Origin of the sequence: Methylobacterium sp. 174MFSha1.1, assembly GCF_900116815.1 — a bacterium.
Classification (GTDB): Bacteria; Pseudomonadota; Alphaproteobacteria; order Rhizobiales; family Beijerinckiaceae; genus Methylobacterium.
On sequence record NZ_FPCB01000013.1, the window covers coordinates 1 to 54,895 of the forward strand.

General features: G+C 72.4%; 55 protein-coding genes (1 of these 55 cut by a window edge). 29 read left to right on the top strand and 26 right to left on the bottom strand.

Going from position 1 to position 54,895, the window contains the following annotated elements; all coding sequences use genetic code 11:
• Positions 1–206 (bottom strand): DUF4372 domain-containing protein (locus tag BM430_RS11885; RefSeq protein WP_143132013.1); only part of this gene is annotated, 206 nt, incomplete at its 3' end.
• 324 nt (positions 207–530) lie between these two features.
• Here BM430_RS11885 and BM430_RS11890 point away from each other — a divergent pair.
• From BM430_RS11890 to BM430_RS11920, 7 genes are all read left to right on the top strand, one after another.
• Entirely contained in the window at positions 531–1,790 is a 1,260-nt protein-coding gene (locus BM430_RS11890) for an aromatic ring-hydroxylating oxygenase subunit alpha (RefSeq protein WP_093567476.1), read from the top strand.
• Positions 1,791–1,794: 4 nt separating this feature from the next.
• Entirely contained in the window at positions 1,795–2,913 is a 1,119-nt protein-coding gene (locus BM430_RS11895) for an FAD-binding oxidoreductase (RefSeq protein ID WP_093567647.1), read from the top strand.
• Between the two features lie 55 nt (positions 2,914–2,968).
• Positions 2,969–5,011: an oxidoreductase gene (locus tag BM430_RS11900; protein ID WP_093567477.1), complete on the top strand. Its 2,043-nt coding sequence runs from the start codon at positions 2,969–2,971 to the stop codon at positions 5,009–5,011.
• Between the two features lie 259 nt (positions 5,012–5,270).
• Complete coding sequence (locus tag BM430_RS11905) at positions 5,271–7,166, top strand: DUF3483 domain-containing protein (protein ID WP_093567478.1); 1,896 nt, start codon at positions 5,271–5,273, stop codon at positions 7,164–7,166.
• Positions 7,163–8,386, top strand: a complete 1,224-nt coding sequence (locus tag BM430_RS11910) for an electron transfer flavoprotein subunit alpha/FixB family protein (RefSeq protein WP_093567479.1) — start codon at positions 7,163–7,165, stop codon at positions 8,384–8,386. The genes BM430_RS11905 and BM430_RS11910 overlap by 4 nt, the downstream gene beginning before the upstream one ends.
• Complete coding sequence (locus BM430_RS11915) at positions 8,383–9,195, top strand: adenine nucleotide alpha hydrolase family protein (RefSeq protein WP_093567480.1); 813 nt, start codon at positions 8,383–8,385, stop codon at positions 9,193–9,195. Before BM430_RS11910 ends, BM430_RS11915 begins: the two co-directional genes overlap by 4 nt.
• A gap of 21 nt (positions 9,196–9,216) precedes the next feature.
• The gene (locus tag BM430_RS11920) at positions 9,217–9,729 is read left to right on the top strand and encodes a prolyl-tRNA synthetase associated domain-containing protein (protein ID WP_093567481.1); all 513 of its coding nucleotides are present in this window, start codon (positions 9,217–9,219) and stop codon (positions 9,727–9,729) included.
• A 124-nt stretch (positions 9,730–9,853) separates the two neighbouring features.
• Here BM430_RS11920 and BM430_RS11925 read toward each other — a convergent pair whose 3' ends face one another.
• Positions 9,854–10,153, bottom strand: a complete 300-nt coding sequence (locus BM430_RS11925) for a DUF2147 domain-containing protein (RefSeq protein WP_093567482.1) — start codon at positions 10,151–10,153, stop codon at positions 9,854–9,856.
• Positions 10,154–10,495: 342 nt separating this feature from the next.
• On the opposite strand from BM430_RS11925, the gene BM430_RS11930 reads away from it, so the two are divergent.
• Complete coding sequence (locus BM430_RS11930; protein WP_093567483.1) at positions 10,496–11,077, top strand: YqaA family protein; 582 nt, start codon at positions 10,496–10,498, stop codon at positions 11,075–11,077.
• Between the two features lie 10 nt (positions 11,078–11,087).
• Positions 11,088–11,597 carry a disulfide bond formation protein B gene (locus BM430_RS11935; RefSeq protein ID WP_093567484.1) on the top strand — a complete coding sequence of 170 codons (510 nt, stop codon included), beginning with the start codon at positions 11,088–11,090 and terminating at the stop codon, positions 11,595–11,597.
• A 4-nt stretch (positions 11,598–11,601) separates the two neighbouring features.
• On the opposite strand, the gene BM430_RS11940 is transcribed toward BM430_RS11935, so the two are convergent.
• On the bottom strand, positions 11,602–11,925 hold the full coding sequence (locus BM430_RS11940; RefSeq protein ID WP_093567485.1) for a hypothetical protein: 324 nt from the start codon (positions 11,923–11,925) through the stop codon (positions 11,602–11,604).
• A 286-nt stretch (positions 11,926–12,211) separates the two neighbouring features.
• Between BM430_RS11940 and BM430_RS11945 the strand changes: the two genes are divergently transcribed.
• Positions 12,212–14,278 (top strand): YgiQ family radical SAM protein, encoded by a 2,067-nt coding sequence (locus tag BM430_RS11945; protein WP_093567486.1) that lies wholly within the window; start codon positions 12,212–12,214, stop codon positions 14,276–14,278.
• Between the two features lie 174 nt (positions 14,279–14,452).
• Here the strand turns inward: BM430_RS11945 and efeB are convergent, their stop codons facing one another.
• The 3 genes from efeB to efeU are packed head-to-tail and all read right to left on the bottom strand — an operon-like array spanning position 14,453 to position 17,696.
• Complete coding sequence (gene efeB / locus BM430_RS11950) at positions 14,453–15,709, bottom strand: iron uptake transporter deferrochelatase/peroxidase subunit (protein WP_093567487.1); 1,257 nt, start codon at positions 15,707–15,709, stop codon at positions 14,453–14,455.
• Between the two features lie 22 nt (positions 15,710–15,731).
• Positions 15,732–16,844: an iron uptake system protein EfeO gene (gene efeO / locus BM430_RS11955; RefSeq protein ID WP_093567488.1), complete on the bottom strand. Its 1,113-nt coding sequence runs from the start codon at positions 16,842–16,844 to the stop codon at positions 15,732–15,734.
• Between the two features lie 12 nt (positions 16,845–16,856).
• Positions 16,857–17,696, bottom strand: a complete 840-nt coding sequence (gene efeU / locus BM430_RS11960; protein ID WP_093567489.1) for an iron uptake transporter permease EfeU — start codon at positions 17,694–17,696, stop codon at positions 16,857–16,859.
• Between the two features lie 317 nt (positions 17,697–18,013).
• Here efeU and BM430_RS11965 point away from each other — a divergent pair, with 317 nt between their 5' ends.
• The 3 genes from BM430_RS11965 to BM430_RS11975 all read left to right on the top strand — a co-directional run bounded on the left by BM430_RS11965 (position 18,014) and on the right by BM430_RS11975 (position 21,317).
• Complete coding sequence (locus tag BM430_RS11965) at positions 18,014–18,667, top strand: ABC transporter ATP-binding protein (protein ID WP_093567490.1); 654 nt, start codon at positions 18,014–18,016, stop codon at positions 18,665–18,667.
• A gap of 103 nt (positions 18,668–18,770) precedes the next feature.
• On the top strand, positions 18,771–20,012 hold the full coding sequence (locus BM430_RS11970; protein WP_093567491.1) for a KpsE/RkpR family capsule polysaccharide export protein: 1,242 nt from the start codon (positions 18,771–18,773) through the stop codon (positions 20,010–20,012).
• Positions 20,013–20,090: 78 nt separating this feature from the next.
• Complete coding sequence (locus tag BM430_RS11975; RefSeq protein ID WP_093567492.1) at positions 20,091–21,317, top strand: MFS transporter; 1,227 nt, start codon at positions 20,091–20,093, stop codon at positions 21,315–21,317.
• A gap of 66 nt (positions 21,318–21,383) precedes the next feature.
• On the opposite strand, the gene BM430_RS11980 is transcribed toward BM430_RS11975, so the two are convergent.
• From BM430_RS11980 to BM430_RS11990, 3 genes are all read right to left on the bottom strand, one after another.
• Positions 21,384–22,514 (bottom strand): FAD-dependent oxidoreductase, encoded by a 1,131-nt coding sequence (locus BM430_RS11980; protein ID WP_093567493.1) that lies wholly within the window; start codon positions 22,512–22,514, stop codon positions 21,384–21,386.
• Positions 22,515–22,911: 397 nt separating this feature from the next.
• Positions 22,912–23,547, bottom strand: coding sequence for a LysE family translocator (locus BM430_RS11985; RefSeq protein ID WP_093567494.1), 636 nt, complete (start codon positions 23,545–23,547; stop codon positions 22,912–22,914).
• A gap of 135 nt (positions 23,548–23,682) precedes the next feature.
• Complete coding sequence (locus BM430_RS11990; RefSeq protein ID WP_093567495.1) at positions 23,683–25,104, bottom strand: TAXI family TRAP transporter solute-binding subunit; 1,422 nt, start codon at positions 25,102–25,104, stop codon at positions 23,683–23,685.
• An 81-nt stretch (positions 25,105–25,185) separates the two neighbouring features.
• On the opposite strand from BM430_RS11990, the gene BM430_RS11995 reads away from it, so the two are divergent.
• Positions 25,186–25,716 carry a regulatory protein RecX gene (locus BM430_RS11995; protein ID WP_244539452.1) on the top strand — a complete coding sequence of 177 codons (531 nt, stop codon included), beginning with the start codon at positions 25,186–25,188 and terminating at the stop codon, positions 25,714–25,716.
• Positions 25,717–25,776: 60 nt separating this feature from the next.
• On the top strand, positions 25,777–26,202 hold the full coding sequence (locus tag BM430_RS12000) for an OsmC family protein (protein WP_093567496.1): 426 nt from the start codon (positions 25,777–25,779) through the stop codon (positions 26,200–26,202).
• A gap of 250 nt (positions 26,203–26,452) precedes the next feature.
• Here the strand turns inward: BM430_RS12000 and BM430_RS12005 are convergent, their stop codons facing one another.
• The gene (locus tag BM430_RS12005; protein WP_093567497.1) at positions 26,453–27,454 is read right to left on the bottom strand and encodes a 2-hydroxyacid dehydrogenase; all 1,002 of its coding nucleotides are present in this window, start codon (positions 27,452–27,454) and stop codon (positions 26,453–26,455) included.
• A 280-nt stretch (positions 27,455–27,734) separates the two neighbouring features.
• Between BM430_RS12005 and BM430_RS12010 the strand changes: the two genes are divergently transcribed.
• Positions 27,735–28,310 (top strand): SH3 domain-containing protein, encoded by a 576-nt coding sequence (locus tag BM430_RS12010; RefSeq protein WP_093567498.1) that lies wholly within the window; start codon positions 27,735–27,737, stop codon positions 28,308–28,310.
• A gap of 90 nt (positions 28,311–28,400) precedes the next feature.
• Here the strand turns inward: BM430_RS12010 and BM430_RS12015 are convergent, their stop codons facing one another.
• The 4 genes from BM430_RS12015 to BM430_RS12030 all read right to left on the bottom strand — a co-directional run bounded on the left by BM430_RS12015 (position 28,401) and on the right by BM430_RS12030 (position 31,476).
• Positions 28,401–28,658, bottom strand: coding sequence for a hypothetical protein (locus BM430_RS12015; protein WP_093567499.1), 258 nt, complete (start codon positions 28,656–28,658; stop codon positions 28,401–28,403).
• Positions 28,659–28,819: 161 nt separating this feature from the next.
• Positions 28,820–29,599 (bottom strand): MetQ/NlpA family ABC transporter substrate-binding protein, encoded by a 780-nt coding sequence (locus tag BM430_RS12020; RefSeq protein WP_093567500.1) that lies wholly within the window; start codon positions 29,597–29,599, stop codon positions 28,820–28,822.
• A gap of 40 nt (positions 29,600–29,639) precedes the next feature.
• Positions 29,640–30,305: a methionine ABC transporter permease gene (locus BM430_RS12025; protein WP_093567501.1), complete on the bottom strand. Its 666-nt coding sequence runs from the start codon at positions 30,303–30,305 to the stop codon at positions 29,640–29,642.
• The gene (locus BM430_RS12030) at positions 30,295–31,476 is read right to left on the bottom strand and encodes a methionine ABC transporter ATP-binding protein (protein ID WP_093567502.1); all 1,182 of its coding nucleotides are present in this window, start codon (positions 31,474–31,476) and stop codon (positions 30,295–30,297) included. Before BM430_RS12030 ends, BM430_RS12025 begins: the two co-directional genes overlap by 11 nt.
• Positions 31,477–31,766: 290 nt before the next feature.
• Here BM430_RS12030 and BM430_RS12035 point away from each other — a divergent pair, with 290 nt between their 5' ends.
• Complete coding sequence (locus tag BM430_RS12035) at positions 31,767–32,606, top strand: aldo/keto reductase (RefSeq protein WP_093567503.1); 840 nt, start codon at positions 31,767–31,769, stop codon at positions 32,604–32,606.
• Between the two features lie 6 nt (positions 32,607–32,612).
• Here BM430_RS12035 and BM430_RS12040 read toward each other — a convergent pair whose 3' ends face one another.
• Positions 32,613–33,116: a MarR family winged helix-turn-helix transcriptional regulator gene (locus BM430_RS12040; protein ID WP_093567504.1), complete on the bottom strand. Its 504-nt coding sequence runs from the start codon at positions 33,114–33,116 to the stop codon at positions 32,613–32,615.
• Between the two features lie 213 nt (positions 33,117–33,329).
• On the opposite strand from BM430_RS12040, the gene BM430_RS12045 reads away from it, so the two are divergent.
• Entirely contained in the window at positions 33,330–33,755 is a 426-nt protein-coding gene (locus BM430_RS12045; RefSeq protein ID WP_048450424.1) for an organic hydroperoxide resistance protein, read from the top strand.
• A gap of 98 nt (positions 33,756–33,853) precedes the next feature.
• Here the strand turns inward: BM430_RS12045 and rdgB are convergent, their stop codons facing one another.
• The 3 genes from rdgB to BM430_RS12060 form a co-directional block, all read right to left on the bottom strand.
• Positions 33,854–34,486: an RdgB/HAM1 family non-canonical purine NTP pyrophosphatase gene (gene rdgB, locus BM430_RS12050; protein ID WP_093567505.1), complete on the bottom strand. Its 633-nt coding sequence runs from the start codon at positions 34,484–34,486 to the stop codon at positions 33,854–33,856.
• Positions 34,486–35,199, bottom strand: a complete 714-nt coding sequence (gene rph / locus BM430_RS12055) for a ribonuclease PH (RefSeq protein WP_093567506.1) — start codon at positions 35,197–35,199, stop codon at positions 34,486–34,488. Before rph ends, rdgB begins: the two co-directional genes overlap by 1 nt.
• A 176-nt stretch (positions 35,200–35,375) precedes the next feature.
• Positions 35,376–35,711: a hypothetical protein gene (locus BM430_RS12060; RefSeq protein WP_244539453.1), complete on the bottom strand. Its 336-nt coding sequence runs from the start codon at positions 35,709–35,711 to the stop codon at positions 35,376–35,378.
• Positions 35,712–35,928: 217 nt separating this feature from the next.
• Between BM430_RS12060 and hrcA the strand changes: the two genes are divergently transcribed.
• Together hrcA and BM430_RS12070 are read left to right on the top strand one after the other, a co-directional pair.
• Positions 35,929–37,032 (top strand): heat-inducible transcriptional repressor HrcA, encoded by a 1,104-nt coding sequence (gene hrcA, locus BM430_RS12065; protein ID WP_093567507.1) that lies wholly within the window; start codon positions 35,929–35,931, stop codon positions 37,030–37,032.
• Positions 37,033–37,167: 135 nt separating this feature from the next.
• On the top strand, positions 37,168–39,018 hold the full coding sequence (locus BM430_RS12070) for a DEAD/DEAH box helicase (RefSeq protein ID WP_093567508.1): 1,851 nt from the start codon (positions 37,168–37,170) through the stop codon (positions 39,016–39,018).
• 231 nt (positions 39,019–39,249) lie between these two features.
• Here the strand turns inward: BM430_RS12070 and BM430_RS12075 are convergent, their stop codons facing one another.
• The 3 genes from BM430_RS12075 to BM430_RS12085 form a co-directional block, all read right to left on the bottom strand.
• On the bottom strand, positions 39,250–40,734 hold the full coding sequence (locus tag BM430_RS12075) for a heme biosynthesis protein HemY (protein ID WP_093567509.1): 1,485 nt from the start codon (positions 40,732–40,734) through the stop codon (positions 39,250–39,252).
• A gap of 147 nt (positions 40,735–40,881) precedes the next feature.
• A complete protein-coding gene (locus BM430_RS34650) occupies positions 40,882–43,287 on the bottom strand; it encodes a hypothetical protein (protein WP_177303025.1) in 2,406 nt (801 codons plus the stop codon).
• Positions 43,288–43,408: 121 nt separating this feature from the next.
• Positions 43,409–44,194, bottom strand: a complete 786-nt coding sequence (locus tag BM430_RS12085) for a uroporphyrinogen-III synthase (protein WP_244539454.1) — start codon at positions 44,192–44,194, stop codon at positions 43,409–43,411.
• A 148-nt stretch (positions 44,195–44,342) separates the two neighbouring features.
• Between BM430_RS12085 and tsaD the strand changes: the two genes are divergently transcribed.
• The 5 genes from tsaD (at position 44,343) to BM430_RS12110 (ending at position 48,025) form a co-directional block, all read left to right on the top strand.
• A complete protein-coding gene (gene tsaD, locus BM430_RS12090; protein ID WP_093567511.1) occupies positions 44,343–45,431 on the top strand; it encodes a tRNA (adenosine(37)-N6)-threonylcarbamoyltransferase complex transferase subunit TsaD in 1,089 nt (362 codons plus the stop codon).
• Positions 45,428–46,345, top strand: a complete 918-nt coding sequence (locus tag BM430_RS12095) for a GNAT family N-acetyltransferase (protein WP_093567512.1) — start codon at positions 45,428–45,430, stop codon at positions 46,343–46,345. The genes tsaD and BM430_RS12095 overlap by 4 nt, the downstream gene beginning before the upstream one ends.
• Positions 46,346–46,440: 95 nt before the next feature.
• The gene (locus BM430_RS12100) at positions 46,441–46,644 is read left to right on the top strand and encodes an antitoxin MazE-like protein (RefSeq protein ID WP_093567513.1); all 204 of its coding nucleotides are present in this window, start codon (positions 46,441–46,443) and stop codon (positions 46,642–46,644) included.
• Positions 46,645–46,655: 11 nt separating this feature from the next.
• Positions 46,656–47,033: a type II toxin-antitoxin system PemK/MazF family toxin gene (locus BM430_RS12105; protein ID WP_093567650.1), complete on the top strand. Its 378-nt coding sequence runs from the start codon at positions 46,656–46,658 to the stop codon at positions 47,031–47,033.
• Positions 47,030–48,025 (top strand): NAD(P)H-dependent glycerol-3-phosphate dehydrogenase, encoded by a 996-nt coding sequence (locus BM430_RS12110; RefSeq protein WP_093567514.1) that lies wholly within the window; start codon positions 47,030–47,032, stop codon positions 48,023–48,025. Before BM430_RS12105 ends, BM430_RS12110 begins: the two co-directional genes overlap by 4 nt.
• A gap of 27 nt (positions 48,026–48,052) precedes the next feature.
• On the opposite strand, the gene BM430_RS12115 is transcribed toward BM430_RS12110, so the two are convergent.
• Positions 48,053–49,729, bottom strand: coding sequence for a formate--tetrahydrofolate ligase (locus BM430_RS12115; RefSeq protein WP_093567515.1), 1,677 nt, complete (start codon positions 49,727–49,729; stop codon positions 48,053–48,055).
• Positions 49,730–50,004: 275 nt separating this feature from the next.
• Here BM430_RS12115 and BM430_RS12120 point away from each other — a divergent pair, with 275 nt between their 5' ends.
• The 3 genes from BM430_RS12120 to BM430_RS12130 all read left to right on the top strand — a co-directional run bounded on the left by BM430_RS12120 (position 50,005) and on the right by BM430_RS12130 (position 51,631).
• Positions 50,005–50,358, top strand: a complete 354-nt coding sequence (locus BM430_RS12120) for a hypothetical protein (protein ID WP_093567516.1) — start codon at positions 50,005–50,007, stop codon at positions 50,356–50,358.
• Positions 50,359–50,619: 261 nt separating this feature from the next.
• Positions 50,620–50,850 carry a DUF6894 family protein gene (locus tag BM430_RS12125; protein WP_093567517.1) on the top strand — a complete coding sequence of 77 codons (231 nt, stop codon included), beginning with the start codon at positions 50,620–50,622 and terminating at the stop codon, positions 50,848–50,850.
• 178 nt (positions 50,851–51,028) lie between these two features.
• On the top strand, positions 51,029–51,631 hold the full coding sequence (locus tag BM430_RS12130; RefSeq protein ID WP_093567518.1) for a hypothetical protein: 603 nt from the start codon (positions 51,029–51,031) through the stop codon (positions 51,629–51,631).
• A 10-nt stretch (positions 51,632–51,641) separates the two neighbouring features.
• Here BM430_RS12130 and BM430_RS12135 read toward each other — a convergent pair whose 3' ends face one another.
• From BM430_RS12135 to dgcN, 4 genes are all read right to left on the bottom strand, one after another.
• Positions 51,642–51,923 carry a hypothetical protein gene (locus tag BM430_RS12135; protein WP_093567519.1) on the bottom strand — a complete coding sequence of 94 codons (282 nt, stop codon included), beginning with the start codon at positions 51,921–51,923 and terminating at the stop codon, positions 51,642–51,644.
• A 10-nt stretch (positions 51,924–51,933) separates the two neighbouring features.
• On the bottom strand, positions 51,934–52,251 hold the full coding sequence (locus tag BM430_RS12140) for an EthD family reductase (protein WP_093567520.1): 318 nt from the start codon (positions 52,249–52,251) through the stop codon (positions 51,934–51,936).
• A 225-nt stretch (positions 52,252–52,476) separates the two neighbouring features.
• The gene (gene dgcA / locus BM430_RS12145) at positions 52,477–53,469 is read right to left on the bottom strand and encodes an N-acetyl-D-Glu racemase DgcA (protein ID WP_093567521.1); all 993 of its coding nucleotides are present in this window, start codon (positions 53,467–53,469) and stop codon (positions 52,477–52,479) included.
• The gene (dgcN, locus tag BM430_RS12150; RefSeq protein ID WP_093567522.1) at positions 53,466–54,476 is read right to left on the bottom strand and encodes an N-acetyltransferase DgcN; all 1,011 of its coding nucleotides are present in this window, start codon (positions 54,474–54,476) and stop codon (positions 53,466–53,468) included. The genes dgcA and dgcN overlap by 4 nt, the downstream gene beginning before the upstream one ends.
• Before the next feature lie 300 nt (positions 54,477–54,776).
• On the opposite strand from dgcN, the gene BM430_RS12155 reads away from it, so the two are divergent.
• On the top strand, positions 54,777–54,895 hold the beginning of the coding sequence (locus BM430_RS12155) for an amino acid ABC transporter substrate-binding protein (protein ID WP_093567523.1). 793 nt of this gene lie beyond the right edge of the window; only the first 119 of its 912 coding nucleotides appear in the window; the start codon lies at positions 54,777–54,779; the stop codon falls past the right edge of the window.

The following is a 54,895-nucleotide window of genomic DNA, read 5'->3' on the forward strand; positions in this document are numbered from 1 at the left end:
GCCGCCGCATGGGCGTTCCAGGCCACCTCCAGGCCGCGCAGGCTGGCGGCGGGGCTGAGCTGGGCGAAGATCAGGGCGAGCAGGTGATCCCACGACGAGAAGCACTTGTCGTAGGCGTCGGCCCCGTGGCGGGCGACGCTCCGGGCGATCTGCTGACGATCGAGCCCTTCCAGCAGCTGGGCAAAGCGGGCATCGCTCGGGTGCATGTCCTGCCCGGATGTTCGTGTCTCGACAACCGGACAACTCCCGGATCACCTCCGGCGTGGCAGGGCATGCACCCACACCAGATTTTTCCCCGGACAGCCCTGCCGCAGAGGGGGGAGGGGAAAGCATGTGCTATTTCTTTCCCCGGACAGCCCTGCCGCGGGCGGGGAGAGGAGAAGTCCTGCGCGATCTCATTCTCCGGAAAGCCATCCCCCCACGGCCCCCACGCGCGTCGCAGCCAGCCAACGGAATGTCGCCTGGGTGGCAGCACGTCCCCCACCCCGCGCGGATAGTCGGCCTCGCTCGATATGGCTTTGCGAGGCCCCATGCTCGACGTGACGCCGACCCCGCTGCAGCGCCTCCTGCGCGAGCGCCGCCCCGGCTACAGCCTGCCGGCGCCGTTCTATCTCAGCCCCGAGATCTTCGAGGCCGACATGGAGGTCATCTTCGGGCGGCACTGGATCCATGTCGGCGTCGAGCCCGACGTGCCGGAGGCCGGCGACGTGATGGTCGTCGACATCGGCAAGACCTCCGTGGCGATCCTGCGCGACGACGACGGCGACATCCGCGCCTTCCACAACGTCTGCCGCCACCGCGGCGCTCGCCTCGTCCACGAGGAGAAGTCGACGGTCGGCAACCTCGTCTGCCGCTACCATTCCTGGACCTACGACCTCACGGGCCAGCTGATCCACGCCGAGCATATGGGCCCGGATTTCAAGAAGAGCTGCCACGGCCTGAAGCCGGTGCACCTGCGCTCGCTCGCCGGCCTCCTGTTCATCTGCCTCGCCGACGAGCCGCCGGCCGATTTCGACGAGATGGCCGCCCGGCTCGGCCCGTACATCGCGCCGCACAACCTGCGCGACACGAAGGTCGCCTTTCAGAAGGACATCATCGAGCCCGGCAACTGGAAACTCACGATGGAGAACAACCGCGAGTGCTACCATTGCGGCGCGAACCATCCCGAGCTGACCGTGCCGCTCTTCGCCTACGGCTTCGGCTTCGCGCCGGAAGAGATGGGCGAGCATGATCGCGCCGAGGCCGCGCGCTACGCCTGCCTGCGCACGACCCGCCACGCCGAGTGGGAGGCCGAGGGGCTGCCCTCCGTGGAGATCGACGAGCTCGACACGATGGTGACGGGGTTCCGCACCGAGCGCCTGCCGCTCGACGGCGAGGGCGAGTCGCACACGATCGACACCAGGGCCGCCTGCACGAAGTTGCTCGGCGCCTTCACCAACGCGAAGCTCGGCGGGCTGTCGGTCTGGACGCAGCCGAATTCCTGGCACCACTTCCTCGGCGACCACGTCGTCACCTTCTCGGTGCTGCCGCTCGAGGCCGGGCGCTCGCTCCTGCGCACCAAGTGGCTGGTCCACAAGGACGCGGTCGAGGGGATCGATTACGACCTCGCCAACCTGATCGGCGTCTGGGAGGCGACCAACGACCAGGACAGCGAGCTCGTCGGCTTCTGCCAGCAGGGCGTGGCGAGCCCGGCCTACGAGCCCGGTCCCTACTCGCCGCATACCGAGATGCTCGTGGAGAAATTCTGCAACTGGTATGTCGGCCGCATGGCCGCGCATCTGGGGCGCTAGACCGATGGTCTCCGAACCGGCCGCCGCCCGCCTCGCCGCCGCCGCGCCCTGGGACGCGGAGGCCGACGACACCCTGGTCTGCCTCGCCGTGCGCCAGGAGACGCACGACGTGAAGACCTTCGTGCTCGCCGCGCCCGAGCCGCGACGCTTCGCCTACGCGCCGGGCCAGTTCCTGACCTTCGGGTTCGAGATCGGCGGCGAGACGGTCCATCGCTGCTACACCATCTCCTCGGCGCCGACGCGACCCCACGCGCTTGCGATCACCGTCAAGCGGGTGCCGGGCGGTCCGGTCTCGAACTGGCTGCACGACACCCTGAAAGCCGGCGACACCGTGCGGGCGCTCGGGCCGATGGGCGAGTTCTCGTGCTTCACCCATCCGGCGGAGACGTACCTCTTCCTGTCGGGCGGCAGCGGCGTGACGCCGATGATGGCGATGGCGCGCACCTTCCACGATCTCGGCGTGGCGCGAGACATCGCCTTCGTCCACTCGGCCCGCAGCCCGGCCGACATCGTGTTCCGGGGCGAACTCGAGACGATGGCCCGGCTCGACCCCGCCTTCCGCTTCCACGCGATCTGCGAGGGGGATTCGCCGGACGAGACCTGGGCGGGGCCGAGGGGCCGGCTCTCCCTCGACATCCTGCGGCAGGCGGTGCCGGACTTCTCCGCGCGCGAGGTCTTCGTCTGCGGGCCCAAGCCCTACATGGCGGCGGTCCGGGCGATGCTGGCCGAATCCGGCTTCGACATGACCCGCCACCACGAGGAGAGCTTCGAGTTCGGCGCCCTGCCGGAGGCCGAGCAGCAGGCGGCGGCGCAGGCCGGCCGGGCGCTCGACGCGGAGCCCGCGCCCGCCGCGACTGTGCGGACCTTCCGGATCGAGTTCGCCAGGACACGCCGGGTGCTCGACTGCCCGGAGGACGCGACGGTGCTCGACGCCGCCCGCCGGGCCGGGATCCGCCTGCCCTCCTCCTGCGCCAAGGGCCTGTGCGGCACCTGCAAGTCCAAGGTCGCCAAGGGCACTGTCGCGATGACCCACGCCGGCGGCATCCGCCAGCGCGAGATCGATGCCGGGATGGCGCTCCTGTGCTGCTCCAAGCCGACGAGCGACCTCGTCATCGAACGCTGAGCGCCGCGTCGAAGTCCCCCCAAAGCCCTCGCCACAGCTGTCGGGAGATCGTCCCGTGATCGCCAATGCCGACGCGCTCTTGAAGCCGCTGACCATCAAGGGCCTCACCATCCGCAACCGGGTGATGTCGACGAGCCACGCGCCGGGCTACGGCCGCGACGGCAAGCCCCAGGAGCGCTACCAGCTCTACCACGCCGAGAAGGCGAAGGGCGGCATCGGGCTCACGATGTTCGGCGGCTCGTCCTCGGTCGCCCCCGACAGCCCGGCCGCGCCCTGGAACCAGATCTCGGTCGCCGACGATTCGGTCATCCCCTTCTTCCGGCAATTCGCCGACCGGGTGCACGGGCACGGGGCCAAGCTGATGATCCAGCTCACCCATATGGGCCGGCGCACCAAATGGGACACCGAGCACTGGCTGCCCACGCTCTCGCCCTCGCCCCGGCGCGAACCCGCCTCCCGCACCGTCCCGAAGGAGATGGAGGCGGAGGACATCGCCCGGGTGGTGAAGGGGTTCGCGCAGGCCGCGCGCCGCTGTCGCGAGGGCGGGCTCGACGGCTGCGAGGTCTCGGCCGCCCACGGTCACCTGATCGACCAGTTCTGGTCGCCGAGCGTCAACCGGCGCTCCGACAAGTACGGCGGCAGCCTGGAGAACCGAATGCGCTTCGGCATCGAGGTGCTGGAGGCGATGCGGGCGGAGGCCGGCGACGACTACGTCATCGGCCTCCGGATGTCCGGCGACGAGATGATCGCCGACGGCCTGTCCCAGGATGATTGCCTGGCGATCGCCGTCGAGTATGCGCGCCGCGGCCTCGTCGACTTCCTCAACGTCCTCGGCGGCCAGGCCCGCGACCACATCGCCCACGCGATCTCGCTGCCGAACATGGCGTTTCCGGTGGCGCCGTTCCTGTTCCTGCCGAGCGCGATCAAGCGCGAGGTCGACGTGCCGGTCTTCCACGCCCAGCGCGTCACCGACCTGGCGACCGCCGCGCGGGCGGTCGCGGAGGGCCACGTCGACATGGTGGCGATGACCCGCGCCCACATCGCCGACCCGCATCTGGTCAAGAAGCTCTCGGAGGGGCGGGCCGACGACATCCGCCAATGCGTCGGCGCGGGCTACTGCATCGACCGGATCTATGTCGGCGGCGACGCGCTCTGCCTCCAGAACGCCGCCACCGGCCGCGAGGCGACGATGCCGCACGAGATCCGGCGGGCCGACGTTCGCCGCCGCGTCGTGGTGGTGGGCGCCGGACCCGGCGGGCTCGAGGCGGCCCGGGTCTGCGCCGCCCGCGGCCACGCCGTGGTGCTGTTCGAGAAGAGCGGGCAGGCCGGCGGGCAGATCGGGCTCGCGGCACGGGCCGGCTGGCGCGAGGCCTTGTCGGGCATCCCGCGCTGGCTCGTCGCGCAGGTGACGAAGACCGGCGTCGACCTGCGGCTCAACACCGAGGCGAATGCGGACAAGATCCTGGCGGAGCGGCCCGACATCGTCATCGTGGCGACCGGCGGCGCGCCGTCGCGCGGCGACGCCAAGGGCGCCGCGCAGCACGCCGTCACCACCGCCGAGGTGCTGGCCGGCGCGGTCGAGCCGACCGGCTCGGTGCTGCTCTACGACGAAATGGGCCAGCACAACGCGGCCTCCGTCGCCGAGCACCTCGCCAAGCGCGGCTGCCTCGTCGAGATCGCCACCCACGACCGCATGGTGGCGGAGGAGGTCGGCACCACCAACCAGCCGGTCCATCTGCGCGAGCTCTACAAGCTCGGCGTGGTGATGACGCCGAACATGGAGCTGATCGAGATTTTTCCCGAGGGCAACCGCTTCGTCGCGGCCCTGCGCAACACCATGACCGATGCCGAGGAGGAGCGCGTCGTCGACCGCATCGTGGTCGACCACGGCACCCTGCCGGTCGATGCGCTCTACCACGCGCTCAAGGCAGGATCGGTCAATCACGGCCGGATCGACCAGGACGCGCTGCTCGCCGGCCAGCCGCAGCCCTACGACCTGTCGCAGGGCTACGCTTTGTACCGCATCGGCGACGCGGTGGCCGGTCGGAACATCCACGCGGCGCTCTACGATGCGCTGCGGCTGTGCAAGGACATGTGAGCGCTCCAGCGCGGGAGGCGCGCGCCGCCCTGAACCCTCCCCCCTCTGCGGGGGAGGGTGGCCCGCGGAGCGGGCCGGGAGAGGGGCAGCGCGACGCGGATTCGGATGGCGCCCTTCATACCGGTTCAATCATTTCCGGAAGCGGCGTCCCCTCTCCCGCCCCACTTCGTGGGGCACCCTCCCCCGCAGAGGGGGGAGGGTTCGCTCGCGGCTCGCCAGATCAAGTTTCGTCGTACCGCCCAGCCCCAGGCCTGCCGTCATGACCACCCTCATGCCCCTGACCACGGTGTTCCCCGGCCTCGTCTGGGCGATGGCGGCGCTGGCGCTCCTCCAGGTGTCGCGGCGCGCCTCCCTGTGGCGGGCCGGCAGCGCGGCGCCGGTGGCGTGGCTCCAGAGCCTCGCCGCGCTGCCCCGCCGCTACCTCGTCGACGTCCACGCCGTCGTGGCGCGCGATGCGTACGCCTCGCGCATGCACGCGGTGGTGGCCGGCGGGCTGCTCGCGGCGTCCCTCCTCACCGCGCTCGCGATCCTGCCGCCGCTCGCGGCTTCCCGCGCCTACTGGATCCTCGTGGCGTTGGCCTTCGCGGTGACCCTGGCGGGCTCGCTCCTCGTCGGCGCGCGGCGCTACCCGGCGAGGCAGGCGCGGCTCTCCGCCGGGCGCTTCCAGGCCCTGCCGGTCCTGCTCCTCGCCTACGCCGCCGGGGGCATGCTGACCGCCCTGCTGCTCGCGCTCGGCGGCGGGCTCGCCACCCCCTTCGCCCTGTCGCTCGCGGCGGCCGGGGGCCTGGGGCTCGCCTTCGAGGTGCGGCACGGGCCGATGCGCCACGCGGCGGCCGGCGCGCTCCACCTCGTCGCGCATCCCCGGCCCGGCCGGTTCGAGGGCCGGCCCGACACCGCGCTCCAGCCCCTCGACCTCGACGCCCCGCGCCTCGGCGCCGCGATGCCGGCGGATTTCACCTGGAACCGGCTCCTCTCCTACGATGCCTGCGTCTCCTGCGGGCGATGCGAGACCGCCTGCCCGGCCTTCGCCGCCGGCCAGCCGCTCAACCCGAAGCGGCTGATCCACGACCTCGTCGCGACCCTGAGCCCCGCCGAGCCGGCCTATGCCGGCACCCCGTATCCAGGGGGCCGGGCGGCGCAGGGACCACGCGGGCCCCTGGCTGGACTGATCGGGCCGGAGGCGCGCATCCACCCGGACACGCTATGGTCCTGCACCACCTGCCGCGCCTGCGTCGAGGAATGCCCGATGATGATCGAGCACGTCGACGCGGTGGTCGCCTTACGCCGCCACGAGGTGCTGGAGCGCGGAGCGCTGCCCGAGAAGGCGGTCGGCCCGGTGACGGAGACGCGCCAGGCCGGTGATCCGGGTGGCCGCCCGCTCGGCGCCCGCACCGACTTCGCCGCCGGCCTCGACCTGCCGGTGATCGCCGAGCGGGGCGAGGCGGAGGTGCTGCTCTGGCTCGGCGAGGGCGCCTACGACCTACGCTACGGCCGGACGCTGCGCGCCCTGGTCAGGCTGCTGCGCGAGGCCGGGATCGATGTCGCGGTGCTGGGGGCGGAGGAGCGCGACACCGGCGACCTCGCCCGCCGGCTCGGCGACGAGGCGACCTTCCAGGGGCTGGCGCGGGCCAACATCGCGACGCTGTCACGCTACTGCTTCGGGCGGATCCTCACCGCCGACCCGCACGCCCTGCACGCCCTGCGCAACGAGTACCCGGCCTTCGGCGGGCACTACGCGGTGGTGCATCACACCGCGTTCCTGCTCGAGCTGATCCGGGCGGGCAAGCTCAGCCCGGCGAAGCTCCCCGACCTCGCGGTCACCTACCACGACCCCTGCTACCTCGCCCGCTACAACGGCGAGACCGAGGCACCCCGCGCGGTGCTCGACGCGATCGGCCTCAGCCAAGTCGAGATGGCCCGCTCGGGCCGGCGGGCGATGTGCTGCGGCGGCGGCGGCGGTGCGCCGGTGAGCGACGTGCCGGGCGAGCGCCGCATCCCCGACCTGCGCATGGCCCAGGCGGCGGAGACCGGCGCCGGCATCGTGGCGGTGGCCTGTCCGTCCTGCACGGCGATGCTGGAAGGCGTGACCGACCGCGGGCCTGAGATCCGCGACGTCGCCGAATTGCTGCTCCAGGCGGTGGAGGCCGGCCGGTGACCCGGTCCCGCCGCGACCCGCGCGCCGAGCGGGCGGCGATCCGGGTCGCCGGCGCCGCCCGCCCCCGCTACGACCGGACCGTGCCGGCCATGAGGGGCCGCCCGCGCCGCGATCCCCGCGCCGAGCGCGCCGGCCGGCGCGTGCCCGCGGGCGACCGCCCGCGCTACGATCTCGCCCCAGGCGTCCCGGGCCCGGCCGCTCGCGACGGGGCGACGCTACGGCATCCGCCCGCTCCAATAGCAGCACCGGCGGTCGTCGTCGTCGAGGCGCCGGCCTTCCTGGTCGCGGTCGTGCCCGACGCCGCCGGCGGGCGCCTCTCGGCCCATGACCGCCAGGTACTGGGCGCCGCCCGGGTTCTCGCCGGGCGCGAGGGCGGGGTGGTGCTCGTCTCGGTCGGCGCCTGCGAGGGCGGCGGGCCGGCGGGCGCCGACCGGCACGTCGCCTTCGACGGCCCTTGGGACGACGACCCGGCCGTGCGCGCCGCCGGGATCGCGGCGGCGCTCCGGGCCATCGATCCGCGCCACGTCCTGTTTCCCGAATCGCTTGCCGGCGGCGACCTCGCCCGCCGGGTCGCCCTGCTCCTGGATGCGCCGCTCTTCGACAATGCCGAGGTGGTGGCGGAGAGCGGGCTCGTCCGCCCGGCTCGCGGGCGCCGCGTCGAGCAGCGGGCGGCCCCCGGCCTCCTCGCCACCGTGGCGCCGGACGCCGTCGCCGAGCATGCCGGGGCGAGGCGGGAGGCGCGGCCGCTGGCGATCGACCCCGCCCCCCTCGACCGGCCCGCCTCGCCGATCCTCTCGGCCGAATTCATCTCGGCCGACCCGGCGACGGTGCCGCTGGCGCTCGCCGGGTTCGTCACCGCCGCCGGCAACGGCGTCCACGACCTCGACCTGTTCCGGCAGCTCGTCGCGGCGCTCGGCGCAACCCCGGGCGCCAGCCGGGTCCTGTGCGATGCCGGGCTGATGCCGCGCTCCACCCAGGTCGGCGCCTCCGGCACGGTGCTCACCGCCACCTGCTACTTTGCGCTCGGCATTTCCGGCGCGCCGCAGCATCTCCAGGGGGTAGCCGGCTGCGAGCACGTGGTCGCGGTCAACACTGACCTGCACGCCGCGATGATCGAGCGGGCGGGCCTCGCCGTCGTGCAGGACGCGCAGGCCGTCATGCCGGCGCTGCTGCGCCTGCTCGCCCGGGACGGACGGGGTGACGAAGGAGAGGTCGGGTGAAGATCGCGGTGCTGCTCTCGGCCGGTCGCCATCCGGTCTCCGGCGCGGCCGTGCTGCCGCGGCCGGAGGCGCAGGCCGTCCGGATCGCCGCCGGACTCGGGCAAGTTCACGGCCTGCATGCAGGTGGGGCTGGGCAGGCCTTCGGCCTGCATGCCGGCCCCGACGCCGCCGCGGTCGCCGAGGCCCTGGGCCTGGGGCTCGCGCGCATCGAGCACGTCGCCCTCGCGGCCGGGGCCGATCCGGTGCCGGCGCTCGCCGCGCGGCTGAAGGAGACGGCGCCCGACCTCGTCCTCGCCGGGCGGCGCGGCCAGGGCGGGGAGGAGACCGGGATGGTGCCCTACGCCGTCGCGGCGCGCCTCGGCCTGCCGCTGATCCCCGACGTGGTGGCGGTCGGCGCCGAGGCTGGGGTGTGGTGCCTCGACCGCAGCCTCGGCCGCGGCGCCCGCCTCCGGCTGACGATGCGCGGCCCGGTCGTGGCGACGGTGCACCCGGAGGCGCCCGCTCCCCTCGCCTACGCCTTCGGGCAGGCCCGGCGCGGCACGGTCGACCAAGTCGAGGCCGCCGTCGATGCGGGATCACCCCCGGGCGCGGTCGAGGAGCGGCCCTATCGCCGCCGTCCCAAGCTCGTGACGGGCGCGCCCGCCGGCGGCTCGGCGGCGGAGCGCCTGAAGGCCGCGACGGGCGAATCCGGCGCGGCCGCGGGCGGACGCCTCCTGGTGCATCCGGAGCCCGAGGAGGCGGCGCGGGAGATTCTGGCCTATCTGCGCCGGATCGGCGTCGTCGCGCCGCCCGTCCGCACCCGCGAGTAGTCCCTTTTCCCCGAGGAGCCCATGCCCCTGACCTCCGACGACCGCTCCGACGACCTGCTGGCCCGCCTGCGCGAGCGCGGCATTCCTTACGCCCTGCACGAGCATCCGCCGGTCCTGACGGTCGAGGCGATGATGGCCGCGTGCGGCGACATCGCCGGCGCCCACACCAAGAACCTGTTCCTGCGCGACGGCAAGAAGACCTACTTCCTCGTCACGCTCCGGCACGATGCCGGCGTCGACCTCAAGGCGTTCCGGTCGGTGCTCGGCGCGCGGGGCGGGCTGTCCTTCGCCAGCGCCGAGGCGTTGCGCGAGCAGCTCGGGGTCGAGAGCGGCGCCGTCTCGCCGCTCGCCGCCCTCAACGCCGCGCCGGGGAGCGTGAAGGTCTTCCTCCAGGACGGCCTGCTCGACGAGGCGCGGATCAACGTCCATCCGCTGGTCAACAACCGGACTCTCACCCTGGCCCCGGGCGACCTCGTCGCGGCCCTGCGGGACGACGGCCACGAGGTGACGCCGTTCGCCCTGCCGGAGGCATGACGGACCGGTCCGTCAACGAGAGCAGCCCCGCCGGCGGGGGCCGGGCGGGGCCGAAGTCGAGGTCCAGAGATCGGGAGGTTAACGCCGGTCCCGGGGCCGGCGCGTCCTTCATTTGCGGGAGGGATCAGGCGTGCGGGCGCGCCCGGCGCCGCGGCATCGCCCGCGCCGTCGCGGAGGGGGCGCAACGCTGCCATCCCCAATGGTCGTAGGCGGTCGTGGCGCGCGCCTCGCACCAGCCCTGGCGGCGCAGGGACGCGGCGTAGCGGTCGCGGTCCTCGCAGGCCTGGTTGGCCAGCGGCGAGGCCGGCAGGGCGCAGGCCGCGTCCGCCCGCTGCCAGCGCGCGACCGCGTCGTCCGCGGCGAGGACGGGGGCGGCGCCGGCGGTCATCAGGGTGAGGACGAGAAGCGAACGCAGGGACGGCATCACGCGGGCCTTCGGTGGAGTGCAGGACGATCGATGCAGGACGACGAATAGGGGCCGATCGTGGCGGTGATCGGACAGATTCATACAGTTCCGTCAAGCAGAAATCGCTTCCTGCCATCAGGCCTAGTCCTTTCGGTCGAGTATTGCGGCGGTTCCGGACTGCACCGCCGCCGCGACCAGTCGGAGCGGCGCAGTCCCCGGACGTCGCGTCGGCCCACTGCGGACGCCGCCGGACCTGTGCCGCGGACGCCCTCGCCAGCGCCGCAATCCTGTGCTCAAAGGGCGCGGAACTCATCCCCGGACTCCTGCCGGACCTCCTGCCAGACGGGCTCTCCCAGACCAATGCTGCGCCGCCTCTACGAGTGGATCCTCGCGCTCGCCGCGCGCCCGTCGGCTCCCTACGCGCTCGGCGCGGTGTCCTTCGCCGAGAGCTCGTTCTTCCCGATCCCGCCGGACGTGATGCTGGTGCCGATGGCGGTGACCCGGCCGGAGAAGGCCTGGACCTACGCGCTGATTGCGACCCTGACCTCGGTCGCCGGCGGGATCGCCGGCTACGCCATCGGGGCGCTGCTCTACGATTCGCTCGGCGCCTGGCTCTTCCATCTCTACGGGCTCGACAAGGGCGCCGACGCCTTCCGCGAGGCCTACGCCCATTACGGCCACTGGGTGATCCTGCTGAAGGGACTCACCCCGATCCCCTACAAGCTCGTCACCATCACGTCGGGCTTCGCCGGCTACGACCTGTTCTGGTTCATCGTGCTGTCGCTGATCACCCGCGGCGCGCGGTTCTTCATCCTGGCGGGCCTCGTCGGCCGCTACGGGGTCGGCATCCGCACCGTCCTCGACCGGCACCTGAACGCGGTGGCGGCGGTCTTCGCGGCGGTCTGCGTGCTCGGCTTCGTCGGCTTCCGCTACCTGTTCTGAGGGTCTTTCCATGGCTCACGCCCTCGCCGCGAAGCTCACCGCTCCCCGGCCGGCGGCCCTGCTGGTGCTCGTCGGTGCCGCCGCGACCGTCGGCGGCGCACTGATCTTCCAGCATGGCCTCGGCTACGTGCCGTGCAAGCTGTGCCTGACCGAGCGCCAGCCCTACTACCTCGCCCTGCCGCTGCTGGCGGCCGCGCTGCTGCTGCCGCGGCGCCTCGCGGCCTGGCTGCTGGCCCTGGTGGCGCTGATCTTCCTCGTCGGCGCCGGGCTCGGCGCCTACCATGCCGGGGCCGAGTGGGGCTTCTGGCCCGGCCCGAGCGATTGCGGCGGCGGCGCCGGCCCCGCGCCGGCCGGCGTCGGCGACTTCCTCAAGACCCTGGAGACCACCCGTCCGGTGGATTGCACCGCGGCGGCCTGGCGCTTCCTCGGGATCTCGCTTGCCGGCTACAACGCCCTGATCGCCCTCGGGCTGGCGGCCTTCGCCGGCACCGCCGCGGCGCGGGGCCTTCGCCGCGGCTGATCCGTCAGCGCTTCGGCTTCATCACCGTCGGCTCGGCGAGCAGCGCGGCGAGGCGCTCGGAATCGAGGGCCGGCTCGGCCTTCCTGGCCTCCTTCCGGGGCTCCGGCTTCGGCTCGGGCCTCGCCAGGCGGGCCACCTTGGCGGCGGCCGGCGTCGGCACGATCGAGCCGGTGGTGACCGGCTCGTCCGGCGGAAGGGCCTTGACGGCGGCGACGAGCTGGGGCGGGCGCTGCGGCTCGCGGTCGAGCTGCGCCGAGCAGACGGCGCAGACCATGGCGAAGCCGAGGCCCGCGATCGTCGCGAGGGTGAGGTTGGTACGCAGGGACACGGTCGGATACTCGGAAACGGTTGACCATCCGCGAGCCTAGGCGCCGACCCTTAACGATCCCCTCGGAATCCCGGTGACGCCGTTCGGGATGGGTGGGCCATGCCGGACGAGGCCGCCCGCCGGCGCGATCCTGCGGCAGGCGAGGAAGCAAAGCTCGGCCATTCTCCGGCACGGACGAAGAACCGCCCCGCTCACCCGACGTTGATCTTCGGGTTCTTTGCTCGGTGGTCTTTTCCGTGTTCGATGGTCTTGGCGGCGCGGTCGCATCGGCCTATGCATCGGCCCCATGGAACTCCAAGCTCCCGCCCAACTCTCCCCGGCCCTCTCGCGATCCGTGGCCCCGTTGTCCTGCCCTTCGCCGTCCGCCGGCAAGGCGGCGCCGTTCCTTCCCATGAGCCGCGCCGAGATGGCCGCGCTCGGGTGGGACGCCTGCGACATCGTGCTGGTGACGGGCGACGCCTACGTCGATCATCCGAGCTTCGGCATGGCCATCATCGGCCGGCTGCTCGAGGCGCAGGGCTTCCGGGTCGGCATCATCGCCCAGCCCGACTGGCAATCGGCCGAGCCGTTCCGGGCGCTGGGCAAGCCGCGGCTGTTCTTCGGCGTCACCGGCGGCAACCTCGATTCGATGGTGAACCGCTACACCGCGGACCGGCGCCTGCGCCACGACGACGCCTACACGGCCGGCGGCGAGGGCGGAAAGCGCCCGGACCGCTGCACCATCGTCTACACGCAGCGCTGCCGCGAGGCCTACAAGGACGTGCCGATCATCCTCGGCGGCATCGAGGCCTCGCTGCGCCGCATCGCGCATTACGATTACTGGTCCGACAAGGTACGCCGCTCGATCCTGGCCGACGCCAAGGCCGACCTTCTCATCTACGGCAATGCCGAGCGCGCCGTGGTCGAGGTGGCGAACCGCCTCGCCGCCGGCGAGGCGCCGCACGAGATCGATTCGGTCCGGGGCGTCGCCCTGTTCCGCCGCGTGCCCGAGCACTATTCGGAGCTGCCCGCCGACGATCTCGATTCGGCCGACGAGGCCGCGACCCGCAAACCCGGCGACACCGTGATCCGGCTGCCGGCCTACGACGAGGTCAAGGACGACAAGGAAGCCTATGCCCGCGCCTCGCGCGTGCTGCACCGGGAGGCCAATCCCGGCAACGCGCGTCCGCTCGTGCAGCGCCACGGCGACCGCGACCTGTGGCTGAACCCGCCGCCGATCCCGCTCTCCAGCGAGGAGATGGATTCGGTCTACGACCTGCCCTACGCCCGCGCCCCGCATCCGTCCTACGGCGACGCCAAGATCCCCGCCTGGGACATGATCAAGTTCTCGGTGACGATCATGCGCGGCTGCTTCGGCGGCTGCACCTTCTGCTCGATCACCGAGCACGAGGGCCGCGTCATCCAGAACCGCTCGGAGGGCTCGATCCTGCGCGAGATCGAGCGGATCCGCGACAAGACCCCGGGCTTCACCGGCGTGATCTCGGATGTCGGCGGGCCGACCGCCAACATGTACCGGATGGCCTGCAAGGACCCGAAGATCGAGGCGGCGTGCCGGCTGCCCTCCTGCGTCTTCCCGGACATCTGCCCGAACCTCAACACCTCGCATGACGACCTGATCCGGCTCTACCGCAAGGTGCGCGAGGTCAAGGGCGTCAAGAAGGTGATGGTCGCGTCGGGCGTGCGCTACGACCTCGCGGTCCGGAGCCCCGAATACGTCAAGGAGCTCGTCACCCACCATGTCGGCGGCCGCCTGAAGATCGCGCCCGAGCATACCGAGCGCGGCCCCCTCGACAAGATGATGAAGCCGGGCATCGGCACCTACGACCGCTTCAAGGAGATGTTCGACGCCGCCGCCAAGGAGGCCGGCAAGAAGTACTACCTGATCCCGTACTTCATCGCGGCGCATCCGGGCACGACCGACGAGGACATGATGCACCTCGCGCTCTGGCTCAAGAAGAACAACTATCGCGCCGACCAGGTGCAGACCTTCCTGCCCTCGCCGATGGCGACCGCCACGGCGATGTACCACACCGAGATCAACCCCCTGCGGGGCGTGCGGCGCGGCGGCAGCGAGCCGGTCGAGGCGATCAAGGGCCTGCGGCAGCGCCGGCTGCACAAGGCGTTCCTGCGCTACCACGACCCCGAGAACTGGCCGCTCCTCCGCGAGGCGCTGCGGGAGATGGGTCGCGCCGACCTCATCGGGCCGCGGCCGGACCAGCTCGTGCCGTTCTCGCAGCCGCCGGGAACCGGCCTCGGCGCGGGTGCCGGCAAGGGGCGGGGCCCGCAGCGGCCGGCGCGCCCCCCGGGCCGCGGGCAGATTTTCACCACGAAGGGCGTGCCGATCAGGAAGTGAAAGCCTGTTTGACGGATCGGCAAGTTCGATCCCAGCCGTGACCTCATCCCGAGGTGTCAGTCGATCGAAAACCGACTGACACCTCGGGATGAGGGTGTGAGTGGGATAGACATGTGTCCCGCGGTGCAGTTTGAGCAGGTCTAGTTATTGGGAGAGCAGGTTTTGGTGGCCCGCTCACGCCCCGACCAGCAGCCCCTGTCCCAAAAACCCGCCCGGATCCGGTACGCCTGGCAGGGCGTAGAAGTACCCGCCGCCGACCGGCTTGATGTACTCCTCCAGCGGCTCGCCGTTGAGACGGTTCTGCACCGCCACGAAGCCAGCCTCGAGGTCGGACTGGTAGCAGACGAAGAGCAGGCCCATGTCGAGCTGGCCCGACGGGGTGATGCCGGCCGAGTAGTTGTAGCCCCGGCGCAGGATCAGGCTCGATGCCGTTTCGGGCGTGCGCGGATTGGCGAGCCGGATATGCGCGTCCATCGGCGTGCGGGCGCCCGCCGGGTCCGAGGCGTAGTCCGGCAGGGCGTGCTCGTCGGTCCCGCCCAGCGGCGCGCCGCTGTCCTTGTGGCGGCCGAAGATCCGCTCCTGCTCGCGCAGAGGCGTGCGGTCCCAGCGTTCGACGAAGTTCCGGATGATCCGCACCACCTGGTAGGAGCCGCCCGACGCCCAGGCCGGCTCCCCCCTGCCCGGCTGCACCCAGACCTGTCGGCGCATCAGGGCGTCGTCGGCGGCGTCGAGGTTGGCGGTGCCGTCCTTGAAGCCGAGGAAGTTGCGGACAGTGTCCTTCCCCGGTCGCTTGACCACGTGGGGCGGCAGCATGCCCTCGAGCTTCCAGCGCAAGGACACGAGGCCCGGGGTGTGGCGGATCACGTCGCGCAAGGCGTGCAGGTTGGTCTCGGCGGTGTTGGCGCAGAATTGCAGCAGCAGGTCGCCGTGACACAGCTTGGCGTCGAGGGAATCGTTCGGGAAGCGGTCCATCGGGCGCAAGGCCCGCGGCTTCACGCCTTCCAGGCCGTAGCGGTCGTCGAACAGGCTGGCGCCGACGCCGAGCGTGGCAGTGAAGTTATCGGGAAGCACTTGCGGCCCGAGGATGCCGGAATCGGCCGGCGGCAGCCGCGGGTCGAGGGGCGGCACCGGCCTGCCGGCGCTCAGGAAGGCGAAGCGCTCGGTCAGGATCCGGAAGAGCTTGGCGAGCTCGCCCCGGTCCTCGGCCAGGACGTCGAGGGCGACGACCAGGGCGGCGGCCGGCTGCGGCGTGACGATGCCGGCCTGGTGCGGGCCGTGGAACGGCTGCCGGTCGAGGGTGCCGTCGCTGGCGGACGAGGGCGTCGCATCGGCGGCCCGGGCCTGGGGCGAGCCGAGGGCGGCGGCGCCGGTGCCGGCGGCGAGCCCGCGCAACAGGGCGCGGCGGGAGGTCGAGTACGGGCAGGAGGCCATGGCGGTCGTCAATGAGGGGCGGTCAATCCAGGCCGAGCTTGCCGCGCAGGGTCGAGAGATCCTCGGCCAGCACGGTGATCGGGCCCTTGAGGGCGTTGCGGTCGCGGTCGCTCAAGGAGTCGTAGGGCGCGAATCCCCCGTCCTCGGTCCGGTACTTCGCCAGCAGCGCGTCCACGCGCAAAAAATTCTTCTCGGTGCGGGCGACGAAGTCGGGGTCGCGGGGCGCCACCAGGGGGCGCAGGAGGTCGAAGATCTTGCGCGAGCCCTCGACGTTGGCGTGGAAGTCCCACAGGTCGGTGCGGCTGTAGCGGTCCTCCTCGCCGGAGATCTTGGTCGCCGCGACCTCCTCGATCAGGCCGGCGGCTCCGCCCGCCATCCGGGCCGGCGGGATGGTGAGGTCGGCGATGCGCCGCTTCAGCTCGGTGGCGTCGGCGAGCAGCCGGTCGGCGGTGGGGCCCAGGCCCTCCGTGCTGGCATCGGCCCACAGCCCCTTCTCGAGACGGTGGAAACCGGTGAAGCCCGGATCGGCCTCCTTCCTCTCGAAGTCGTCGGCCCGCACGTCCATGCTCTTGTCGAGGTCGTTGAACAGCGACGCCACCGGCTCGATCCGCTCGTAGTGGCGGCGCGCCACCGGATAGAGCGCCTTGGCCTCGGCGACCCTGCCCGCCTTCACCGCCGCGACGAAGGCGGCGGTCTGCGCGTGGAAGGCCTCGACCTCGCCCATCACGTAGAGCTTGTAGGCGGCGAGCGGACCGACGAGGGCCATCGGGTCGGGGGCACCCGGAGCGGCCGCCGCGGCTGCCGTCACTGTGAGCGTGCCCCTCGGGTTGCTGAGCAGCCCGCAGGTCATCGCGTAGGACCCGGGCTGGAGCGTCGCCGAGAGCGACTGCACGAAGCCCGGGATGATGTTCTCCCGCTCCTCGACGATCATCGTGCCCTGGAGGATCTCCCACTCCAGCACCCGGCGGCTCTTGTTGCTGATCCTGAACACCGACTTGCCGGCCGGCACGGTGAGGGCGGCGGGCTCGCAGCCCTTGTCGGTCACCGTAACGGAGACCGGCTCGGGGGCTTGCGCCAGGGCGGCGACGGTGGAGAGGAGGAGAAGGGCGAGGGCGGCCGGCCGGCGGGCTGTCATCGTCGGGTGTCCTCAGGCGTGGCGGGGCTGGGCGGCGGGGCTCGGCCGGGCGCCCGCCAGGAAGGCCCACAGGGCCGGGATCAGGAAGCCGAAATAGACCAGCACCTCGCCCCAGGCCGGCGCCTCCTGGTAGCCGAAGATGCCGGTGAGCAGGGTGCCGAGCACCGTGTCGGCGGGGAGGACATGGCCGAGGTCGAAGGCGGTGGCCTGGAGGTGGTTCCAGAGGCCCGCCTCGTGGAAGGCCTTGAGCGCGCCGGCGAGCAGGCCCGCGGCGACGAACAGGATGAACACCCCGGTCCAGCGGAAGAAGCGGCGCAGGTCGAGCCGCACGGCGCCCCGGGCCAGCGCGATGCCGACCAGCACCGAGAGGGCGATGCCGAGGACCGCGCCCACGGGCACGCCCCAGCCGACATCCTGCTGCACCGTGGCGAGGAGGAAGAACACCGATTCGAGCCCCTCGCGGCCGACCGCCAGGAACGCCATCACCGCGAGGGCGAACCCTCCCCTCGCCTTCCCGTGGCGGCTCAGGGCGTCGTCCACCGCCCCGTGCAGCTCGGCCCGCACCGAGCGGGCGGCCCGGCGCATCCAGAACACCATCGTGCACAGCATGAAGGCGGCGAGCAGCGCGATCAGCCCCTCCGCCATCTCCTGCTGCTTCTGCGGGAACTCGGCGCCGATCGCCTGCAACCCGAGGCCGAGGGCGAGGCAGAGCAGGGCGGCCAGCACGACGCCGCCCCACACCGCCGGCATCCAGGCCCGCCGCCCGGTCTGGCCGAGGTAGCCGGCGATGATGCCGACGATCAGGGCCGCCTCGATCCCCTCGCGCAACATGATCAGGAACGCAATCAGCACGGGCGTCTTTCCGGAAGTGACACGAGAAAGGACGCTGTTTAATCCAAAAGCTTCCCCGCACATAGCGCCGCACCGCATTTCTTCTTTATAATAACTTGAAACTGGCGTGCGCTCATCGGAGCGGCCGCGCGCCGCCCGGCGGAGAGCGGCTTCTCAGATTCGCCGCTTTCTGCGGCTACTTCCTAGCCTGCCGGCCGCCGCGACCGGCCTCGTTAACCGTGCGGATGCCGGCTCGGCGCATGATCGGTGGGGCCCCCGGGCCCGCCCGTCGCGCGTGCAGGCGGCCGCACCCCTCTCGAGCGTGTCCTTATCCGCCGATGATCCGCCTCGACAACGTCACCAAGATCTACAAGACGGACGGGTACCGCCGTACCATCCTCGACCAGGCGTCGCTGACCCTGAAGCCCGGGGTGAGCTACGGCATCCTCGGCATCAACGGTGCCGGCAAGTCGACGACCTTGCGGCTGATCGCCGGCTGCGAGATGCCGACGAAGGGCCGGGTGATCCGCACCACCCGGATCTCCTGGCCGCTCGGCTTTGGCGGCGGCTTCCACCCGCTGATGACCGGCCGCGAGAACGTGAGCTTCGTCGCCCGCATCCACGGCGAGGATCCGCGCCGGGTGCTGGCCTTCGTGGAGGATTTCGCCGAGCTCGGCGACTACATCAACGTGCCGATCCGCAACTACTCCTCGGGCATGGGCGCGCGCCTCGCCTTCGGCATGAGCATGGCGATCCCGTTCGACTGCTACATCGTCGACGAGATCACCGGCGTCGGCGACGCGCGCTTCGCCAAGCGCTGCGAGGAGGTGTGGAGCCAGCGACGGAAGAATGCCGACATCATCATGTGCTCGCACTCGATGGACACGATCCGGGACTACGCCTCGCAGGGGATCGTGCTGGCGAACGGCCGCGCCGTGATCTATCCCGACATCAACGACGCGATCGAAGTCTACCAGCGCCTGAACCAGTGAGCGCGACGCGCCCCGTCGCCCCTCCCTTCCACGCCCTCCCCGCCTTCCCGGCCGGCCGGCGCCTTGCGCGCCGCGGCCCCGCCCCAGCCGGAATCTCACCGCCATGACGATCGACGCCCGCAATCCGGAAGGCAAGGCGCTCAGCCCCGCCGACCGCTCCCGGATGATCGGCGAGGCCCTGCGGCAGGCGGCCCGGGTGTCGCGGTTCTCGAACCCGAACAAGTCGACGATCCGGACGATCCGGGCGCAGCGGCGCCGGGACGTCGTCACCCCGCTCCTGTGCCTGTTCCTGTTCGTGCTCCCGTCCTTGGGCAGCGCCGTGTTCTTCGGCCTCTACCTCTCGGACCGCTACGTGACCGAGGCGCGCTTCGCCCTGCGGCCGGCGATCGGCGGGGCCGAGAAGGCGGCGCCGGACTCGGTCGGCACCACCGCGAGCATCCCGTCCCAGATGATCGCCCAGGATTCGATGATCGTCGGCGAGTACATCAAGAGCCGGACGATGGTCGAGACCCTCGAGCGCAGCCTGCCGCTGCGCAAGATGTTCTCCCGCGACGACATCGATCATTATTCCCGCTTCGATCCCGAGAAGCCGATCGAGAAGCTCACCCGCTACTGGGACGAGCGGGTGAAGGTCAGCGTCGCAACGTCCGGCCTGATCGAGGTCGCGATCAACGCCTTCGACCCGGACGATTCCCTGGCCCTGAGCCGGGCCGTGCTGGCCGAGAGCGAGCGGCTGGTGAACCAGCTCACCGAGCGGGCCCGCAACGACGCCCTGGCGGAGAGCGAGCGCGAGATGAAGCGCGCCGAGGCGCGCCTGACCAAGCTCCACCTCGCGGTGCGCGACCTGCGCAACCGGGACGGCGTGCTCGACGCCCAGAAATCCAACGACACCAACCTGAAGATGATCGCCGAGATCCGCTCCCAGCGCATCGGCCTCGCGGTCAAGCTCAGCCTGCTCCAGCGCGACCTGCGCGACGACAGCCGCAGCATCCAGGACCTCAAGGCGCAGATCGCCCAGCTCGACGAGACCATCGCCCGCATCGAGCGCGAGGCGGCCAACCAGGATCCCGAGCAGCGCCGGGTGCTCTCGGCCACGCTGACCAAGTTCGAGGAGCTCGACGCCGAGCGCAAGACCGCCGAGAAGTACTACGCGGCGACGATCGCCGCGCGGGAGCGCTCGCGGATGATCGCCGACCGGCAGATCGAGTTCTTCAGCATGATCGTCGAGCCGGTGCGGGCGGAATCGGCCCAGCAGCCGCGGCGCACGCTCTTCATCGCGATCTCCGTCGCCGTCTCGGCCCTGGCCTTCGGCCTGTCCGTGCTGACCCGCAAGCTCCTCGCCTGATCCCCTCCGGAAGCCCGCCCCGGGCGGGCTTCACGCCGACCTCGAACCCCCGCCGCCCGTGCGGGGCACGGAACCGTCATGCTCTCCCCCGCGCCGTCCGGCTGGACCCTCTTTCGCAACCGCGACTTCCGGCTCTTCGGCAGCGCCCGCTTCCTCACCGGCCTCGCCTACCAGATGCAGGCGGTGGCGGTGGGGTGGTTCGTCTACGACCTGACCCGCAGCGCGCTCGCGCTCGGCTTCGTCGGCCTCGCGAGCTTCGCCCCCGCGATGCTCGGCGCCCTCATCACCGGCCACGTCGCCGACACCTTCGACCGGCGCCGGGTCGCGGCGATCTCCTACGGTCTCCTGGCGCTCGCCGGACTCGGCCTGATGGCCTTGGCCGCGTCGCACGCCACCCCGGTCTGGCCGGTCTACGCCCTGATGGTGCTGGTCGGCACCGCCCGCGCCTTCGCCAACCCGGCGAGCCAGGCGCTGCTGCCGACCCTGGTGCCGCGCGAGCTTTTCGGCAGCGCCATCGCGCTCAACTCGTCGCTGTGGCAGAGCGCGTCGGTGACCGGGCCGGCGCTCGGCGGCCTGCTCTACGCCCTCGGGCCGGCGGTGGTGTTCGGGCTGGCCGCCGCCTGCTTCGCCTTCGCGGCTTTCAGCATCACCGGCATCCGGCCGCCGCCGGCGGCCGTCACGCACCGGCCCGCCGTGACCTGGGCGACCCTGCTCGCCGGCCTGACCTACATCCGCTCGCAGCCGGTGGTGCTCGGCGCCATCACCCTCGACCTCGTGGCGGTGCTGCTCGGCGGCGCCACCGCGCTCCTGCCGATCTTCGCCCAGGAGGTGCTGTTCGTCGGCCCCCTCGGCCTCGGGCTCCTGCGCAGCATGCCGGCACTGGGCTCGGTCGCGACCGCGATCCTGCTGGCCCACCGCCCGCTGACCCGCGGGGTCGGCCCGCGCCTCCTGATCGCGGTCGGGGTGTTCGGCCTCGCCACGATCGGGTTCGGCCTCTCGACCTCGCTCCCCCTGTCGATGGCCTGCCTGTTCGTGACCGGCGCGGCCGACATGGTCAGCGTCTACGTCCGCCAGAGCCTGGTCCAGGGCGAGACCCCGGACGCGATGCGCGGCCGGGTCGCGGCGGTCAACACCGTGTTCATCGGCGCCTCGAACGAGCTCGGGGAGTTCGAATCCGGCACGCTCGCGGCGCTCATCGGGGCGGTGCCGGCCGTGGTGGTGGGCGGGGTCGCGACGGTAGCGGTGGCGGCCCTGTGGGGGCGGCTGTTCCCGGCCCTGCGGCGGCGGGATCACCTCATCACCTGAGAGCCTGCGCCGGATTTGGCACCGAATCCGGTCCGCGAGCGTCCGGCGTCGATCCCTTGCGGACGCTTACGGAAGCCTGGGCGCCAGCATCGCGACGACGCTGTGCGGCGCGTCCTCGCCGAAGAAGTCAGTGAGGTTCCGCGCGGATGCGCCCGCGATCCGGGCACTCCGGGGAAACAGGTCGCGCTCGTAGACGGCAAGTCCCGTGTCGATGTCGTCGGGGGCGGCGATGATCGCCCTGGCGAGTTCCGCACCGTCGTAGAGGGCGAGGTTTGCTCCCTCGCCGGCAAACGGCGACATCAGGTGCGCGGCGTCACCGAGGAGGGTCGTGCCGGGCAAGCGTTCCCAGCGGTGACCGACCGGCAGCGCATGGATGGGACGAAGGATGGGGACGGTGTCGCTGGTCGTGATGAGGGCGGTCAGATGCGATGCCCACCCCTCGAACTCCGCCGCGATGCGGGCCAGGGCGGTTCGTGCATCGCGGAAGTCGATGGCGTCGAACCAGGGTGGAGCCCTGTTCAGAGCCGTGTAGGTGTGTAGCCGTCCGTCTGCATACCGGTGGGCCAGGATGCCCATACCCGGCGCTACGGCCATGAGCGTGCCGCCGCCAACCGCATGCGCGCTGGCCTTGAGGCGCGCGTCGCCGCCGCGAACCGTCGTCTCGACGAACGAGAGGCCCGCATAGGCAGGCGCTGCCTCCGAAAGCAGGGGGCGAACCTTCGACCATGCACCGTCCGCACCCACGAGCAGATCGGTGGTGAGCGTCGCGCCGTTCGAGAAGGCGACCGCGTGCCGCCCGTCCCCGCATCCGGAGACCGCGGTCGCTCGGTGGCCCCACTGGATGGTCCCTGCGGGAAGGGAGTCGATCAGCATCCGCCGTAGGTCGCCGCGATCGACTTCGGGCCGGCAGCCCAGCGGGCTGCCGGGACGGTCCAGGAGGACGTCGCCGTTCCGATCGACGATGCGCTTGGCATCTTCGCCGGGGCGCACCAGGCGAAGGAAAGTGTCGTGGAGCCCTGCGGCCTTCAGGGCGATTTGACCGGTATGCTCGTGGATGTCGAGCAGGCCGCCCTGGGCTCTGGCGTCGGCCGACGGTTCTGCCTCGTAGATCACCGCCGCGATACCGTGGAGGGATAGAACGCGGGCCAGCAGAAGGCCGCCGAGACCCGCGCCGAGGATCATGATCGATTGTCGCATGGGTGCGCTCCTGCTGTTGCCCGAAATCGTCGGGCAGTTGCTTCGGAGACGCTGGCCGACCCATGCGACATGCACGGGTGGCGTGTATTCGACGGTCCACAGCCGGGCCGTCGTTTTTCGCGACACGGGCGAGATTATCCGCTGTCGCGGGGTTGGGCAACACGCGCGATCACCTGGAGCATCTTCCGACGAAGTGGATACCGGCTTGTCGAAGAAAACGCGGCGAAATCAAAGACCTAGAGAGCTTCGCGATGGCAGCACGATCGTGAAGTGCTCTGGCGAGCCTGCACGATCGCTTTTCACTGTTCACAGATCCCGGACGGTGCCGTGCAGAGCGGCCGCCAACGCAGGAGCAGGACGACCGCAAGGCGCGCCGACCGTCTGACCTCCGTCCTTGTCAGTGGCTCTCGTCGACGGCCAACCGGCAGGCGAGCCCGAGGAAGGTCACGGCCGCGAGGCGATTGGCAATCTTCAGGAAGCTCGTGCTCGACGCCACAACCGCCCTGAAGCGCCCCACCACGACCACGACGAACCCGATCCAGGCCACCGCCATCAGCGCCAGCGTCGAACCGAGGACGAAGCTCTGAAGCGCCAGCGAACCCGCCTCCGGGTGCACGAACTGCGGGAACAGTGCCAGGAAGAACGCGATCATCTTCGGGTTGGCGAGGTTGTTGGCGAGTCCTTGGATGAAGAAGCGTCCACCACGTCCAGCCTGGTCTCGAAGCGCAGGATCAAGATCGAGCGTCGCAGGCGCGCGCCACGCCATGAGGGCGAGGTACAGGAGGTAGAGGACACCCACGATCTTCAGGGTCGTGAACGCGACCGGGAAGAGGAGGATGATGGTGGAGACACCCACGCCCGCGAGTACGGCGTGGATGATGTTGCCGACCTGCGTTCCCACGAGCGTCATCAGGCCCGCGGCGGTTCCCGAGGCGAGCGTGCGCGAGAGGATCAACACCGTGTCAGGTCCCGGCGAGAGGACGAGGACCACGGCCGCGGCGAGGAACAGGGCGTAGGCATGCAAGTCGAACATGTGGCGTCCACCACGGATAAAAGGTCATTATTACTGACCTATTTTGCGTGTCCCCGCAAATGCCGGGTGCACGGCTCGTCCTCCCGTCCTCGGCAGCCCGCCGCGCAGTCAGGCCAATGGTGCCGGATCCGAGCCTCAAGCCCCGCTCGCCGGATGCAGCGACAGCACCTGCCCCGCGCGCTCCCGCACCGGCGCCCCGTCCCGCCGGCAATCCGCCACCGCGGCCCGCGCCGCATCCACCGCCAGGATCAGCGCGCTCATCGTGCGGATGTCGGTGGAATGCTCGCGGGCGTGGCGCACCACGTCGATGACGAGGCCGTCGATCTCGATCGCCAGGGCCTCGAGGGCGGCCGGGTCCTGCGTCGCCCTCGCCTCGATCAGGATGCCGAGCAGCCGGTCGAGGACGGCGTCGATGCGGGCGCGCTGCTCGCGGGCGAGGCGCTGACCGATCCACGCCACCGCCGAGCCGAGGCCGCCGCCGAAGAACGCCACCAGGTAGACCCAGTCCTCGTAGCGCTGCAGGAAGGTCTGCTGCTCGCGCTCGTAATAGTCGACCGCGCCGGGATGGATCGGCAGGCGGGCGCTGGTCGCCTCGGCGGCGCTGTCGAAGTCGGGCGCCTTCATCAGGTTGGCGGTCGGCACCATTGCGGCGAGGCGCGAGCGGAGCTCGAACAGGTGCTGGGTCACGCTCGCGGCGGTGTCGCGGCCGAGCGAGGCGCGGGCCATCAGCCGGTAGGAGGCGCCGACAGTCTTCACCTCGTCGTCCGGGCGCTTCGGGCGGCCGCCGAAGGTGCCGGCCGCGATGGTCACGGCCTGCAATTCGGGCAGGCGCTGCACGATCGCCTCGCCGTCGGGAATCGCCACGATGGTCGCGCCGTGGCCGGGCGAGGCCGCCTCCACCGCCTGCACCACCCGGGCGGCGGGCTTCGCCGAGGGCGCGGCGATCACCGCGGCGGCGTCGATCCGGTGCTCGGCGAGCGCCGCCGCGACCTCGGAGGCCCGCATCGGCACCAGGGCGACGCTGCCGGCGGCGGCCGGCAGCGTGCCACCCGGATCGGCCGGGGCCGGTACTGCGCCGGCCGGCGCCGGCGTCAGGGCGTAATAGGCGAGCAGGCTCGCGACCAGCGGCTGGTCGGCGCCGTGATGGGCGACGAGGCCGAGGCGCTTGCCGGCGAGATCCGAGAAGGCCTGGATGCCGGAATCCGGGGGGGCCGCCACCACCAGGGCCTCGTCGTGCAGGACGGCGAGCGTCAGGCCGTTCTCGGGCAGGCGCACGTCGGGCCGCACCACCGCGAGGTCGGCCCGCCCGCTCTGGAGCGCCGCGGCGCTGTCGCGCACGTCGTCGTAAGGAACGACCTCGAGGCGTATATCCTCGCGGGCGCGGGCGAGCGCGTCGGCATAGGCCTGGATCAGGTGCGTCTCGACCCGGTCCCGCGGGCCGACCGCGACGCGTAAGGTCGTCGGCCGCGACAGGTAGAGCACCGCGCCGGCCACCGCCCCGAGGGCGAGGGCGACCAGGAGGAAGAAGGATTCACGCTTGTGCAGAAACGCCGGCATCACCCCTCGCATGAGCCGGACGCACCCGCCGGGACGGAGGCGATCCGGGACGGGGCCGATGAACCCGGACGCGATGGCGGATTGAGGGCGGCGCGGCCGATCACGCCGGCCTATCTCGAACGGGCGGCGCTGTACTACCTGGAGCGCTACGGCGCCTCCGCCGAGATGCTGCGCCGGGTGCTGCGGCGCCGGGTCGAGACCCGCTGCCGCCTGCGCGGCGAGGAGCCCGACGATTTTTCGCAGATGGTCGAGGCGGTGGTGGCCCGCGCGCTCGGCGCCGGCCTCGTCGACGACGCCGCCTTCGCGGCGGCCAAGGTGCGCTCCCTGCGTCGCCGCGGCGGCTCGGCCCGGGCGATCGGCGCGAAGCTCGCGGCCAAGGGCGTCGACCGCGAGATCGTCGGCGCGGCCCTCGCCGAGGAAGATGCGGGCGGCGAGGACGAGGCCGCCCTCGCCTATGCCAGGCGCCGCCGCCTCGGGCCGTACCGCGCACCGGGTGCCCGGATCGCCGCGCGCGAGCGCGACCTCGCCGCCATGGCCCGGGCGGGATTCCCGTTCGCCCTCGCCCGCCGGGTGATCGATGCGGAATCCGAGGATGACCTTCAGGGGCGCTGACCTACCTGTGGGCGTGAGCGGGCGCCGGGACGGCACCGCATCATGTCACGGGAGACGAGCATGAACCGCAAGGCGAACGCCGTTTGGCAGGGTAGCGGCAAGGACGGCAAGGGTCAGCTGACCACCCAGTCGGGCGTGCTGTCGAGCAACCCCTACGGCTTCAACACCCGCTTCGAGAACGAGCCGGGCACCAATCCCGAGGAGCTGATCGCCGCGGCGCATGCGGGCTGCTTCACCATGGCGCTGGCCTTCCAGCTCCAGGGCGCCGGCTTCACCGCCGACGAGCTGCGCACGGAAGCCGTGGTGAGCCTGGAGAAGGACGGCGACGGCTTCACCATCACCGCCTCGGCCCTGACCCTGACCGCCAAGATCCCGGGGATCGACCAGGCGAAGTTCGACGAGCTCGCCGGCATCGCCGAGAAGAACTGCCCGGTCTCGAAGGTGCTGAACGCCAAGATCAGCCTGAAGGCGACGTTGCAGGGCTGAAGCCCGCGAGGGCGACCGTCCGGTCCGCGGGTCGGGCGCCTTCCGTCGGTGACACCCTCCGCGTCATCCCGGGGCCGCGACAGCGGAACCCGGGATCCACAAACGCCGACGGTTCAGGATGACGCCGAGGCCTTTCCGCCCGGTCTTGCGACGTCAGCGGTTATGGATCCCGGGTTCCCGCCTGCGGCGAGCCCCGGGATGCCATCGCGGGTGTCAGGACCGGGGGCGGACCGTGCCCGACAACGGTCCCTCACAGCATGCTGGGCAGGATCCGGTCCGGCGGCCGGTGGCCGTCGAGGAAGGTCTTGATGTTGATGATGACCTTCTCGCCCATGTCGACGCGGCTCTCGTGGGTGGCCGAGCCCATATGGGGCAGCAGCACCACCTTGCCGGCCTTCGCGAGCTTGACGAGGCGCGGGCTCACCGCCGGCTCCTGCTCGAACACGTCGAGGCCCGCCCCCGCGATGTCGCCGACCTCGATCAGGCGGGCGAGCGCGGTCTCGTCGATCACCTCGCCGCGGGCGGTGTTGACCACCACGGCCTCGGGCTTCAGCAGCTTCAGGCGCCGGGCCGAGAGCAGGTGGTAGGTCGCCGGCGTGTGCGGGCAGTTGACCGACACGATGTCGACCCGCGCCAGCATCTGGTCGAGGGATTCCCAATACGTCGCCTCGAGGTCGCTCTCGATCCGGGCGCCGACCCGGCGGCGGTTGTGGTAGTGGATCGAGAGGCCGAAGGCCTTGGCGCGGCGCGCCAGCGCCTGGCCGATGCGGCCCATGCCGACGATGCCGAGGCGCTTGCCGGTGATGCGGCGGCCCAGCATCCAGGTCGGCGACCAGCCGCCGGACCAGGCGTCGTCCGGGATGATCCGGGCCCCCTCGGTGACCCGGCGCGCCACCGAGAGGATCAGCGCCATCGTCATGTCGGCGGTGTCCTCGGTCAGCACGCCCGGCGTGTTGGTGACCGTGATGCCGCGCTGGAGCGCCACCCCGACGTCGATATGGTCGACGCCGTTGCCGAAATTGGCGATCAGGCGCAGGTTCGGGCCGGCCTGGGCGAGGAGCGAGGCGTCGATCTCGTCCGTGACCGTCGGCACCAGCACATCGGCCTCCTGGAGGGCCTGTGCCAGGGCGCCGCCGGTGAGCGGCGTGTCCTCGTGGTTGAGGCGCGCGTCGAACAATTCGCGCATCCGCGTCTCCACGACGTCCGGCAGGCGCCGGGTGACCACCACGAGCGGCTTGCGCTTCAACGACATGATCCCTCCCCTGCCCCGGGCGGGCCTCCCGGCCTGCCCGTGCGGCCCCGACACGCGATATGGGCGCCCGCGCCGCCCGAGAGTAAGCGACGCGGCGGCCCGGCGAAAAGCCCCGCCTTGGTGTGGACCACAGGCGTCGTTACGACCCGTTAACCATGGTCCGGCGATAGGGGCGGTTACGCCCCTCGATCCGGCCGGGGCGCGATGCCCGGCGGCCTCTCTAGCAGAGGTGATCGGGAAGACAATCCGCGCCGCTTCCCTGAAGGGAGACCGACCGCCGATGCTCCACCCGCGCTTCCTCGTCGCCCTGCTGCTCGCCGTCCTGGCTGCGCCCGCTGCCGCCGCGCCGCCGACCCCCGCCGCCAACCCCGCCCCCGGCGAGATCGGCATCACCATCGGCCCGACGACGAAGCTGCCGCTGCCGCGCTACGTCAGCCTGAAGACCGACCGGGTGAACCTGCGCGAGGGCCCGTCCAAGGACCATCGCACCCTGTGGGTGTTCCAACGCGCCGGCCTGCCGGTGGAGATCATCGCCGAGTACGAGACTTGGCGCCGCATCCGCGATTCGGAGGGCACCGAGGGCTGGGTGCTGCACTCGCTGCTCTCCGGCCGGCGCACCGCCGTGGTGCTGAACCGCGGCGCCGACAAGGGCGCTCCGGTGCCCCTCTACGACCGGGCCGATGCGGCGAGCGGCGTGGTGGCCCAGCTCCAGGCCGGGGTGATCGGCAGCGTCAAGACCTGCGACAAGACCTGGTGCCGCCTCGTGGTGGCGCTGCCGCAGAAACGCGGCGACGTCGACGGCTACATGCGCCAGGACCGCCTCTGGGGCGTCTATCCGGACGAGAAGGTGGATTGATCCGCGGGAACGACGCGCGAACGCGCGCCCGCCGGGCGGCATGAGCCGCCGACGAGCGCGCCGGGCGAGCCCGTGACCTTGCGGCGAGGCTCAGCGGGCGTGGTGGTGACGGTGCATGCGGCGGTGCTTCATCATGCGCTTCTTGCGCATGGTCGGCTGCATGGTCGCGCGGGGAGCGGCACCCATGGCCGGCGCGCCGCCGGGGGCGCCCATCTCGCGCTGCGTGCCGCCGAGCGGGCCGCCGGCCTGCGAGCCCGAGTTGTTGTAGGGCGAGTTGCCCTGGGCGAAGGCCGGAACGGCGGCGACGGTGAGGACGGCGGCGACCAGGGCGGACGTGATGATCTTCATCGGGCACCTCGAAAGGTAAGGCCAGCCCGTCAGTCGGGCCGTGCAGAGAAGACGCGCACGGCCTCGTTTGGTTTCACGGCCCCGCTTCATTGCGTCTCATCCCTGTGGATAAGACGCGGCGCGGGGCCGCCGCCTCGTGCCTGCGGCCCGGACGGCAGGGTTCACCAGCTGGTGAGCACCGCGCCGCCGAACTTGGCGTCGATGAAGGCCTTCACCTCCGGCGAGCGGTAGGATTCGACCAGCGTCGCGACCCAGGGCTTGTCCTTGTCGGCGCTGCGCACCGCGATCACGTTGACGTAGGGGCCCTTCGGCTCCTCCTTCAGGATCGCGTCGCCGGGCTTGAGGCCGGCCGCGGTGGCGTAGTTGGTGTTGACCGCCGCGGCGTCGACGTCGTCGAGCGAGCGCGGGGTCTGAGCCGCGTCGACCTCGATGATGCGCAGGCGCTTCGGGTTCTCCGTGATGTCGGCGACGCTCGGCTTGAAGCCGACATTCGCCTTCAGCTTCAAGAGGCCCTTGTCCTGCAGGAGCAGCAGGGCGCGGCCGCCATTGGTGGGATCGTTCGGGATCACCACCGTGCCGCCCGCCGGCACCGCGTCGAAGCTCTTGTGGCGCTTCGAGTAGACGCCCATCGGGAAGTTCACCGTCTGGGCCACGCTCTCGATCTTGTAGCCGCGATCGGCCTTCTGGTTGTCGAGATAGGGCTGGTGCTGGAACGAGTTGGCCTCGAGCTCGCCCGACGACAGGGCCTCGTTCGGCACGACGTAGTCCGAGAACTCGACCACCTGGAGGTCGAGGCCCTTCTTGGCGGCGATCGGCTTGACCGCCTCGAGGATCTGGGCGTGCGGGCCCGGCGTGACGCCGACGCGCACGCGCTGGCCTTGAGCGAGCGCCGGCAGGCTGGCGGTGGCGAGGAGGACCGCCAGGGTGAGGGTACGCAGCATCGTCTTACGCTCCGAGGGAGATTGGACAGAGAAGAAGGGGTCAGCCGTGGCGCAGGCGCTTGTTCATGCGCCGCGCCAGCCGGTCGCCGAGGGTCTGGACCAGTTGCACCAGGACGATCAGCACCACCACGACGGCGAGCATCATCTCGGGCATGAAGCGCTGGTAGCCGTAGCGGATGCCGAGATCGCCGAGGCCCCCGCCGCCGACGGCGCCGACCATCGCCGAGAAGCCGATCAGCGACACCACCGCCAGGGTGAGGCCGAGCACGATGCCGGGCAGGGCCTCGGGGATCAGCACCTTGAGGACGATCTGCAGCGGACTCGCCCCGAAGGCCCTCGCCGCCTCGACGAGGCCGCCATCGACCTCCCGCACCGCGCCCTCGACGAGGCGGGCGATGAAGGGGATCGCCGCGACCGTCAGCGGCACGGTGGCCGCAACGGTGCCGATCGAGGTGCCGGCCAGCAGCCGGGTGAACGGGATGATCGCCACCACCAGGATGATGAACGGCGTCGAGCGGGTGGCGTTGACGACGAGGCCGAGCACCCGGTTGAGCCAGGGGGCGGCCAGGAGCTCGCCGCGGCCGCTGGTGGCGAGGAACACGCCAAGCGGCAGGCCGATCACCGTGCCGAGGGAGGCCGCCACCGCCACCATCTGCAGCGTGTCGAGGGTGGCCTGGACGAGGAGGCGGAAGAGTTCAGGCGACATGGTGAGGATCCGTCAAGCCGGGCGCGGCGGTGCGCTGCCAGCCTGCGAGGTCGAGGGTGCCGAGCATCTCGACGTCGAGGCCGCGGGCCGCCAGGAAGGCTTGCGCCCGCTCCACCGTGCCGGGATCGGCAGCGATGCCGACCACCAGGGTGCCGAAGGGGCGGCCGGCGATCTCGTCGACGGTCCCCGAGAGGATGCCCGCCGGGATGCCGAGCTCGCTCGTGAGCTGGGCCAGCACCGGATCGGTGGCGTGCGGTCCCCGGAAGGTGATGCGCAGGACCGCCTGCTTCTTCCCTCCCTTGCCCTCCCCGGCCGTCAGGCCGGGGGTGAGGCGGGCGGCGAGGGCCGGCGGCAGGGTGCGGCCGGTCTCCTCGTCGAGGAAGGTGCGGGTGATCGCGGCGCGCGGCCGGGTGAAGACCTCGAACACGTCGCCCGTCTCGGCGATGCGGCCGTTATCGAGCACCGCGACCTCGTGGGCGATCGCCCGGATCACCGCCATCTCGTGGGTGATCAGCAGGATCGTCAGGCCGAGCTCCCGGTTGATCCGGCCGAGCAGGTCGAGGATCGAGCGGGTCGTCTCCGGGTCGAGGGCCGAGGTCGCCTCGTCGGAGAGCAGCACCTTCGGGTTGGTGGCGAGCGCCCGCGCGATGCCGACGCGCTGCTTCTGCCCGCCCGACAATTCGGCCGGATAACGGTCGGCCTGGGGCCCGAGCCCGACGAGGTCGAGGAGTTCGGCCACCCGCTTGCGGATCGCGGCCTTGTCGTACCCCGCCACTTCGAGGGGCAGCGCGACATTGCCGGCGGCGGTGCGGGCCGAGAGCAGGTTGAAGTGCTGGAAGATCATGCCGATGCCACGGCGCTCGGCCCGCAGGGCCGATTCCGACAGGGCCGAGATCTCGGCGCGGTCGACGATCACCCGGCCGCGGCTCGGCCGCTCCAGCCCGTTGACGAGGCGGATCAGGGTCGACTTGCCGGCACCCGAGCGGCCGATCACGCCGAGCACCCGGCCGCGGGACACCGAGAGGTCGATGTCCTCCAGGGCCGTCACGGCGCCGGCGCCGCGGCGCGCCGTGTACGTCTTGGCGACGCTCTCGAGCCGGACGAGCGCGTCGGGATCGCCGATCCGGTCGCTCAGGTCCACCGGCACCGGCACGCGGACGGGGGCCGTCACGGCGCGCGGGTCCGGGCGGGCGGGAAGACGGGAGCGGTCATCGGGGTCCTTCAGCGGAATGTCTCAGGCCGGGTAGTGGCCGGCACAGAACCCGGAAGCGGACTTTCTGTCAACCGGAATGTTCTTTTTGCAGAACGCATCCGGAGAGAAGGGCGTTTTCCCTCCCCTGCCCGCCGCGCCTAACCCTCCCGCCCCGCGACGATCCGCAGAAAACCGTGCATTCTCCGGGATCTGCCCTTGCCCTCCGGACGCCGCACGGCTCAGGACGGCACAGATCGCAGGAGCGCGCGATGCGACGGCAACCCTTCGGACGTAACCAGCCTGCGGTGCCGGTGATCGGGCAGGGAACCTGGTACCTCGACGAGAGCGAGCCCACCGTGGCGGCCGCCGCCCTGCGGCGAGGCCTCGATGTCGGGATGAGCCACGTCGACACCGCCGAGATGTACGGCGAGGCCGAGCCCCTGATCGCCGAGGCGATCGGCGACCGGCGCGACGAGGTCTTCCTGGTCTCCAAGGTCCTGCCCGGCAACGCCTCGCGCCGGGGCACGGTCGAGGCCTGCGAGCGCTCGCTCCGGCGCCTGCGTACCGATCGGCTCGACTGCTACCTGCTGCATTGGCGCGGGCCGCATCCCCTGGCGGAGACCTTCGCGGCCTTCGAGGATCTGGTGCGAGCGGGCAAGATCCTGTCCTGGGGGGTGAGCAACTTCGACGCCGACGACCTCGACGAGGCGTTGGCGATCGCGGGTCCCGACCGCATCGCCTGCAACCAGGTGCTCTACCACCTGGAGGAGCGGGCGATCGAGCATTCGGTCCTGCCCTGGTGCCGGCAGAACGGCGTCGCGGTGGTGGCCTACAGCCCCTTCGGCCACGACAGCTTCCCCGGCCCGGCGACCCCGGGCGGGCGGGTGCTGGCCGAGATCGCTGAGAGCCACGATTCCACGCCGCGGCAGGTCGCGCTCGCGGCGCTCACCCGGGGCGACGGCGTGCTGGCGATCCCGAAGGCGTCGAGCCCGGCCCACGCGGCCGAGAATGCCGGCGGCGGCAGCCTCACCTTGAGCGAGGCTGAACTCGCCCGGATCGACGCCGCGTTTCCGCGCGGGCGGGAGCCGCGGCACCTGCCGATGCTCTGAGGTCGCTCAAGCCACCCCGCGATCCGGCGCCGCGCAGGCGTGCAGGCTGTCGCGCAGGGCCACGATCTCGTCGCGCAGGGCCACCAGCCGCTCCGCCGGCCGGCCCGCGGCGCAGACGATCTCGTGCGGGAACGGCGTCGCCTTCTCGCGCAAGGACGCGCCGGCCTCGGTCAGGTTGATGCGCATCAGCCGCTCGTCCTGGGTGTCGCGGGCCCGGCTCACCAGGCCTGCCGCCTCCAGCCGCTTGAGCAGCGGCGTCAGGGTGCCGGAATCGAGGTAGAGGCGCTGGCCGAGGGTCTTCATCGTCTGCCCGTCCTGCTCCCAGAGCAGGAGGAGCACCAGGTATTGCGGATAGGTCAGGCCGATCCGGTCGAGGAGGGGCTTGTAGATCCGGTTGAAGGCATGAGCCGCCGAATAGACCGCGAAGCAGATCTGGCTGGAGAGCAGCAGGTCGTCGGCCCGGTCGGCTGGCTGGTCGGGCGTGGGGCCGCGCGCGTCGATCTCGGACATGTCCCGCTCCTCAAGTCCCGATTCTCAAGGGGGCTCCGTCGCGCGGGGCCTGACCGTGACGCTCGGGACCGATCTGCGCCCGAGGCCGCTTCGATCATAGCTAAGACGGCGCACAAAAACAAATTGCGCACAATCGAAATGTGATCTATGAGGATGCCGCGGGCGGCCGGGAATCGCTTCGGCGCGGCCGCCGCGATCTGTGAGGAGAGCCCGATGTCCGTCGACGTGAAGTACACCACCCAGGCCACGGCGAATGGCGGTCGCGACGGTCGCGCCCAGACCCAGGACGGCAGCCTCGACGTCAAGCTGTCGACCCCCAAGGAGCTTGGTGGGGCCGGCGGCGCCGGCAACAACCCCGAGCAGCTCTTCGCGGCCGGCTACGCCGCCTGCTTCCTCGGCGCGATGAAGTTCGTCGGCGGCCAGGAGAAGATCGCCGTCCCGGCCGACACCACCGTCACCGCCAAGGTCGGCATCGGCCCGCGCTCCGAGGGCGGTTTCGGCATCACCGCCGACCTGACCATCTCGCTGCCGGGCCTCGACAAGGCGACCGCCGAGAAACTGGTCGAGAAGGCCCACCAGGTGTGCCCGTACTCGAACGCCACCCGCGGCAACGTCGACGTGGGTCTCACTGTCGCGTAACCCAAGGTCACCCGGGACGGGGCGGCGTTCGCCGTCCCCGCTCCCACGAAGGCGCCCCTCCGCGAGAGCGGGCGCCAAGTCCACGTTCAATGTCCCGTTCAATCCGGGCGGCGCAGACAGGCGGCGGCGAGCGCCAGGAAGGCTCGGGCGCGGTGCGAGAGCGCCTCGCCCTTCGCCCAGTCGATGCCGTGCTTCTCGTCCGAGCTCAGCTCGCCGAAGGTGAGCGGGCTCTCGTCCGGCTTGAACATCGGGTCGTAGCCGAAGCCCTTGTCGCCGCGGGGCGGCCAGACCAGCTCGCCGAAGACCCGGCCCTCGAACAGCTCCTCGTGCCCGTCCGGCCAGGTCAGGACCAGGGCCGAGACGAAGTGCGACCGGCGATTCGTCGCAGCCCGGGTGGACAATTCGCGCTCGATGCGCGCCATCGCGCCGGAAAAATCCTTCGAGCCGCCGGACCAGCGGGCCGAGAACAGGCCGGGCGCCCCGTCGAGCGCGTCGACGCAGAGCCCCGAATCGTCGGCGAAGGCGGGCAGGCCCGTGGCCTGCGTCGCCGCCCGCGCCTTGATGGCGGCGTTCTCGGCGAACATCGTGCCGGTCTCGTCCGGCTCGGGCAGGTTCAGTTCGCCGGCCGAGACCGCCTCGACGCCGAAGGGCGCCAGCAAGTCGCGCATCTCGCGCAGCTTGCCGGCATTGTGGGTCGCGATCACGACCCGCCCGGTGAGGAGGCGACCCATCAGGCGATCGCCTGCTTCTGGAGCGCCACCAGATCGGCCACGCCCGCCTTGGCGAGGCGCAGGAGCCCTAAGAATTCCTCCTCCGAGAACGGCTTCACCTCGGCGGTACCCTGCACCTCGACGATGCCGCCGCCGCCGGTGATGACGAAGTTGGCGTCGGTCTCGGCGCCGGAATCCTCGGCGTAGTCGAGGTCGAGGACGGGCGTGCCCTTGTGGATGCCGCAGGAGATCGCCGCGACGTGGTCGCGCATCGGGTCGACCGAGATGATCGAGCGGCCGCGCATCCAGGTGAAGCACTCGTGCAGGGCGACCCAGGCGCCGGTGATCGCCGCCGTGCGGGTGCCGCCGTCGGCCTGGAGCACGTCGCAATCGACCACGATCTGGCGCTCGCCCATCGCCGGCAGGTTGACGACGGCGCGCAGGGACCGGCCGATCAGACGCTGGATCTCCTGGGTGCGGCCGGACGGCTTGCCGGCATTGACCTCGCGCCGGTTGCGGTCGTGGGTCGCCCGCGGCAGCATGCTGTACTCGGCGGTGACCCAGCCCTTGCCGGAGCCGCGCAGCCAGGACGGCCCGCGCTCCTCGAGCGAGGCGGTGCACAGAACCTTGGTCTCGCCGAAGGTGACCAGGCACGAGCCCTCGGCGTAGCGCGAGACGCCCCGCTCCAGCGTGACCTTGCGCAGCTCGTCGGGGGCGCGCTTCGAGGGGCGCATGGGCAACTCCTGTCCAGGGCGCCGCGCGCTGACGGCGCGGCGCTTCGATCCCCTGAGGGCCGCGCGCTCTTAGGCGCTGGCGCCGGGGGCGGCAAGGGGAGGCCCCAAGAGCACCCCCAAAGAGGGACCCCATGCAGAAGGGCCCGGGCACCATGCGCCCGGGCCGCGCCCGCCCGTCAGTAGTAGCCGTAGCCCCGGTGATGGTGCCGGCCGTGATGGTGGCCCCAGTGCCGGTGATGGTGGTGGTGGCCCCAGTGACCGTGGTGGCGCCGGTGATGGCCCCAGCCGCCGTGGTGGTGATGGCCGTGGCCCCATCCGCGGTGATGGCCGCGGCCCCCGCCGTGATGGTGGCCCCACTGCGCCTGCACCACCTCGGCGGCGGGCGCCGTCGCGGCGCCTGGCGCGAAGGGCGCCGCCTGGGCGCTGCCTGCCGTGAAGAGACCGCCCGCCACCAGAGCGGCCGCCGCCAGAAGCCGTGTGCCGGCCGCCATCGGGTTTCGCATCGTCAGCATCCTCGCCTCCGGATCGTCTCGCCGCACGACGCGTGCGGCCATGGAGACGAGAGTGGCGCCGGGGGGCTGAACGCGGTCTGAGACGCGACGCCGGCTTCCGTTCAGGTGACGACATCCGTCGCGGACGCGAAATCGGACCGCCGCGCGGCGTCGCGTCCGCTTGCACGAAGCGCGGGCTCGCCTCACAGTAAGGGGTCGTTTGGCTCCCGTAGGGTTGATGAACACGCGCGACCTTCCACCCCTGCCCGGCGGCTCCGGACAGGCCCGTGCCATTGCCGAGCTCAACGAGCGCTCGCGGGAAATCTTTCGCCAGATCGTCGAGAGCTACCTCGCCACGGGGGAGCCGGTGGGGTCGCGCAACCTCGCCCGCATCCTGCCGATGGCGCTCTCGCCGGCCTCGATCCGCAACGTGATGTCGGACCTCGAGCAGGCCGGGCTGATCTACGCCCCCCATACGAGCGCCGGCCGGCTCCCCACCGAGCACGGCCTGCGCTTCTTCGTCGACGCGCTGCTCGAACTCGGCGATGTCGGCCAGGAGGAGAAGGGCCGGATCGAGGCGCAGATGCGCGCCGCCGCCTCGCGCCACACCTTCGAGAGCGCGCTCACCGAGGCCTCGGTGCTGCTCTCGGGCATCTCGCGGGGCGCCGGCGTCGTCGTCACCGCCAAGCAGAACCCCCGGCTGCGCCACATCGAGTTCGTGCGGCTCGATCCCGGCCGCGCCCTGGTGGTGCTGGTCTCCGACGACGGCTCGGTCGAGAACCGCCTGCTCGACCTGCCGCAGGGCCTGCCGGCCAGCGCGCTCCAGGAGGCCTCGAACTTCCTCAACGCCCGCATCCGCGGCCGCACCCTCGGCGAGGTGCGGGGCGAGATCGAGGCCGCGCGGGCGGCGATGAAGCAGGAGCTCGACGAGATCACCGGGCGCCTGGTCGATGCGGGCCTCGCCCGCTCCGTCGGCCCGAGCGAGGAGCGCCAGCTGATCGTGCGCGGCCAGGCCAACCTCCTCGACGACCTGCGGGCGGCGGAGGACCTGGAGCGCATCCGCCTGCTCTTCAACGACCTGGAGAGCCAGAAGGACGTGATCGACCTCCTCTCCCGCGCCGAGGGCGGCGAGGGCGTGCGCATCTTCATCGGCTCGGAGAACAAGCTGTTCTCGCTGTCCGGCTCGTCGATGATCGCGGCACCCTTCCGGGACGGCAGCCAGACCATCGTCGGCGTCGTCGGCGTCATCGGGCCGACCCGGCTCAACTACGCCCGCATCGTCCCGATGGTCGATTTCACCGCCCGGGTGGTTTCGCGGCTGCTGGAGCGCGGCCGCGGCTGAGAGGTCAAGACCGGCGCAAGCGTTTTGTGATGTGGGGAACGCGGAAAAGCTGCTTGTCCCCCGGATTCACAAGGGGGGCGGGCTCCGGCATGGTCGGGGAATGGTTCGCGATTCCCTTCCGATGTCCCCTCGCCCGTGAGCGCCCCGTCCCGTCCCCTGCGCAGCCACCAGCGCAGCCTGTCCGAACTCGTGGGCGCGCTCGCCCGCGGCGAGGCCACGGGCATCACCGACATCCTGGCGGCGGTGACGCCCGGTGGCGGCAAGTCGCTGCTGCCTGTCATCGCGGCCTCGAAGCTGATCGCGGCGGGCCTCGTCGACCGGGTGGTCTGGATCGTGCCGCGGGATTCCCTGCGGCTCCAGGCCGAGGAGGCCTTCGCCGATCCGGCCTGGCGGGCGGCCCTCGGCCACGCCCTCTCGGTGCGGGCGGCCGACAACTCGCCCGATCCGAGCCGGGGGCTGGCCGGCTACGTCACCACCTACCAGGCGGTGGCGGCTTCCCCCGCCCTGCACCTGTCTGAAATGCGGCGCCACCGCACCCTCCTCGTCGTCGACGAGGTCCACCACCTGCCGGCCCTCGCCAACGGCGAGGCGGGGAGCGAGGCCGCGGCCTGGAGCAGCGCCCTGCTGCCGCTGTTCCGCGAGGCGAGCGTGCGCCTCCTCCTCTCCGGCACCCTGGAGCGGGCGGACGGCCGGCGCATCCTGTGGCTGCCCTACCGGACGGAGGGCGGCGCGCCGGTGCCGGACATCGAGGCCCCGGGCTGGGCGGTGATCGGCTATTCCCGCGCCGAGGCGCTGGCCGAGAAGGCGGTGTTGCCGGTCAATTTCGGGGCGCTGGACGGCGAGGCGAGCTGGCTCGAGGGCGGACGCACCAGCGGCCAGGCCCGGGTCGGCCCGCACCGGCTCTCGGGCGCGGGCCCGAGCGCGACGACGCGGCCGGCCCTGTTCACGGCGCTCCGCACGGGCTTCGCCCGCGACCTGCTGCGCGAGGCCTTCTTCGCCACCCGCCGCGTGCGGGCCGAGCGCCGGCGCAAGCGCGGCCTTGGCCCCACCGAGGCGGTCCGAGGCCTCGGCAAGCTCCTCGTCGTCGCCCCCGACCAGGCGAGCGCGCAGAGCTACCACGCCATGATCCAGGCCTGGATGCCGGAGGAGCAGGCGCGCCGCGACGTGCGCATCGCCACCTCGGCGGAAGCCGACGCCCATGCGGCGCTCGCCGCCTTCCGGCTCACCCCCGAGCCCGCCGTGCTGGTGACGGTGGCGATGGCCTATGAGGGGCTGGACGCCCCCGAGGTCGCGGTGGTGGCGGCCCTCACCCATATCCGCTCGCGGCCCTGGCTGGAGCAGATGATCGCCCGGGCGACCCGGGTCGATCCCCATGCGGGCGACTACGCCGACCAGCACGCCCTGGTCTTCCACCCCGACGACCCGCTCTTCGCGCAGTTCCGCGCCCGCATCGAGACCGAGCAGGCGACCGCGACCCGACCGCGCAAGCGCCCGACGGGAGCCGCCTCGCCCGAGCCGCGACCGCTGGCGCGCGAGATCGACGAGGGCATCGTGCCGCTGGAGAGCAACGCGCTCGGCCTGCGCTACGCGATGCTGCGGCCCGGCCCCTCCATGGCGATGGCAAGGCCCGAGGCCCAGCGGGAGGCCGGACGGCCCGGCACCGATGCGGGTCCTGTCCCGCCCTCGCGGGTCGAGCGGGCGCTCCGCGCCCGCGTCGCCGCCATGGTGACCGCGCAGGCGGTGGAGGACGAGGCCGAGCTGCGGCTGCCCCGCGGCGCGTCGCTCGCCCACCGCTACAACGCGGTGCTCAAGCGCCTCTTCAACAACAAGAGCCGCGCCGCAATGACGGCGGAGGAGCTGGAGGCGGCCCTCGCCTGGCTGGAGCGCAACCGGCTCCAGGACCACCTGCACCTGCTCGACGGCGATTCGCGCTACGAATGGAGCGTGCGGCGGCGCTGGGCCGGGGTGGAGAGGCGGCCGGGCTGAGCGTGCTCGGATTGTCGAACGAGTTCGAACCCTCAATGTCATCCCGGGGCCGCGCAGTGGAACCCGGGATCCATAACCGCCGACGATGCAGAACCAAGCGGAGAGCGATCCGCCTTATCCTGTGACGTTAGCGTTTATGGATCCCGGGTTCCGCTGCGCGGTCCCGGGATGACGTCGAGAGGTATTACCGCCGAGTGTCGAGCCGATCCCGGCCGTCAGGCCGTGAGGGCCTCAGCGCCCCGGCCCGACCACCTCCGGCACCTTCACCGGCACCGGCACCACCGGCGGGGTCACCGTGCCGGGCGGGATCGTGCCGATCGTGGCGGTGCCGTTGCCGGCCTTCGCGGGGGCCCCGCCGTTGAGCGAGCCCGGGTTGTGCGAGGTCGCGGCCGGCTCGGGCTCGTGGGCGGGGCCGGAATGGGCGCGGCCCAGCAGGTCCGGCGGGGTCTGCCAGACGAAGGCGTCGAGGCGCCCGCTGACCGGGGAGATCGGCGCCCAGCGATCGGTGACGAGGCCGTCGGCACACCAGGCCGGGTCGCGCGGGGCGCGGGTCGCCCGCGCCTGCCACTCGCGGGCCTTGCCCGACTGGGCACCGTGCTCGGCCTCCTCGATCTCGGCCATCAGCTCGTAGGCATGCGCGGTCGGCTGGTCGGCGAGCAGCGGCGCCAGCACGTCGCGGGCGCGGCTGAATTCCCGGGCGTCGATCGCCGCGCGGGCGATGGCGAAGCGCGATTCCGGGTGCCAGGACGAGATCCGGGCCAGGGTCTCGGCGCGGGCGAGCCGGTCGCGGCTCGAATCGCCGGTGCGCAGGTCGAGATAGACCCGGGCGAGGTCCGGGTGCGGGTTGGCGCGCCAGGCCGCCTCGATCGCCTTGGCGCCGCGCTTGAGGTCGCCGCGGCGGGCGAAGAGGCGGCCGGCCACGGCGGCGGCGGGCACGAGATCGGGGGCGAGCTTCACCGCCTCCCGGGCCTGCGCCAGGGCGCGCTCGGGATCGCCCGCCTCGAGGTCGAGGGCGCTGGCGGTCAGCAGCACCGCGCGCTGGCGCCGCATCGCCGCCTTGTCGGAGAGGCCGAGGCCTGCGCGGCGCGAGACGGTGTCGAGGGCGCCCGACCAGTCGCGGTCGGCGCACTGGCTCTCCATCACCGCCTCGTTGGCCCAGGTCACGCTCGGGGCGAGGCGGGCGGCCTCGATCGCGTAGGCGCGGGCCGTGGTCTCGTCGTCCTGGCGCCGGGCCTCGACGAACAGGCCGCGCAGGCCGAGTACCCGGGTCTCGGGATCGTCGACCATGCGCTGGAAGGCGCGCTCGGCCCCGGCGCGGTCGCCGGAGATCTGGGCGGCCTGGGCGGTCAGCAGCAGGGCGAGCGGCTCGGGGCCGAGCAGGCGCTCGGCCTCGCCGGCGTGGCGGCGCGCCGCGATCGGATCGCCCGAGCCCACCGCCACCATGCCGCGCGAGAGCGCGTTGTAGCCCCGGGCCTGGCGCCGGCGCCGGCTCGACAGGGTCAGCCGCTCGGGCAGGTTCAGGATGCCCCGGGCGAAGGCCCAGACGAAGCCGAGCACCACCGCCAGCACCATCACGCCGACGAGCGCGGCCGCGAGGCTGGTCGCCAGCTCGTAGCCGCCCCAGGTCACTGTGACCACGCCGGGCCGGTCGGCGAGCCAGACCGCCCCGTAGGCGGCGAGGGCGAGGAGAGCCAGGAAGGCGAGTGCGCGCCACATCGGTCGATCAACTCCAGAAAGCCGCGCTGCCGCACCGGGCGCGCGAGGGGGCGTCGAGCGAGCCCCGGGATGTCACGGCGGCCGCCGTGGCGGCCGCACCGGAAACGGGCGCCGCTCCCATCCCGGAGGATGGAAGCGGGCGGAGCCTCAGCGGGTCGCCGGGCCCTGGAGGGCCGCGAAGGAGGCGGCGAGCCGCGCCCGAGCGGCCTCGCCGGCCGCCGCGCGGGCCTTCAGGCGCTTGCCGAAATCGCCGGCCTCCTGGCGGGCCTGCTCCGGCAGGGCGTCGAAGGCTTGCGCCGCCTCCGCCACCGCGCCGCGGGACAGGGCGTCCTGGACCTTGGCGACGCCCGCCTCGGTCGGGTCGGCGGCATTGCTCGGCGCCGGGGCCGACCCCTCGCTCCCGACCTTGCGCACCGAGACGATCGACTCGGCCATGCTGGTCAGCTTGTCGGTGATGCTGCCGCGCTCGGCCACCGCCCGCTGCCGGGCGGCGAGGGCCGCCGCGTTCAGCTTCGCGGCGACGGGCTGGAAGCTCTGGGCGAGCGACGCCGCGGTCGGCGCGCCACTCTGGGCGAAGGGCTCCAGCGGCGCCAGCGCCCCGGCCTGGCCGGGATCGAGCTGCTTCAGGGTCGCGAGCGCGTCGGCGTAGGGGGCGCCGGTGGCGAGCGCGCTGGCGATCCGGTCGGACGCCACCACCCGGAGCGCCGCCTGGACGCTGCTCGCCTCGGCCCGTCCCTCCACCGCCTTGGCGAGGTCGGCGAGGCGCTGGTCGACGGTCTTGCCGCGGGCGTCGACGGATTGCTGGAGCGTGTCGAAGCGCTGGTCGGCGGCCTTGGCCCGGCCGTCGAGGGTCTGGCGCAGCTCGTCGAGGCGCTGGCCAAGCGCCTTGTCCGCCTGCTCGTCGGCCGCCGCGCGGGTTCCGAGATCGGCCTGGAGCGCCTTCAGCCCCTTGTCGAGCCCGTCGATGCGCTGGCGCAGGCCCGCATCGCCCCCCGCGCGACCCTGGAGGTCGGCGAGCTGCTTCTCGATGCCCTGGAGGCGGGCCGGGTCGATGCCGGCGGCGGCGGTCGGCGTCGCGGTCTGGCTCGGGGCCTGGGCCGCGGGCGCTGCCTGAGCGGGGGCCGCGGCGGGCGCGGCCTCCGCCTTGCGCAGGGCCTCGTCGGCGCGCTGGCCCGCATTCTTGGCCGCGGCGTCGGCGGCGCGCACCGCGTCCGGCAGCGGGCGCAGGGTCGATTCGAGCAAGCCGATGCGGCGGTCGAGGGCCTGGACGCTGTCGCGGGGCGCGAGATCGGCCAGGCGCTGCTCCAGCGGCACGGTGCCGGCCGCGTCGGTCTCGGGCGCCGCCGGCTTCGGCAGGTTGAGGCCGTAGAGCGGGCCGTAGGTCGTGGCGCCGTAGAGGAGGCCCGCGCCGACCACGCCGCCGAGCAGCGAGGCGGCGAGCAGCGAGCCGAACCCGGCGCCGGACTTTGATCCCGAATTGGCCTGCGGCGCCGTGGCGGCGGCCGGGATGGCGCTCGTGCTCCGGGCGGCCTCGGGCTTCGGTGCGTCCTTCGGCGGCGTCGTGCCGGTCCCGCTCGTCTGCGGGCCCGTCTTGGGCACCGCCGAGAGCGTCGCGCCGGCCGGGCTCGCCGGGTTCGGGCGCGAGCCCGCCGAGGCGGCCCCCGCCGTCGCGCCGGTGCCGGCGGCGGGCGACTTCGTGTCCGAGGGTTTCGAGTCGACGGGCTTCGAATCGAGGGGCTTCGCGTCCAGGGGCTTGCCCGCTTCCGGCGGCTTGCCGCCGGGACTGCCGGTCACCGGCGTACCGGGCTTCGCATCGGCCGGCTTTGCATCGCCCGGCTTGGCGTCGCCGACCTTGAGCGGGCCGCTGCCGGGGCCGGTGACGACGGTGCCGGTCGCGGGCTTCGGGGCGCCGCCCGTGGCGGACGGGGCTGTGGACGTGGCCGAAGCGGGACCCGTCGCGGAGGGCGGCGTACCGGTCTTGCCGTCACCCGGCTTCGCGTCGGTCGGCTTGATATCCGCGGGCTTGATATCCGCGGGCCTGGCCTCGCCCGGCTTCGCGGTCGTGGTCGCCGTCGCGCCGACGGTGGGCGTCGCGGAGCCCGCGGGCACGCCGCCGGCCGGCTTCGGCGCCGAGGCGCCGAGCGGCGAGGCCGGGACGGAGGCCGCACCGGTCGGGCCGGGCTTCGGCACGTCGGTCGGCTTCACCTCGGCCGCCTTCGGCGGTTCGCCGGGCTTCACGGCCGCGGTCGCGGGAGCGGTCGTGCCGGGCTTCGCCGCCTCGGTCTTGGCAGCATCCGTCTTGAACGCATCCTTGGCCGCCTCGGCCGGCTTCGCGGGTCCGGTGCTGCCCGGTCCGGTGCTGCCGGGCCCGGTCTTGCCGGGTTCCGTCTTGCCCGGCTCGGCCTTGCCCGGCTCGGTCTTGCCAGGCTCGCTCTTGGGCGCGTCGGGCACGCGGGTGGCCTTCAGGTCGATGATCGGCCCATCCGCCGGGTTGCCGCCGCGCCCGCCCGGACGGTTGCGCGAATCCTTCTGGTCCTTGTCGGAGGGGGTCACGGCCGAAGATCCTCACCTGTGGGTCCGGGCCGGGGCGCGCCGGACGGCGGCCTGATCGGCGCGGCGTGAGCGCGACCGCGGGGCAGGATCCCGCCCGGGCCGCGCATGGGTTGATCGTCCCTTAGCATCGCTCCCGGCCCGGGCGAAGGGCCGGCGACGCCTCTGCGTCACTGTCCTGTCGAATGGGGTGCAGGCCGGCCAGCAGGGCCTCTTCGTCCGGCCGCGTCGCGACGACATGGGACAGGATCCCCGCCGCGACCAGGGGCGCGGCCACGTCCGCCGACAGGCAATGATGCGCCACGCGCGAAAACGCCGCCTCGCGCCCCGCCGCCCGGGCGAGGCCGAGCGCCGTCGCGGCGCTGCGCCGGGAATAGTGCAGGGCCGCGTCGAGGCCGTCATGGCCGAGCGCCTCCGCCACCGGCTCCGGCAGGGCCGGCAGGGCCCGGGCCGCGTAGGCGACCCAGACCGTGAGCCGGTAGCCGCGGGCGGCCAGCGTGTCGCCCGGTTCGTCCTTGCGCTCGCGCCCGGCGGCGTGGAGGAGCCGCGCGCCCCGCGGCAGCGACCGGCCGATCAGGTCGGCGAGGGCGAGGGCGTCGCCCCCCGCCTCGTGGACGGGCGCGAGCCCCGCCGCCCGGGCGGCGTCGGCCGTGCGGGCGCCGACGCAGTAGGCCGGCAGCACCGCGAGAGGAGACCCCTCGAGGGCCGGCACCGCGCTCGCGCTGGTCAGGACCAGGGCGTCGAACGGGCCCTCCGGGGCCGGCGCGCCGCTCGGCGCGAGGTCGAGGACGGGGGCGAGGAGCGGTCGGTGGCCGAGGGCCGCGACCCGCGCGGCCGTGCGCGCCCCGGCCGGCAGCGGCCGCGCGACCCAGACCCTGAGGGCGGTCCCGCACGCCGTCGCCGGCGTCACGCACCCTCCCCTCATGCGCCCTCCCTCATGCATCCGACCCCTTGTGAAACCGACCCCTTGGCCGACCCGGCGCCGGCGGGTTATCTGAAGGGCACCATACCGGCCGCCGCGCGGCGTGCCAGCCCCCTCGCGAGACCAAGCCCACACCATGAACGTCCTCGGGATCGAGACCACCTGCGACGAGACCGCGGCCGCGATCGTGACGGTGGAGGAGGACGGGCGCGGCGCGATCCGCTCCAACGAGGTGCTGAGCCAGATCGCCGAGCACGCCGCCTATGGCGGCGTGGTGCCGGAGATCGCCGCCCGCGCCCATGTCGAGGTGCTGGACCGGCTCGTCGCCCGGGCGCTCGACAATGCCGGCATGCGGCTGTCCGACCTCGACGGCATCGCGGTCGCGGCGGGGCCGGGGCTGATCGGCGGCGTGCTGGTCGGACTCGTCACCGGCAAGACCCTGGCGCTGGTCGCGCGAAAGCCGCTCATCGCCGTCAACCACCTCGAGGCCCACGCCCTCACCGCCCGGCTCACCGACGGCCTCGCCTTCCCCTACCTGCTGCTGCTCGCCTCCGGCGGCCACACCCAGCTCGTGGCGGTCAAGGGCGTCGGCGAGTACGTGCGCCTCGGCGGCACCATCGACGACGCCATCGGCGAGGCCTTCGACAAGGTGGCGAAGCTCTTGGGGCTCGCCTATCCGGGCGGGCCGGAGGTCGAGCGCGCCGCCGAGAGCGGCAACCCGGAGCGCTTCGCCCTGCCGCGGCCGATGCTCGGCCGGCGCGAGCCGAACTTTTCGCTGTCGGGCCTCAAGACCGCGCTCAGGATCGAGGCCGAGCGCATCGCGCCCCTCACCAACCAGGACGTTGCCGACCTCTGCGCCAGCTTCCAGGCGGCGGTGGTCGACGTGGTGGTCGACCGGGTGCGGGTGGCCCTGCGCGATTTCGGCCCCGTCGCCGGCCATCCGACCGCGCTGGTGGCGGCCGGCGGCGTCGCGGCGAACGGCGCCCTGCGCCGCGCCCTCGCCCACCAGGCCGGCGAGGCCGGGCTGCCCCTCGTCGCCCCGCCCCTGCCGCTCTGCGGCGACAACGGCGCGATGATCGCCTGGGCCGGCATCGAGCGCCTGCGCCTCGGCCTCACCGACGACATCACCGCCCCGGCCCGGCCGCGCTGGCCCTTCGCCCAGGCGAAGGAGATTGCCAAGGACCCGGCCAAGGATTCCGCCCAGGCCGAGACCGCCGCCGGATGACCCCCGCGGAGGCCGAGGCGCAGCAGCGCCGCTGGCGAGACCTGGTCGACGAGCGCCTGCCCGCAGCGGCGGCCGCGCACCCGGACTGGCCGGTCTCGCGCAACCACTGCTTCGCCCGCATCCTGCTCGACAACGCCTGCGGCGGGCCCTGGCGCGAGAGCGTCGCCCCGCCCGCCTGGGCCAACATGCCGCCCGAGCGCCTGGCCGTCGCCCTCGGCCTCGGCGAGGCGGTGCTGGCCGGGCGGCAGGACCTCGCGGTGCTCAACCACCGCTCGCTCCTGTGGCGGCGCAAGGTCCGGCGGCCGCCGCCGCCCGCGCGCCTGCCCGGCGACGATTTCACCTTGCGGCGCTGGCGGCTCGCCGACGACGAGCCCTTCGCGGCGCTCTGCGCCGATCCGGAGGTGATGCGGTTCTTCCCCGCGCCCAAGACCGCCCGCGAGAGCCAGGCCGAGGCGCGGGCGCTGGCCCGGCGCTTCGACGAGGACGGGTTCGGTCCCTGGGTGGTCGAGGCGCCGGAGGGCTTCGTCGGATTCGTCGGCTGCTGGCGCCCGGCGCGGCCGCTGCCCCTCGGGGACCTGATCGGCCGAGAATCGAGCCTCAACGCGACGGGCCTCGTCGAGATCGGCTGGCGCCTCGCCTGGCCCGCCTGGGGCCGGGGCTTCGCCGTGCGCGGCGCCCGCCTGGCGCTCGCCGACGTCTTCTCCCGCTGCGCGCTTCCCGAGGTCGTCGCCTACACCGCCGACGTGAACGCGCCCTCGCGCCGGGTGATGGAGCGCCTCGGCATGAGCGAGGTCGGCGGGTTCGCCCATCCCGGGCTGCCGGAGGGGCACGAGCTCCGGCCGCACCGGCTGTACCGGCTGACGGCGGCGGATTTCCTTAGCGGTGGCGGGACGGTCGACGGTCGCCTACGATAGGCCTTGCTCGCGCGGCGCTCTGAGATTCAAGCTTCGGCATGTCTCGCGAGAAGCCGTTCGCCCCTCCGACCGCGCGAACGATCTGGAACCCAGCCATGTCCCACCCCAAGCCTTCGAGACCGCCCCGCCGGGCGAGCCCCGGTCCGGATCAGCGGCGCCTCGAGATCCTCGTGCCGGACGTTCGTGCACCGGCCTTCCGGCATGAAGCACAGCGGCAGGCGGCCGCGGTTGCCGCGAGCCGGCAGGCGCGAGACGACCAGGATTTCATCGACGCGATTTCAGCCGATCCCGAACATTGATCGACGTCGGCGTGACGCGAGGGGATATCTGGACCGTCTCAGGCGGCAAGGACTACGCCGGCAAGCCGCGCCCTGCCGTCATTCTCCAGGATGATGCATTCGCGGCAACCGATTCCGTCACGATCTGCGCTTTCACGACAGACCCTACGGACGCACCTTTGTTCCGACTTCCTATCACTCCGAACGACGGCAATGGCTTGCGGGCGCCTTGCCGACTGATGGTCGACAAGATCACGACCGTGCCGCGGCACAAGATCGGGACGTTGATCGGCCGCCTGGATCCGGCAGACATGAGACGGCTCGACGAAGCCGTGCTGCTTTTCCTCGGACTCGCCGGTGCCCTGCCGAGCAGCGGCCCCGCTCACGCTCGCGGTGGGCGGACATCATGACCGCCATCGGCCCGATCGCGGTCCTGGGCGGCGGTGCCTGGGGCACCGCCCTCGCCAACGCCGCCGCGGCGGCGGCGGAGCGGCCGGTGATCTTGTGGATGCGCGACGCCGAGGGCGCCGCCGCCATGGCCCGCTCGCGCGAAAATGCCCGCCACCTCCCCGGCGTGGTGCTGCATCCGGGCGTGCGCCCGACCGCCTCCGCGGCGGACCTCGCCGCCGCCGAGGCGGTGCTGGTGGTGACGCCGGCTCAGACCCTGCGCGGCGTGCTGGGGACCCTGCATCCGCACCTGAAGCCGGACGCCGCCCTGGTGCTGTGCGCCAAGGGCATCGAGCGCGGCACCCACGCCTTCCTCACCGACGTCGCCGCCGAGGCCGCGCCGGGGGCGCCGATCGCGGTCCTGTCGGGCCCGAGCTTCGCGGCGGACGTCGCCCGCGGGTTGCCGACCGCCGTGACGCTGGCGAGCCGCGACGGCGCGCTGGCGGCGCGGCTCGCCGCCGCCCTGTCCGGGCCGAGCTTCCGGGTCTATCACGGCAGCGATCCGCGCGGGGTCGAGATCGGCGGGGCGGCCAAGAACGTGCTCGCCATCGCCTGCGGGGCGGCGATCGGCCGGGGCCTCGGCGAGAGCGCGCGGGCGGCCCTGGTCGCCCGCAGCTTCGCCGAACTGATGCGCTTCGCCCGCGCCTGGGACGCCCGGCCCGAGACCCTGATGGGTCTCTCCGGCCTCGGCGACCTCGTGCTCAGCGCCGCCTCGGCGCAGTCGCGCAACTTCGCCTTCGGCGAGCGCCTGGGACGGGGGGCGAGCCTGGAGGAGGCCGCGGGCGGCAAGCTCGCGGAAGGGGCGCTGACCGCGCAGGGGCTGGTGGCGCTCGCCCGGGAGCGGGGGGTCGAGATGCCGGTGGCCGAGGCGGTGGCCGGGCTGCTCTCCGGGACGCTCAGCCTCGACGCGGCGATCGCGGACCTGCTCAGCCGGCCCCTGCGGGCCGAGATCTGAGCAGGCCGAAAGCGATGATCGGCGGTCCTAGAACAGCCCCTCGATGCGTCCCTCGGCGTCGAGGTGGATGCCCTCCGCCGCCGGCACCTTCGGCAGGCCGGGCATGGTCATGATCTCCCCGCAGATCGCCACCACGAAGCCGGCCCCGGCCGAGAGGCGCACGTCGCGCACAGCGACCACGTGGCCGCTCGGCGCGCCCATCAAGGTCGGGTCGGTGGAGAACGAGTACTGGGTCTTGGCCATGCAGACCGGCAGGCCGCCATGGCCGGCCTGCTCGAACGCCGCGAGCTTGCCCGCCGCCTTCGATTCCACCTGGATGTCGGCGGCGCCGTAGAGCGTCTGCGCCACCGTGCGGATCTTGTCCTCGAGCGGCATCGCGTCCGGGTACACGAAGCGCGGCGCGGAAGCCGGGCCGGCATCGGCGAGGTTCGCGACGGCGTGGGCCAGGCCCTCCGCCCCGGCGCCGCCCTCGGCCCAGTGCCGGCAGGTGATCGCCTCGACGTCGAGGCGGTCGCGGCAGAGCGCCTTGAGGGCCGCGTGCTCGGCCTCGGTGTCGGCGTGGAAGTGGTTGACCGCCACCACCACCGGCGCGCCGAAGCGGCGCACGTTCTCGACGTGGCGGGCGAGGTTGGCGAAGCCCCGCTCCAGGGCCGGCACGTTCTCGGCCCCGAGCTCGGACTTGGCGACGCCGCCATGCATCTTGAGGGCGCGCACGGTGGCGACGATCACCACCGCCGAGGGGCTCAACCCCGCCTGCCGGCACTTGATGTCGAAGAACTTCTCCGCCCCCAGATCGGCGCCGAAGCCGGCCTCCGTCACCACGTAGTCGCCGAGCCTGAGGCCCGCCCGGGTCGCGATCACCGAATTGCAGCCGTGCGCGATGTTGGCGAAGGGCCCGCCATGGATCAGCGCCGGGCTGCCCTCGAGGGTCTGGACGAGGTTCGGCTGCAGCGCGTCCTTCAGCAGCACCGTCATCGCGCCGGTGGCCTTGAGGTCGGCGAGCGTCACGGGCTTGCGGTCGCGGGTCTCCGCCACGACGATCCGGCCGAGGCGGGCCTCCAGGTCGGGAAGGTCGCGGGCGAGGCAGAACACCGCCATCACCTCGGAGGCGACGGTGATGTCGAACCCGTCCTCGCGCGGGTAGCCGTTGGCGACGCCGCCGAGGCTCTGGGTGATGCTGCGCAGGGCCCGGTCGTTCATGTCGAGGACGCGCCGGAACGCCACCCGGCGCAGGTCGATGCCGAGCGGGTTGCCCCAGTAGACGTGGTTGTCGATCAGCGCCGCCGCGAGGCTGTGGGCCGAGGTGATGGCGTGGAAATCGCCGGTGAAGTGGAGGTTGATCGCCTCCATCGGCACCACCTGCGCCTTGCCGCCGCCGGCCGCCCCGCCCTTCTGGCCGAAGCAGGGCCCGAGCGAGGGCTCGCGCAGGCAGATCACGGTCCTGCGGCCGATGCGGTTGAGGGCGTCGCCGAGGCCCACCGTGGTGGTGGTCTTGCCCTCGCCGGCCGGGGTCGGGCTGATCGCCGTCACCAGGATCAGCTTGCCCTCCGCTCTCGCTTCGAGGCTCCGGATATGGGCGTGGTCGATCTTGGCGATGTGCCGGCCGTAGGGGTGCAGGGCCTCGTCGGGGATGCCGAGGCGCTCCGCAATCGCGGTGATCGGCTGCAGGGTGGCTGCGCGGGCGATCTCGATATCGGTCGGCATTGGGTCCCGATCGTTGTTCTGGAGCCGTGAGGGGGGCGGCTTGGCGTGGCAAGGATTCTAGGCGGAGGCCGCCCTTGTCGAAAAGATCAAATCGCTTGAGCAGGATGCTCAGAAAAATTGAAGCCCCTCGCGGCGGTTGCGAACAGGATCCGGGGTGAGGCAGAGGGCCGTCGCCGGGCCGTTAGGCATGTCGGCAGATCGGCCGCGCCGGTCGGCAAACGCTTCACGATTGCCCCCCAGAGTGGCGCCGTCGTCGGGGTGAGAGGGGGAACGGGATGGCCTTCTGGCTGCGGGCCGGGCTGGTGATCGGCGCGATCTACTACCTGTCGCCGCTGCGCCTCGACGAGGCGCCCGCCCCCGCCCGGACGGCGCAGGCAGCCCGGGCACAGGGCGCGACTGCGCTCCAGGACTCCACGCTCGGGGAGATCGCCGGGCCGGTCCTCGCCGCAATGCCCGGCGAGATGCGCGCCCGGATGGTCGAGGCCACAATGGCCGAGGCCGGGCGCGCCCTCGGGACGGGCCTGCGCGCCGCGATTCCGGAGGCGGGCCGGTCGCCCTCCCGCGACACCCTCACGGCCCACGACCGGCAGCCCGCCTGGCGCGGTGCCGCCGAGCGGGAGACCCATTGACCTCCGCGCGATCCCGGGACGACGCGGCGACCATCGCGGGGCAAGGATCCAGCGGCATAGTCCTTTACTGGGCAAATTACTAGACCGAAAGGCCTATGCCTCGCGGCAAATCGCAAGCGGAACTTTGGCCGGCTCCCTCCGTTTCTGAATTGTGAAGCTAACAAGTGGTCATTGCCATTGCTGCGCGGCCCCGGGCGGTCGACCGGCAAGGCGATGGTTTTTCTCATCCATGTCCTGACAACACTTCGAGTCCGATCCGCCGTGCCGCGCTACTTCTTCGATATCATGGATTCGACGCAGAGCGTGCCGGACGAGGCCGGGCTCGATTGCCGCGACCTCGGGGAGGCGCACAACCAGGCGCGGATCCTGATCGCCGACGCGATGAACGGCCCGGAGGCGACGCGGATCGACTGGCGCGCCTGGCGCGTCGAGGTGCGCGACGAGGCGCGGGACTTGGTCTTCACCGTGCCCTTCCCGCCCCGCAGCGACTGAGCCCTCGCGGCGATGTTTCTGCGGTCTATCCCCAGGACGGATCGCCTTCCCGGAGCACAGGGGCTAACATCTGACAGCTCCGTCCCTATACTCAATGGGAGTTCTGTGGATCCGGCTGCCCCTGGTGGCGGCCTGCGACGGGCCGGAGCGTGTCCGGCCGCGCCGGGAAGGCCGTTCGATGTTCGAGACCGAGGAGGAGGTTCCGGCCGGCCGCGTGGTCGAGACCCTGGAGATCCTTCTGCACGCGCCGCCCTTTTTGCGCTCGCCGAAGCTCGCGCGCTTCCTGCGCTTCGTCGTGGAGGAGGAGCTGGCCGGGCGCGGCGCGACCATCAAGGCCTATACCATCGCCACCCAGGCCCTCGGCCGGAACCCCGATTTCGACCCGAGCCTCGATCCCAGCGTGCGCGTCGAGGCCGGGCGCCTGCGGCGGGCGCTCGACGACGCCTACGCCCAGCACCCGGCGGGGCTGGACGTGCGCATCACCGTCCCGGTCGGTGGCTACCGGCCGCGGTTCGGCCTCACGGATGCGGCGGCGCCCACCCCGGAGGATTCCGTCGAGGCGGAGCCCGGGGACCCACCCCCGCCGGTGCAGCGAGACCGGGCCGCAACGGAGGCGCCCCGCCCCACGGTGGCCGGGTTCAGTCCCCGCGCCCAGGCGACGGTCATCGCGCTGCTCGCCGGCATCCTGCTGGTGCTCTGCATCGATCTCGGGCTGACCGTGAGCGCGCGCCTCACCTCCGGTCCCGCGGTCCCGCGCGACGTCGCCGTGCGGGGCCGGTGATGCGGGACCCTCAGGTCCAGCGCGTCGCGAATCGGGCGAGGTCCGCGGCACTGCCGAAGGCGACGACCCCCAGGGTGCGGGTCTCCTCCGGCCAGCCCGGGAACGGCGCGTAGGTCAGCGCGCGCCGGCTGAACGCGGTGCTCGGCGCCTCGGCGGCGGCCCAGTCCCGCACCTCCGGCGCGAGCGCGTCGGGATCGTCCGGCGCGACCAGACCGGACCGCTCGCGCAGGGCCAGGACGTAGGGGCCGAGATCCGGGTGCTGCTCGCGCAGGACCTTGACGATGTCGATCATGACCGACGCGTCAGAAGCTCTGCGGCTCGTTGATCTGCACCACGGGTTGGCCCTTGAAGAAGTTCGGGATGTCCCCGAAGATCTCCTTGCCGTGGGCCGCGCCCGCCTGCTTGAAATCGTCGAGGGAGCGGAAGGTCAGGAGCGCGATCACCTGGAACGGCGCCGGGCTGCCGTCGGGCGTACCGCTCGCCTTGACCACCTCGGCCTTCTCCAGGCCCATCGAGGACCAGCGCTCACGCACCAGCGGCATGTGGTGCTTGAGGTAGTAGTCGAGGTCGAAGGGCTGGGCGTCGGCGCCGCCCGGATACATCACGCTGACCAGGATCATGGCGTTCTCGTCTCTCCCGGAGGTGGGACCCGTTCCCGGTCCCTTCGTATGAACGTCGGTTCGATTTCCTGACGGAATCGACATCCGCCATGTCTTTCCGGGCTCCGCTTTCGCGGCCCCGGAATGACCCGGAGGGTGTCGCCTCCGTCGATCGAACCCGACGACGACGCAGTGAGCCCCGTTTCGGTCCCGGGTGCAAGCGCCCGAAACCTGCCCAAAGGTCGCTCATCCCCAGAGGGCCGGCTCCGGCGGATGGATCAGGCTGCCCTCGAACACCAATCCGGGCTCGCGGTCGCGGGCCAGCAGCAGCGGGCCGTCGAGGTCGACGAAGTCGGCGAAGCCGGAGAGCAGCATCGCCGGGGCCATGGCGAGCGAGGTGCCGAGCATGCAGCCGACCATGATCGACAGCCCCCGCGCCTTCGCATCCTGCGCCAGCCGCAATGCCTCGGTGAGGCCGCCGGCCTTGTCGAGCTTGATGTTGATCGCATCGTAGCGATCTCTGAGTGCGTCGAGGTCGACGTCGCCGTGCAGGCTCTCGTCGGCGCAGATCGGGATCGGCCGGGCGATCCGGGCGAGCAGCCCGTCGTCGCCCGCGGGCAGCGGCTGCTCGATCAGCTCGACGCCGGCCGCCGCGCAGGCCGCGAGGTTGGCCTCGATCGTCTCGGGCGACCACGCCTCGTTGGCGTCGACCACGAGGCGCGCATTCGGCGCCCCCCGTCGCACCGCCGCGATCCGCTCCGGGTCGCCGGCGCCGCCGAGCTTCACCTTCAGGAGCGGGCGGGAAGCCGCGACGTGGGCCGCCGCCGCCATCTCCTCCGGGCTGCCGAGGCTCAGCGTGTAGCAGGTCGTGACCGGCACCGGCGCCGGGATCCCGGCGAGCACATTGGCCAGTTCATGGGCGGGCTTGCCGGCGCGCTTCGCCTCGAAATCCCACAGGGCGCAGTCGAGGGCGTTGCGGGCGGCGCCCGCCGGCATCCGCCCGGCGAGTTCCTGCCGGGTGAGGCCGGCGGCCAGCGCCTCGGCCTGCCGGTCGATCAGATCGCGCACGCCCTCCACGGTCTCGCCGTAGCGGGCATAAGGCACGCACTCGCCCCGGCCGGTGACGCTGCCGTCGGTGACCGTGGCGGTCACCACCACGGCCTCGGTCCGGCTGCCGCGCGAGATGGTGAAGGTGCCGGCGATCGGCCAACGTTCGATCGTCGTCGCGAGCCGGATCACGCCGGGAACTCCGACACGAGGCGGTCGACCAGTCCCTCGACCCCGAACCGCACCGGATCGGTCGCAGGCAGGCCGTGCTCGGCGGCGAGTTTGTCCAAGAGCGCCCGCGCCTCCCCCTCCGCCAGGGCCTGGGTGTTGACCGCGATGCCGGTCGGCCGGATGTCCGGGTTGGTGAGCCGGCCGAGCTGCACCGTGAGGTCGATCACCTCCCGGATGCTCGGCAACGGATGCTTGACCCCGCGCATCGTCGTGCGGGTCGGCTCGTGGCAGACCACGAAGGCGTCGGCCTGCGCCCCATGCAGCAGGCCGAGGCTGACGCCGGCGAAGCTCGGATGGAACAGCGAACCCTGGCCCTCGATCAGGTCCCAGTGGTGCGGCGCGGCGGCCGGCGCGATCCACTCGACGGCGCCGGAGATGAAGTCGGCCACCACCGCGTCGATGGCGACGCCGCGGCCGGAGATGAACACCCCGGTCTGGCCGGTGGCGCGGAAATCGGCGTCGAGGCCGCGGTCGCGCATCCCCTTCTCGAGCGCCAGCACGGTGTACTTCTTGCCCACCGAGCAGTCGGTCCCGACGGTGAGGAGCCGCCGGCCCGGACGCCGCGTGCCCTTGCCGGTGTCGAAAAGCTGGTCGGAATGGCGCACGTCGTGGAGCTGGCGCCCGTGGCGGGAGGCGGCCGCGGCGATCTCCGGCACCGAGCCGAGGCGGGTGTGCAGGCCGCTCGCCACGTCGAGCCCGGCCTCCAGCGCCTGGACGATGGTGGCGATCCAGTGCGGCGGCAGCACGCCGCCGGCATTGACCACGCCGACGATCAGCGTGCGGGCGCCCTTGGCGACGCCCTCCTGGATCGTCAGGTCCGGGATGCCGAGATCGGCGGCGCAGGCAGGCAGGCGCAATTGCCCGACGCACCATTCGGGCCGCCAGTCGACGATGCCGTAGGCGGTCTTGGCGGCGAGCCGGTCGGGCACGTCGCCGAGGAACATCAGGTAGGGCGTGGCGATCTGCATCGGTCTCGTCGGTCCGTCGTCGCGGGGATCGGGCAAGAGTCGGGCCGAAGGCGGTCGGGCCCGGCGGCGGCACCTTCGCGCGGGTGGCTGCAGGGTGCAACAGCCCGCTGCGAGGGACTGCCAGGACGAGGCGGTGCCGGCGAGCGGCCCCGGTTGGCCCGCGCCTTGCCCGGGGCGCAGCGGGCACAACCCCCGGTCTGCGCAATCAGGCTCCGTCCGGCCGCCGCACCATCCCCAACCCGACCCTTGACGCCAAGATCGCCGTGACGGACTAGGTCTGTGCCCAAAAGGAGAGCACGAATGCGTTTGAGAAGCCTGCTTCCCGTCCTGCTCGCCGGCCTGGCGGCCTCCGCCGGCGCCGCTTCGGCTCAGGACCTCACCGGGACGCTGAAGAAGATCAAGGAGACCGGGCAGATCAC

What these genes read in the sequence shown, in the direction of transcription:
- BM430_RS11905 (WP_093567478.1), top strand. Translation starts at nt 5,271, where the DNA reads ATGACCACCCTCATGCCCCTGACCACGGTGTTCCCCGGCCTCGTCTGG.
- BM430_RS12035 (WP_093567503.1), top strand. Translation starts at nt 31,767, where the DNA reads ATGCGACGGCAACCCTTCGGACGTAACCAGCCTGCGGTGCCGGTGATC.
- rdgB (WP_093567505.1), bottom strand. Translation starts at nt 34,486, where the DNA reads ATGGGTCGCCTCCTCACCGGGCGGGTCGTGATCGCGACCCACAATGCC.
- BM430_RS12130 (WP_093567518.1), top strand. Translation starts at nt 51,029, where the DNA reads ATGTTCGAGACCGAGGAGGAGGTTCCGGCCGGCCGCGTGGTCGAGACC.
- BM430_RS11925 (WP_093567482.1), bottom strand. Translation starts at nt 10,153, where the DNA reads ATGCCGTCCCTGCGTTCGCTTCTCGTCCTCACCCTGATGACCGCCGGC.
- BM430_RS11990 (WP_093567495.1), bottom strand. Translation starts at nt 25,104, where the DNA reads ATGCCGGCGTTTCTGCACAAGCGTGAATCCTTCTTCCTCCTGGTCGCC.
- BM430_RS11930 (WP_093567483.1), top strand. Translation starts at nt 10,496, where the DNA reads ATGCTGCGCCGCCTCTACGAGTGGATCCTCGCGCTCGCCGCGCGCCCG.
- BM430_RS12000 (WP_093567496.1), top strand. Translation starts at nt 25,777, where the DNA reads ATGAACCGCAAGGCGAACGCCGTTTGGCAGGGTAGCGGCAAGGACGGC.
- BM430_RS11975 (WP_093567492.1), top strand. Translation starts at nt 20,091, where the DNA reads ATGCTCTCCCCCGCGCCGTCCGGCTGGACCCTCTTTCGCAACCGCGAC.
- BM430_RS12095 (WP_093567512.1), top strand. Translation starts at nt 45,428, where the DNA reads ATGACCCCCGCGGAGGCCGAGGCGCAGCAGCGCCGCTGGCGAGACCTG.
- rph (WP_093567506.1), bottom strand. Translation starts at nt 35,199, where the DNA reads ATGCGCCCCTCGAAGCGCGCCCCCGACGAGCTGCGCAAGGTCACGCTG.
- efeB (WP_093567487.1), bottom strand. Translation starts at nt 15,709, where the DNA reads ATGGCCTCCTGCCCGTACTCGACCTCCCGCCGCGCCCTGTTGCGCGGG.
- efeO (WP_093567488.1), bottom strand. Translation starts at nt 16,844, where the DNA reads ATGACAGCCCGCCGGCCGGCCGCCCTCGCCCTTCTCCTCCTCTCCACC.
- BM430_RS11980 (WP_093567493.1), bottom strand. Translation starts at nt 22,514, where the DNA reads ATGCGACAATCGATCATGATCCTCGGCGCGGGTCTCGGCGGCCTTCTG.
- BM430_RS11970 (WP_093567491.1), top strand. Translation starts at nt 18,771, where the DNA reads ATGACGATCGACGCCCGCAATCCGGAAGGCAAGGCGCTCAGCCCCGCC.
- BM430_RS12045 (WP_048450424.1), top strand. Translation starts at nt 33,330, where the DNA reads ATGTCCGTCGACGTGAAGTACACCACCCAGGCCACGGCGAATGGCGGT.
- BM430_RS12015 (WP_093567499.1), bottom strand. Translation starts at nt 28,658, where the DNA reads ATGAAGATCATCACGTCCGCCCTGGTCGCCGCCGTCCTCACCGTCGCC.
- BM430_RS12100 (WP_093567513.1), top strand. Translation starts at nt 46,441, where the DNA reads ATGTCCCACCCCAAGCCTTCGAGACCGCCCCGCCGGGCGAGCCCCGGT.
- dgcN (WP_093567522.1), bottom strand. Translation starts at nt 54,476, where the DNA reads ATGCAGATCGCCACGCCCTACCTGATGTTCCTCGGCGACGTGCCCGAC.
- BM430_RS11965 (WP_093567490.1), top strand. Translation starts at nt 18,014, where the DNA reads ATGATCCGCCTCGACAACGTCACCAAGATCTACAAGACGGACGGGTAC.
- BM430_RS12020 (WP_093567500.1), bottom strand. Translation starts at nt 29,599, where the DNA reads ATGCTGCGTACCCTCACCCTGGCGGTCCTCCTCGCCACCGCCAGCCTG.
- BM430_RS12135 (WP_093567519.1), bottom strand. Translation starts at nt 51,923, where the DNA reads ATGATCGACATCGTCAAGGTCCTGCGCGAGCAGCACCCGGATCTCGGC.
- BM430_RS12075 (WP_093567509.1), bottom strand. Translation starts at nt 40,734, where the DNA reads ATGTGGCGCGCACTCGCCTTCCTGGCTCTCCTCGCCCTCGCCGCCTAC.
- BM430_RS11985 (WP_093567494.1), bottom strand. Translation starts at nt 23,547, where the DNA reads ATGTTCGACTTGCATGCCTACGCCCTGTTCCTCGCCGCGGCCGTGGTC.
- BM430_RS12010 (WP_093567498.1), top strand. Translation starts at nt 27,735, where the DNA reads ATGCTCCACCCGCGCTTCCTCGTCGCCCTGCTGCTCGCCGTCCTGGCT.
- BM430_RS11890 (WP_093567476.1), top strand. Translation starts at nt 531, where the DNA reads ATGCTCGACGTGACGCCGACCCCGCTGCAGCGCCTCCTGCGCGAGCGC.
- BM430_RS12060 (WP_244539453.1), bottom strand. Translation starts at nt 35,711, where the DNA reads ATGCTGACGATGCGAAACCCGATGGCGGCCGGCACACGGCTTCTGGCG.
- BM430_RS11945 (WP_093567486.1), top strand. Translation starts at nt 12,212, where the DNA reads ATGGAACTCCAAGCTCCCGCCCAACTCTCCCCGGCCCTCTCGCGATCC.
- BM430_RS12040 (WP_093567504.1), bottom strand. Translation starts at nt 33,116, where the DNA reads ATGTCCGAGATCGACGCGCGCGGCCCCACGCCCGACCAGCCAGCCGAC.
- tsaD (WP_093567511.1), top strand. Translation starts at nt 44,343, where the DNA reads ATGAACGTCCTCGGGATCGAGACCACCTGCGACGAGACCGCGGCCGCG.
- BM430_RS12110 (WP_093567514.1), top strand. Translation starts at nt 47,030, where the DNA reads ATGACCGCCATCGGCCCGATCGCGGTCCTGGGCGGCGGTGCCTGGGGC.
- BM430_RS12115 (WP_093567515.1), bottom strand. Translation starts at nt 49,729, where the DNA reads ATGCCGACCGATATCGAGATCGCCCGCGCAGCCACCCTGCAGCCGATC.
- BM430_RS12005 (WP_093567497.1), bottom strand. Translation starts at nt 27,454, where the DNA reads ATGTCGTTGAAGCGCAAGCCGCTCGTGGTGGTCACCCGGCGCCTGCCG.
- BM430_RS11920 (WP_093567481.1), top strand. Translation starts at nt 9,217, where the DNA reads ATGCCCCTGACCTCCGACGACCGCTCCGACGACCTGCTGGCCCGCCTG.
- BM430_RS11895 (WP_093567647.1), top strand. Translation starts at nt 1,795, where the DNA reads ATGGTCTCCGAACCGGCCGCCGCCCGCCTCGCCGCCGCCGCGCCCTGG.
- BM430_RS12140 (WP_093567520.1), bottom strand. Translation starts at nt 52,251, where the DNA reads ATGATCCTGGTCAGCGTGATGTATCCGGGCGGCGCCGACGCCCAGCCC.
- hrcA (WP_093567507.1), top strand. Translation starts at nt 35,929, where the DNA reads ATGAACACGCGCGACCTTCCACCCCTGCCCGGCGGCTCCGGACAGGCC.
- BM430_RS11935 (WP_093567484.1), top strand. Translation starts at nt 11,088, where the DNA reads ATGGCTCACGCCCTCGCCGCGAAGCTCACCGCTCCCCGGCCGGCGGCC.
- BM430_RS12120 (WP_093567516.1), top strand. Translation starts at nt 50,005, where the DNA reads ATGGCCTTCTGGCTGCGGGCCGGGCTGGTGATCGGCGCGATCTACTAC.
- BM430_RS12025 (WP_093567501.1), bottom strand. Translation starts at nt 30,305, where the DNA reads ATGTCGCCTGAACTCTTCCGCCTCCTCGTCCAGGCCACCCTCGACACG.